The following is a 57,671-nucleotide window of genomic DNA, read 5'->3' on the forward strand; positions in this document are numbered from 1 at the left end:
TTGGGGAAGATGCGCACGACATAGGTGCGCCGGCGGATTTCCTCGTTGAGCCGCTCCAGCATGTTGGTGGATTTGAGATGCTTGTGGTGCTGTCTCGGCAGCCTGAAGAAGGTCAGGGTTTGTTCGATGGCATCCTCGGCCCAGCCTGTCAGGCGCGGATAGCGGGCCGACCATTTGGCAAGCCATGCGGCAAGATCAGCCNTCGAGCGCGTTCCTGAGGAAGTGCACGTAGCAGCGTTGCCAGGCGGCTTCGGGGATCACCTCGCCGGTCGCTGCCACCAGGCCGGCGTGATCGTCGGACACAACCAACTCGACGCCCTTGAGGCCGCGCGCGGGGGTCGCCGGCGACATGAAGAAACGAGACTCGCTGCGAACCCGGCTGCGCTATGGGTTTGACAAGAGCATGGCGGCCGGGCCGATCGCGCTGATCGGCTGGCTCGCCGTCGCTTCGCTGCTGATCATCATCGCCGCCGCGGCTTTCCTTGCGGTGACCCGCATCGCGCCGGAGGGCGGCGAACCGCTGAACTTCTTCGAAGCGTTCTGGGAATCGCTGATGCGCACGCTCGATTCCGGCACGATGGGCGGCGACACCGGCTGGGCCTTTCGTCTCGTCATGCTCTTTGTCACGCTCGCCGGCATCTTCGTCGTGTCGGCCCTCATCGGCGTGCTCAGCGCCGGCGTCGACAGCAAGCTCGATGAATTGCGCAAGGGCCGTTCGCGGGTGCTGGAGAGCGACCACACCATCATCCTCAACTGGTCGCCGTCGGTCTTCGACGTCATCTCCGAACTCGTCATTGCCAATGCCAGCCGCCGCCATCCGCGCATTGTCGTCATGGCCAATATGGACAAGGTGGCGATGGAGGACGAGATCGCCGCCAAAGTCGGCAGACTGGGCAATACGCGCATCATCTGCCGCAGCGGCGACCCGACCGACCTCTACGATCTGGCCATCGTCAACCCGCAGACCTAGCGCTCGATCATCGTGCTGTCGCCGGAGGGCGACGACCCGGATTCGCAGGTCATCAAGACAGTGCTCGCGCTGGCCAACGACCCGAACCGGCGCACGGCGGCCTACAACATCGCCGCCGAGATCCGCGACGGCAAGAACGCCGAGGTCGCCCGCGTCGTCGGCGGGGCCGAGGTGCAGCTTGTGCTGGCCGACCAGCTGATCTCGCGCATCGTCGTGCATTCGAGCCGGCAGTCGGGTCTCAGCGGCGTCTATTCGGAACTGCTCGATTTCGACGGCTGCGAAATCTACACGACCGAGCAGCCTGATCTCACCGGCAAGACCTTCGGCGAGGCGGTGATGGCGTATGAGCATTGCACGCTGATCGGGCTCTGCGACCAAACCGGGCGCGTCAATCTCAACCCGCCGTCGGATCTGGTGATCGGCAAGGACATGCGCGCCATCATCATTGCCGAGGACGATGCCGCTATCAAGCTGGGAGGCGCGGGGGCCAAGATCGATACCGCGGCAATCCTTCGCCATCAGCTTGTCGAGGCGAAGCCGGAGCGCACGCTGATCCTTGGCTGGAACCGGCGCGGTCCGATCATCACCTATGAACTGTCGCGCTACGTCGCGCCGGGTTCGATCCTGACCATCGCCGCCGATACGCCAGGCCTCGAGCAGGAAGTTGCCGGCCTGCCGGTCGTCGGCGACAATCTGTCGGTTTCCTGCCGCATCACCGACACGTCGAGCAGCACAGCACTGGCAAGCCTGGACGTGCCTTCCTACGACCACGTGCTCGTCCTTGGCTACAGCGAGACCATGGCAGCGCAGCCCGCCGATACGCGCACGCTGGTGACGCTGCTGCATCTGCGCAAAATCGCAGACGATGCCGGCACGCACATCTCGATCGTCAGCGAGATGATCGACGTGCGCAACCGCGATCTGGCGGCGGTGACTAAGGCCGATGATTTCGTCGTCAGCAACCGGCTGGTCAGCCTGATGCTGGCGCAGGCATCGGAGAACCAGCATCTCGCCGCGATCTTCGATGATCTGCTCGACGAGGAGGGCTCCGAAATCTACATGCGTCCGGTCGGCGACTATGTCGCCATCGACCATCCGGTGACGTTCTGGACGATCGCGGAATCGGCGCGTCTGCGCGGCGAGATCGCCATCGGGCATAGGCGCGTTCGCGCTGCGCAGAATGATGAGCGGGCTCTGGGCGGCGTCACCGTCAACCCGTTGAAGTCGCAAGCGCTGGCCTACCTGCCGGAGGACCGGGTCATCGTGCTGGCGCGGGACTAAACCCCGGCTGCCTTGGCGCGAGCCAGAAGCCGTTCGGCGAGCCTGAGATGCGGCCGGTCATACATCTTGCCGTCAATGCCGACCACGCCGGGATTTCCGGCCGCCTCGAAGGCCGCGACGATGGCCTGCGAGCGTTGCACTGCCTCCGCCGATGGCGTGAAGGCGGCGTTGATGACCGGCACTTGCGCCGGATGGATTGCCATCTTGCCGGTAAAGCCGTCACGCTCGGCCTCCGTGCATTCGGCTTCGAAGGCGGCCATGTCGCGAAAGGCAGGGAAGACCGTGTCGATCGCCGCGACTTCGGCTGCGCCGGCGGCGAGGATGGTCATGGTGCGGGCAAGGCGGAAGACATCGGTGTATCGACCGTTGTCGTCGCGCGCAGCCCGCGCACCGATCGCCGCGGACAGATCTTCGGCACCCCAGGTGAGGCCGGCAAGCCGGGCGCTTGCCCCGGCATAGGTCGCGGCGGCCAGCAACCCAGCAGCGGTCTCGGTAATGATCGGCAGGATCTTGATCGCGCCATCCGGCAATCCGTTTTCGGCCTCATGTACGCGGAGCTTTACGGATAGCTGCTGGACATCCTGGCCGCTGTTCGACTTCGGCAGCATGATGCCGTCGGGTTTGACCGGAACCAGGGCGGCCAGATCGTCGTCGGTCAACCCGGTCGAGAGATCGTTGACGCGGATATAGATGGCGGAGCTTGTCTGCTGCCGGTTGCCGCCGATAAAGCGTGCCGCGATGTCGCGTGCCGACGGCTTGTTTTGTGGCGCCACGGAATCCTCAAGGTCGACGATGACCACGTCGGCGCCGGCGCCAAAGCCTTTGTCCAGCTTCTTTTCGGAATCGCCGGGCACAAACAGCAGCGAGCGCATCAGGCCGCCTTTTTCATCATCATCGCCTGGCGCGTGCATTTGGCGACGAGCACATCGTTCTGATTGTAGGCGCGATGCTCGAACTCGACGATGCCGCGGTCCGGCTTGGATTTCGATTCCCTGACCGAGATCACAGTCGTTTCGACACGGATGGTGTCGCCATGGAAGACCGGGTGCGGAAACACCGTCTCCTTCATGCCGAGATTGGCAATTGTGGTGCCGACGGTGATGTCATTGACGGAAATGCCGATCATCAGGCCGAGCGTGAACAGCGAATTGACCAGCGGTCTGCCCCATTCGCTCTTGGCGGCGAAGTCGAAGTCGATGTGCAGCGGCTGCGGGTTCAGCGTCATCACCGAGAACAGCATGTTATCGCTTTCGGTGACGGTCTTGCGCAGCGTGTGCCGAAAGACATGTCCGACGACGAACTCTTCGAGATAAAGCCCGGGCATCGTTTTTCTCCTCCGCTGCCTGACGGTTGATAGGCGCTGCCCATGCCACCCGCAAGTTTTAAGTCTTTGTTTTGATGCATGTGGTTGCCTCGAAACCGGGGCCACTTTCGAGCGACATGCATTAACAAACATGGTGAACCGTTCGTAAACCATTTCTGCCTAGGGTCATTCCTGGGGCCGGAAGCTTTCCGGCAAGGGGCGTAGCAGGCAGTATGGTTGTCTCGCATTTTCTCAAATGGATCTACACCGCGAGAGTTTCGGAGCGCGCCGCGGCGGCAAGCGCGCTGGCCCGCGCCTACGTCAATTCCGACCTGCCTTTCGAAGACCGTTGCGCGGCCGAAGCGGCGCTGACGCTGCTGCTCGACGACGCCTCGTCGAAGGTGCGGCTGGCTATGGCCGAAGCGCTGTCGATGAGCCATCACGCGCCGCTGCAGATCATCAGCGCGCTTGCCTCCGATCAGCCGGAAGTGGCAGCCCTGGTGCTGGCGCGCTCCCCGCTGCTGACGGACGCCGACCTGATCGACCGCGTCGCGGCCGGGCACAAGGCGACGCAAAAACTGATCGCCGACCGGCCGGTCGTTTCGATGGCGGTTGCCGCGGCGATCGCCGAGATCGGCGAACCGGAAGCGTGTGCGGCGCTGCTCGCCAATGACGGCGCCGACATAGCCTCGCTCTCCTTCCGCCGCATCGCCGAGCGGCATGGCCATATCGCTCATTTGCGCGAGGCAATGGTCACGGATGTGCGGCTGCCGGCCGACTGCCGGCACATGCTACTGGTCAAGCTCGGCGAAACGCTGAAGGCTTCGCCGCTGGTGATGGCGCTGATGGGGGCGGCCAGAGCCGAGCGCGTCACGCGCGATGCTTGCGTCAAGGCTTCGGTGCGGCTGGTCGAAGGCACGCGCGCGGAGGAACATGCGGCACTTATCGAACATCTGCGCCTGCGCGGCGACCTGACCGCAAGTTTCATCATCCGTGCCATTGCCCACGGCAAGGTCGACTTTTTCGGCTCGGCCCTGGTTGCGCTCAGCCAGCAGTCGGAGCAGCGGGTGCGGGCCTTGCTCGCAGGCGGCCAGGACGTTGCGTTGCAGGCGCTGTTCCGCGGCGCCGGCCTTGCCGCTTCCACCCATGGCATCATCCTGCGCGCGCTCAAAATCTGGCGCGAAGTCGCCAACGGCAAGCGCCTCGCCGGCGTGCAGGAGGTCAGCTGGCTGATGCTGAAGGAGCTCGGCGGTCATGCCACCGAGGGCGATCTCGCCGGCCTGGTCAAGTCGATCCATCTCGACGCGCTGCGGGAAAACGCGCGCGGGCATGCGCTGGCGATAGCCGCGGCCTGACGCCCTAGCCACGGTCCCTGGTGAAGAAATCCGGGAAATCCTCGATCGCGGCGGCGATGATGCGCAGCGAGGCTGCGATCTGCAGCGTGTCGGCACTACCGCTGCGCTCTGAGAGGCCGGCTGCATATTGCCGGGCCACAGTGATGGTCGCCGTCTGGGGCTCGCCTGGTGCGCGAAAGAGCAGTTCACGCGCGAGGCCGCGCAGGAAATTGGCGATCGAGAGCGCGGTGTCGGTAGGAGTGGACGGCCTCTGCTGCGCGGCGCGCAGGCGCAGGATTTCGAGGCCGACGGTAACGGCGGCGACCCCGCCGCCCAGGATCGCATCGCCTTTCCTGCCGGCATTCTGCAAGAGCGGCATCAGCTGGTTGATGCGGTCATAGGCCAGGCTCTCGAAGGCCGAACGCCGCGGTACCCGCTCGTGCAGACACAGCCGCGCCAGATCCTCGCGCATGGCGCGCACGATGCGGTTGGCCGCGCGCCATGGATCGACCGGCAGCACCACGATGAAGACGCCGATGGCCAGCAGGATGCCGACCAGCACCGACGCCGAGCCGGCGAAGAACGGGCCTGGGGCATAGGTCATCGCCTGATGCGGGCTGAGGAAGGCGAGGAAATTGATTGCAAACGCCGTCGCCACGCCGACGGTGCGCGGATTGGCCATGCCCAGCGCCGTCGGTACCAGGATCGGCACGACAAACAGCGTGAACCAGCCGAAGCCGGGCAAAGCAGGCAGCGCGACCTGGCCGACAAGGAAGGCAAAGGGCAAAGCCAGCAGCGTTCCCTTGAAGAAGCCCCAGGACACCCGCACCGGGTCAGGCCGCGCGGCGAAAAGACTGGAGACGACGGCAACGAGGATGACGGTGCCGGCCGCGTCGGACCATTTCGTCGTCAGCCAGAAGGCGGCGACCGCCAACGTGGCAAGGCCGGCGCGTATGGCATTGCGCGAAGCCCCGGGATAATCGCGGTGCACCACCAGCGCAGGCAGCTGCCTGTTGCTCCGGCTGGGGCCCGTCACCGGTGCGCGCAGGGCGTCGAGGCCGCGCAGCACCTGCTTGAAGGCTTCGGCGAAATCGGCGGCGATGGTGAGGCGGGTTATGGTGCCGACCCTGTCGTCGCCCTGATCGGTCGAGGCGTCGGGCATTTGCCGGGCCTTGCCGGCAATCGCGTCGAGCCGCGTCACCCAGGGCGACGTGTCGTCCAGCGCCTCGGGCGTCGCTGCCAGCTCGCTGACCATCGACTGCAGTTCGGAGCGTACCGGAATGAGCGCTGCGTTTTTCGGCGCGGCATGCGAATGCAGCGCGCGCGCCGCCGACAGCGCCGAGAGAAGCTGACCGATGGTTAGCCGGACCGGATGGGCGCGGGTGGCGAAGCTCGGTGCTTCGAGCCGGGCATAGGCGCGCATCTCGGCCAGCATCTGGGCGTCGGTGATCAGCTTGCGGTGCAGGCCGGCCAGCGTCGCCGGGTCGCCACCGGAAAAAGCGCCGCCTGCATAGGTTGCAAGGTCGAGGATGCTGCGCTTCAGCCTGGAGATGATGGCGTCAGCGGCCAGCTTGGGCAGGATCAGCCGGCTGGTCAGGCCGGCGCAGACGATGCCGAGCACGATCTCGGCGCAGCGCGCGACAGCGAGATCGACGACCACGTGCGGCTGGCCGAAAGCCGGCAGCCCAATGATCATCGCGGTATAGCCGGCAAGTGCGGCGCCATAGGCTTCCGGATTGCGCAGCAGCGACGAAACCAGCGTGCACAGCCCAATCCAGACGGATAGCGCCGTGACCAGCAGCCAGGGATTGGTGCCGAAAACCGAGGTGATGCCGATCGCCGCAAGTCCACCGGCCAGCGTGCCGAGCAGCCGGTAAAAACCTTTCGCCAGCACCATGCCGGCGACCGGCTGGGCGACGATGAAGACCGTCATCATCGCCCATTGCGGGTGGTCGAGTTTTAGCGCGTAAGCAGCGAGAAGCGCGATCAGACCGGCCGAAACCGTGCGCAGGGCGAAAATCCAATCCGAGCGCGTCGGCTGCGTCAGGCCCGCCAAACTGGTTTCGAAGTAGCTCTTCAGCCGCGCCCGGATCACAAGCTGGTCTCCGTATCGGAAGCGCAGGCTAGAGCAGTTCCAGGAAAAGTGTGAAACGGTTTTCCGCCCGGAACTGCGTCAAAACGAAGAGTTGGCCGGCGCTCAGATATCCAGCACTTCCGTCGCGGCGAATTCGGCGCGTTCCTGGATGAAGCGGAAGCGGGCTTCCGGCTTGGTGCCCATCAGCGCGTCGACAGCATCCTTGGTCGCCGCCACGGCGTCGATGACATCGACCCTGAGCAGCGTGCGCTTCCTCGGGTCCATGGTGGTTTCCTTGAGCTGCGCGGCCATCATCTCGCCCAGGCCCTTGAAGCGGCCGATCTCGACCTTGGCGCGGCCGGTGAATTCGGTGCGCAACAGCTCGTCCTTGTGCGCATCGTCCCTGGCATAGGCAACCTTGCCGCCTTGCCGGATCGAATAGAGCGGCGGCACCGCCAGATAGAGATGGCCGCCATTCACCAGGTTCGGCATTTCCTGGTAGAAGAAGGTGATCAGCAGCGAGGCTATGTGAGCGCCGTCGACGTCGGCGTCGGTCATGATGATCACGCGGTCGTAGCGCAAATCCTCGTCGCGGTATTTCGAGCGCGTGCCGCAGCCGAGCGCCTGAATCAGGTCCGAAATCTGCTGGTTGGCGGCGAGCTTGTCGTTGCCGGCGCTGGCGACGTTGAGGATTTTTCCGCGCAGCGGCAGCACCGCCTGGCTGGCGCGGTCGCGCGCCTGCTTGGCCGAGCCGCCGGCCGAGTCGCCTTCGACGATGAACAGTTCGGCGCCCGCGGCGGCGTTCTGCGTGCAGTCGGCGAGCTTGCCGGGAAGGCGCAGCTTGCGCACCGCGCTCTTGCGCGACACCTCCTTTTCCTGGCGCCGGCGCACCCGCTCGTCGGCGCGCGCAATCACCCATTCCAGCAGCTTGGAGGCTTCCTGCGGATTGTCGGCCAGCCAGTGGTCGAAGGGATCGCGGATGGCGGTCTCGACAATGCGAATGGCTTCGATCGTTGCCAGCCTGTCCTTGGTCTGGCCGACGAATTCCGGCTCGCGAATAAACACCGACAGCATGCCTGCCGCCGAGATCATCACGTCTTCGGAGGTGACGATCGAGGCGCGCTTGTTGCCGACCAGGTCGGCATAGGCCCGAAGCCCGCGCGTCAGCACATTGCGAAAGCCGGCCTCATGCGTGCCGCCTTCGCCGGTCGGGATTGTGTTGCAGTAGGAGTTGACGAAGCCGTCACCGCCGAACCAGGTCACCGCCCATTCCAGCGAACCGTGGCCGCCCTGCTTCTCGCTCTTGCCGGCGAAGATTTCGCGGGTCACCTGGAAATCATCGCCGAGCGATGCCTTGAGATAGTCCTTCAAGCCGCCGGGGAAATGGAACTCCGCCTTGGCCGGCGTCTGGTCCTTTTCCTTGATCAGCGATGGGTCGCAGCTCCAGCGGATCTCGACGCCGCCGAACAGATAGGCTTTCGAGCGGGTCATGCGATAGAGCCGCGCCGGCTCGAAGGCGGCGCCCTTGCCGAAAATCTGCTCGTCGGGATGGAAGCGGATTTTGGTGCCGCGCCGGTTGTGCACTTCGCCGAGCTGCTCCAGCCCGCTCACCGGAACGCCGCGCGAGAACCTTTGGCGGTAAAGCTGGCGACCGCGCGCGACCTCGACTTCGAGATGGTCCGACAGCGCATTGACGACCGAGACGCCGACACCGTGCAGACCGCCGGAGGTCTCATAGACCTTGCTATCGAACTTGCCGCCCGAATGCAGCGTCGTCATGATGACTTCGAGCGCCGGTTTCTTGAATTTCGGATGCGGATCGACCGGAATGCCGCGGCCATTGTCGGTGACGGTCAGAAATCCGTCGGCCGACAGCTCGACATCGATGAAGGTGGCATGGCCGGCGACCGCCTCGTCCATCGAATTATCGATGACCTCGGCAAACAGATGGTGCATCGCCTTGTCGTCGGTGCCGCCAATATACATGCCGGGACGGCGCCGCACCGGCTCCAGCCCCTCCAGCACCTCGATGTCGGCGGCGCTATAGCCCTCGCTGCCGTCCTTGGTCGCGGCAGGACGCTTCGTGGCCTGCACCAGCGGGTCGGCCGGGCGCGAAGGTGTCCGAGCCGGTTGGGGCTGCTTTTCCAGATTGCCGAAAAGATCGTTGTTGTCGTCCATGCCTACCATAGAATCCGTGCCGCGAATCACCCGTCGATACTGCCACGCTTTTCGGCGCCAAGCGACGGAAGTTCCTGTTACGTTCGGGGATTAAACCCTTCTTATCCTAAAACCTTTCGATAACCAAGCCGGCGGAAATAGGTCCGTGCGGAGCGGCCGCGATTCCTGAATCTTTAACAAAGCGGCCTAGCGTCGCTCCAACAAAACAAAAGACCACGAATGTCAGGGGTTGGTTGTGAGGGGCAAGGCCATAACGATGATTGGCATCGCTGCCGTCTTCGGCGCGATTTCAATCTTTGCCGCGGATTTCTGGGTGAAAAGCCAGGCCAAGGCCGATGCCGAAGAGAAAACGGCGTCGATCCCGGCGCCCGCCGTCCCCAAGGTCGTCTTCAAGACCATAGTGGTGGCCAACGCGCCGCTGCGTTACGGCATGGAGCTTGACCGGGCGCAGCTCAGCGAAATCCCATGGTCCGAGGATTCGGTGCCGCAGGGCGCGTTCACCACAGTCAATGCATTGCTCGCCGAAGGCAGCCGCGTGGTATTGTCGCCGATCGAGGTCAACGAGCCGGTGCTGATCAGCAAATTGTCGGGGCCGAACGGCCGCGCGACGCTATCAAACATGATGACGCCCGGCATGCGGGCGGTGACAATCCGCACCGACGAGATCGCCGGTGTCGGCGGCTTCGTCATGCCGGGCGACCGGGTCGACGTGGTGCTGACACGCGATGCGGGCGAAATCCAGGAAGTGGCCAAGAACGCGCAGGGCGCTGCCGGATCGACCGTTACCTCCGAGATCGTCGTCTCCGACGCCAAGGTGCTGACCGTGGGGCAGGGCGCCGACGAGCGCCAGACCACACCGCAGATCGCCAATTCCGTCACCATCGAGGTGACGACCGAAGGCGCGCAGAAAGTGGCGCTTGCCCGCACCGTCGGCACCTTGTCGCTGTCGCTCCGCTCGGCCGCAGACGGAGGGGCCGCCAAGGACGGCGTCACCACCATCTCGTCCTTCGGCGGATCGGTCGCCTCCGGCGTCCAGGCCGCTGCCGGCGCGCTGTTCACTGCCGCGACCAAGGAGCCTGAGAAGCCGAAATTCAAGACGATCATCGTGACGCGCGGCACGCAGGTCGAAGAATACCAGGTTCCTGCGCGGGACCAGCAATAACTGCCGGTGGGGACCGGGCGAGGGACGGGACAGATGTCGGGACTTCATGCATTTCGAACTACGAAAGGGCTGCGCCCAATGCGGGCGCTTGCGGTGGGGGCTTGCCTGGCCGCGGCCGCAATGCTCGGCCTCAGCGCGCCAGCCAAGGCCGACAACGATATAGTCCATGTCTCGTCGACAACGAATGCGTCGATCAAGGTGGCCAAGGGCAAGCCGAAGACGGTCATGACCAATGCCGCCTTCTACCAGATCGTCATCGGGGATCCGGAGATCGCCAACGTCAATCCGCTGACCGACAAATCCTTCTNATGCCGCCTTCTACCAGATCGTCATCGGGGATCCGGAGATCGCCAACGTCAATCCGCTGACCGACAAATCCTTCTATGTGCTGGGCAACAATCTCGGCACCACCGGCATCGCGCTGTTCGACGAGAACAAGCAGTTGGTCGGCACCGTCGACATCGAGGTGACGCTGGACACCGACCAGCTGGCCAGCACCATTCGCGCCAGCGTGCCGGACGCCAAGATCAAGGTCGGCTCGGCCAATGGCCGCGTCGTGCTGTCGGGCGAGGCCGATGACGCGGTCGCCGCCGAGAAGGCAAGCAAGATCGCCAGCCGCTTCTCCGGCAATGAAGAAGTGATCAATTCGGTCAACATCTCGTCCTCGCAGCAGGTTCAGCTCAACGTCCGCTTCGTCGAGATCAATCGCCAGGCCGGACAGGATCTCGGCGCCAAATACAGCGCCAATTTCGCTTACGGCATTGGCGGGCGCGACGTCACCCTCGATCCTGGCACGGTGCCGGGAGCCGGCAATGGCGAGATCATCGGCCGGCTGCTGTCCAACGGCCTGTCGATCGACGTCGCCATCAAGGCGCTGGAGGAACGTGGTCTCGCCAGGCGGCTGGCCGAGCCGAACCTGATCGCCCGCTCGGGCCAGACGGCAAGCTTCCTCGCCGGCGGCGAGTTCCCGATCCCGGTCTCCGAGGACAATGGCAAGATTTCCGTCAGCTACAAGAAATACGGCGTCAGCCTCGACTTCACGCCGACGGTTCTCAAGGACGGGCTGGTGAGCCTCGACATCGCGCCGGAAGTGTCCTCGATCGACGCTTCGGCCTCCTACAATATCGGCAATATCTCGGTCCCGGGCTTTATCGTGCGCCGCGCCAAAACATCCGTCGACCTGAAGAATGGCCAGAGCTTCATGATCGCCGGCCTGCTGCAGTCACAGAACGACATTACCACATCGCGTCTACCCGGCCTCGGCAAGCTGCCGGTGCTCGGCTCGCTGTTCTCCTCCAAATCCTATCAGCGGCGCGAGACCGATCTGGTGATCATCGTCACCCCCTATCTGGTCAAGCCGGTCGATCCGTCGAAGAAGCTGCTCGAGCCGACCGACGGCACGCAGCCGGCCAGCAATGTCGACTATTTCCTCAACAACACCGAGGAAGTGAAATCGTCCGAAGCCAATCGTGCAGTGGCAATGGCCAGCGGCAGTACGCCACAGCCGGCCGCGGTCACCACCGTCGGGCATTTCCTCGACCTGCCGAAGGATTGAAGCCATGCGCGTGGAATCATGCATCGCCCTGCTGATCGCCGGCCTCGCCGGCGGCTGCACCAGCGACGACTATGTCCGCTCCGAGGGACCGACGATTGCCGCCGGCAACGCACAGGCCGCCAATACGGCCATGCAGATGGTCGATCCCTGGAAATACGGCGTCCAGAACACCAGGCTGCTGGTGCCGGCGCAGCGCAGTGAGGCGGCAGTCAACGCCGCCGACCAGGCTGCTGCTGCCAAGGCCGTGCAACCGACAGCGACAACCGATTGATTTGCCCCGGTGATTTGACCGGGAATGACCTGACAGGCTGACAAAATGGCAAGCGGCATCAAGACCAAGAAGATCCTGCTGGTGTCCAGCGACCGGACCTTTGCGCAGGATACGCGCACCGCGTTCGCGGCCTCGGAGGTGATCCAGCTTTCGACCGTCGAGAAGAACATTACCGAACTGCGCGGCGAGGTCCAGGAAGCCGATTTCGGCGCGCTCATCGTCGACATGGATGCGGCAAAGCTGGAAGAGATCGAGTCGCTGCAGCGCATCATGCGCCGGCTTGAAGGCCGCGTTCCGGTGGTCGTCGTCACCCAGGAATTCAACGCAGCCGCAGTGCGTATCCTGGTGCAGCTCCAGGTCGCCGATTTCCTGGTCAAGCCGATCACCACCGCCGATCTGGTGCGGTCGGTCGTGCGCGCGCTGCAAGGGCCGGGGCGCGAAGAAAACACCGAGTCGCAGATCTATACCTTCATGCCGGCCGCCGGCGGCGTCGGCACCACGACGCTGGCGCTGCAGACCGCTTTCCAGCTGCATCATTCGGTGACGCGCGGCGCGTCGACCTGCGTGGTCGACCTCAACTTCCAGCAAGGCGCCTGCGCCGAATATCTCGACCTCGAGCCGCGCTTCGACATCACCGAAATCGAGAACCAGCCCGAGCGCCTCGACCGTCAGCTGCTGGACGTGATGCTGTCCAAGCATGCGAGCGGGCTCTGCGTGCTGGCGGCGCCAACGCATCCGTCGGAAATGCGCTCGTTCAAGACCGATGTCGTGGTGCGCATGCTCGATCTCGTTTCGGCCTATTTCGACAACGTCGTCATCGACATGCCGCGCACCTGGTTTCCGTGGACGGAAACGGTGCTGCTCGGCTCCAACAAGCTTTACATCGTCGCCGAAATGACGGTGCCGTGCCTGCGCCATACGCAGCGGCTGATCCAGGCGGTCTACGAGACGGCAGGCAAGGAAGTGAAGCCGAACGTGATCGTCAACCGTTTCGAGCAGAAGATGTTCGACAACGGCATAAAGCAGGCGGATGTCCAGGAAATCCTCGGCGAGCATTTCGTCGGCGGCATCTCCAACAATTACCGGCTTGTGCGTGAAGCGGTCGACCGCGGCGTGCCGCTGCATGAGATCGACCCGAACGCCAATGTCGTCAACGATCTGAAGAGGATCATCCTGCCGGAAGAAGCCGTGGTGACGCCGGAGAAATCGCGCTCGCTGTTCGGCATCGGCAGGGGCCTCCTGAAGAGGAAAGCCGGATGACCAGCCGCTTCTCGACCCTGCAGAACCGTGACGTCCGCGCGCTGAAGCCGGCCGAGGCGGCGCCGGTCGCGCATCACGCCGTGGTCATCCCGACGAACCGCAAGGCCTTGCCGCCGAAGCCGGAGACAACACCGGGAAAAAGCGCCAACAAGGTGCTCGATGCCCGCGTGCGCATCCACCGGCTGCTGCTCGAGGAAATCAACCTGGTCGCGCTGGAGCGCCTGCCCAAGGATGAGATGCGCCGGCAGGTGCAGGAGTTCGTGTCGGAAAAGACCCGCCAGGAGCGTATGGCGATCAACACCGTCGAACTTGAAGCGCTGGTCGATGACATCGTCGATGAGATGGTCGGCCTCGGCCCGCTGGAACCGCTGCTCAAGGACCCCGACATCAACGACATCCTGATCAACGGCCACCAGAACTGCTTCGTCGAAAAACGGGGCAAGCTGCAGCAGGTCCATATCCCGTTCAAGGACGAGGCGCACCTGTTGCGCATCGTCAACAAGATCGTCGCCGCCGTCGGCCGCCGGGTCGACGAATCGCAGCCGATGGTCGATGCCCGCATGCTCGACGGCTCGCGCTTCAACGCCGCCATTCGCCCGGTCGCCGTCGACGGGCCGCTGGTGTCGATCCGCAAGTTTTCAAAGAACAAGCTCGGCCTGCACAAGCTGGTCGAGTTCGGCGCCATCACCCAGAACATGGCCGAGGTGCTGGCGGCTGCAGTCCACGCCCGCAAAACGACCATCATCTCGGGCGGTACCGGCACCGGCAAGACGACAATGCTCAACGCATTGTCAGCCTTTATTCCGGAAGACGAACGGTTGATCACCATCGAGGACGCGGCCGAACTGCAGCTGCAGCAGCCGCATGTCGCGCGCATGGAAACGCGCCCCGCCAACATCGAAGGTCATGGCGAGCTGAAGCAGCGCGACCTGGTCAAGAACGCGCTGCGCATGCGCCCTGACCGCGTCATCCTCGGCGAGTGCCGCGGCGAGGAGGCCTTCGACATGCTGCAGGCGATGAACACCGGCCATGAAGGCTCGATGGCGACCATCCACGCCAACACGCCGCGCGACGCCATTTCGCGCCTCGAGCAGATGCTGGGCATGACCGGCATGCCGATGACGGTGCAGTCGATCCGCAGCCAGATCGCCAGCGCGCTCGACCTTATCGTCCAGCTGACGCGACTGTCGGACGGCAAGCGCAAGGTGACCAGCGTCGCCGAGGTGACCGGCATGGAAGGCGACGTCATCCAGATGCAGGAGATATTCCGCTTCGTGCGCACCGGCATGGAAGCCGACGGCAAGATCCTCGGTCACTACGAGGCGACCGGCATTCGCCCGCGTTTCCTCGAGGACCTGCGCAATATGGGCATTGAATTCCCCGGCAAATATTTCGAACCCGGCCGGCCGCAGGAGTAGCCGGGTGTTCGAGAATTTCAGCCCGATCTATGTCGTCTATGCCGCGGCAGCGCTGACCGGCATCATGATCGCCGAAGGCTGCTATCTGCTCTATGCCGGCCGCAGCGACAAGCGCCTGGCTATCAACCGGCGCATGAAGCTGCAGGAAAACAAGATCAGCCAGGAACAGGTGCTGATCCAGCTGCGCAAGGAACGCGGCCTCGATTCCGGCACGTCATTCTTCTCGCCCGACCGTTTTCGCGCGCTGCGCACGCAGTCTGGCATGGTGATGCCCTTGCCGAAATTCCTGACGATGACGACGGGCGTGGCGCTGGCGATGATGCTCGTCGCGCTCTGGTACGGCCTGCCGCTGTTGCTCGCCATTTTGCTGTTTGTGGTGCTGACAGCGCTGCTGCCGGTAATTGTGCTGCGTTCCAAGCGTGCCCGGCGGGTGAAGCGTTTCGGCGTGCAGTTGCCGGAGGCGCTGGAATTGATCACGCGCGGCTTGAAGGCCGGGCATCCGGTTCCGGTGGCGATCTCCATGGTGTCGCGCGAGATGCCCGATCCGATCGGCACCGAATTCGGCGTTATCTCCGACGAGGTGACTTATGGTTCCGACCTGGTTTCGGCGTTGAATTCACTGTTTGATCGCGTCGGCCAGGAGGATCTGCCGCTGTTCGTCACCGCGGTTTCCATCCAGACGAGTTCGGGCGGCAATCTGCGCGAGATCCTCGACGGGCTGTCGACGACGATCCGCGAACGCGGCAAGCTGCGCCGCAAGGTGCGCGCCATTTCGACCGAGGGTCGTATGTCGGCCTATATCCTGACGGCGGTGCCGGCGCTGCTGTTCGCCGCCATCATGGTGATGATGCCGCAATTTTATCAAAGCGTCTGGGATGTGCCGAAGACCTGGTATCTGCTGGGCGGTTCGGTGACATGGCTGATGCTGGGCAACATCATCATGTTCAAGATGTCGAACTTCCGGTTCTGAGATGGAGCAGGTGATCCAGTTTCTTGCCTCGCTGGCGCCGACGTCGCTGATGCCGGTAGCCGCGATGCTGCTGGCATTGGGCGGCAGCGCGGTGGCATGGCCGCTGGTGGTGGCCAAAGGCGACCGCAACGATCTCAAGCGCCGGCTCAAGATCGACGACAGCAAGACTCCCCAACAGGCCGAGGTGGCGCCGAAGAAGAACCAGAGCGTCGTGCGCGAGAAGGCGGTGAAGCGGGCGCAGGAATTCTACGCCAAGAGCGATCCGGAAAATGTCGCCCGGCTGCGTATGAAGCTGATCCAGGCGGGCTATATGGAGCCGCGCGCGGTCGGCACATTCTTCCTGATCCGCTTCGCCTGCCTGGTGGGCGCAGCGATCGGCGCGTTCCTGGTCAACCATTGGATGGGCAGCGTCGATTCCACCGCGACCAGCCGCTGGACCTTCATCATCCTGTCGGGAGCCGCCGGCTATTTCGTGCCCGGCCTGGTGCTCAGCCAGAAGGTGCGGGAAAAGATGCGCGAATACCGCAACGGCTTTCCCGACTTCATGGATTTGATGATCGTCTGCTCCGATGCCGGCATGAGCATGGAGGCCGGCATCGAGCGCGTCTCGAAGGAACTGGCCAAGACCTATCCGTCGCTGAGCCAGAACCTGCAGCTGGTGTCGCTGGAACTCAGGGCCGGCCGCAGCCTCGACGATGCATTGAAGGCGCTCGCCGACCGCCTCAGCCTGGACGAGGTGCGCTCCTTCGCCACGCTCTTGCAGCAGTCGAAGGAACTCGGCACCAGCCTCGCCGGGGCGCTGCGCGTGTTCTCCGACGAAATGCGCCACAAGCGCATGTCGTTGGCCGAGGAGAAGGCACATGCCTTGCCGGCCAAGATGTCGGTGCCGGTGGTGGTGTGCATCCTGCCGGTGGTGCTGATGATCGCCGTCATCCCGATCATCGTCAAAATGACGGCGGTTCAGTAGATACCAAGGCAGTAGATACCAAGGCAGTAGATACCAAGTGGCCGCCCGGCGGCTTTCTGCGGTTACTCACTTCAACTACGCTTCGCCTGGATGTCATATCCGGCCGGTTTGGCCGCTCTCCTTCGGCAAAATCCGCAAAAAGCAAAATGAGTGAGCCGTCCATGCGAATAGTCTTGTGCACCGCCTTCCTCGGCCTCGCCGCGGCCAGTCTGTCGCCGGCCTCGGCCGCGGCCGACGATTGCGGCGACGCTGCCGCTCTGGTGCAGCAGGCATATCCCAAGGCCCAAAAGAGTGCCGATGGCGCCTCCTTCACGCTCGAACCTCATACCAGCATCGCCCAGACGCTTTGGGATGGCGATACGCCATTCGGCGTGGTCTGCAAGATCTGGCCCGCCCATGACGACCTGTTGTTGGTCGCCGTGCCGCTGATCGACAGCTCCCAATCCAGCGACGACGGGCATGTCGGCGATGTCGAGCTTCTGGTCGTCGACAGGAAGACCCGGCAGGTGCGCCAGCGCCTGCTCCAACCCGGGCTGATGACCGATGATGCCGTCGGCATCCGCGGGATCGACTTCGATACCGGGCGCTACAGATTGGCGCCCGATGTCGGCGCCTTCGGCCTGCGCATCGACATGGCAAACCATTCGCAGCCGAATCCTTTCAGTGAAACCGACCTGCGGCTCTATGCCCTTGACGGCGGTGCTCTGCGCCTGGTGCTCGACGGCATCATCGTGGCCGGCTTTGGCGGCGAAGGCGACACCAATTGCGCAGGATCCTTTCAATCCAACCGGGTCAGCCTGGCGATGAGCCCGGCGAGACATCACGGCTATCACGACATCACAGTGTTCGAGCGGTTGGACACCGACAATCCGTCTGTCGACAAGAATGGCGAGTGCCAGTCCCATCCCGGCAGGTCCATGAAACGAACCTACCGGCTGCGCTACGACGGCAGGCGCTATCAGTTTCCGGCGGGGCTCAAGGCGCTGGAGCCGGAATAGGCTTCGGTTGGTTAATGGCTTCTGTGCCCGAAACCAAATTTTAGGCGCGTTTCCGCACTGAAGTTTAATCGCCCTGTTGTAGTCTGCTTCCTCAGAGAACGACCCGGTAAATCGGGCGATTGGGGCCAGGGGCATGCGTCACAGAAGTTTCACGGCAATGGCCGCGCTAGCGGCGGTCTTGATGGTCGGCGGCTGCACGACCGACAACGTCGACAAAACCAAGACCACATCGATCCAACCGGTGGCAAAAGACGTCAGCACCTCCGACCTTGCGCAAGGCAAGGCGCAGTTCCGCGAGGCCAATTACGGCCTTGCCGAACAGCATTTCCGCAAGGCTGTGGAACTGAAGGCCGACAGTGCCGAGGGATGGATGGGGCTTGCCGCCTCCTATGACGAACTCGGCCGCTTCGACTTCGCCGACCGCGCCTACGACCAGCTTTTGAAAGTTGCCGGGCGCAAGCCGCAGATTGTCAACAATATGGGCTATTCGCAGCTGCTGCGCGGCAACAAGAAGAAGGCGAGAGCGCTGCTCATGGAAGCAAGGGCCGGCATGGCCGACCCGAGCGTGGTGAACGCCAATCTGGCGCTGCTCAACAAGGGCTGAGACTAGGGACACTCGCGTGCCGAGCTTCGCGGGACGGCAGTCGACGCTTTGTAAACCCTGTCGGCAGGTTGCTTTGAAAACCGGCCGAAAACGGTATCTCCGGCCGGTTGCATGCCTATGATGCGCCACAAATCGAAGATCCCAAAGGTTGCCGCTCATCCATGCTGGATTTCAGTTCGCTATTGCTGGCGGCTGCGCTGTCGGGCACATGCCTGAGCGTCACCATGTTTGTGATCTGGTTCACGGCGCCGCGTGCACGCTTCGTGCTGACGGTTGCGTGCGGCATTCTCGTCCTTGTCGCCCACGTCATCGTCTTCTGGCGCTACACGAGGGAGCCCAGTCCGTTGCTTTGTCAGGCAGCGTTGGCGCTGCTCAGCCTCGGTTTCCTGGCGCTTTCACTTTCGGCCATGCAATATCTCGGTGTGCGCAATTACAGCCGCGCTGTCCTGCCGGCCATGTTCGCGATCGCTGTCTGCGCCGGCGTGACCTATCTCGGTTTCGATGGTGTCGGCTTCATCCTCACCTATGCGACGGTAACAGTGCTGCTCGCCTCGATCGGGGTGATGTTCTGGATCAAGGGCAGTCAGGATCGCGGCATTCTGCTGGTCGTTTCGGCGCTAAGCGGCGTCTGCGGCGTATCCTTCGGGCTCTGCGGCGCCGTGCTTCTGGTCAAGGGCCAGTGGGTGCTCGGCGTCGCACCCGACAATTGGGCCGAGCGGTTGAATTCGGTCGTGGCAGTCGCCTGCATGACGGCGCTCGGCGCGCTGACGCTCTCGCTGCATCATCTGCAGGCACAGATCGAACTGAAGGCCGAGACCTTGACCGACCCGTTGACCGGTCTCATGAACCGGCGGGCTTTGAACTCGCTTTATGGCGAGCGCGTCTTCGGCCCGTTCATGTCGGTCGCCATGTTCGACCTCGACCACTTCAAGCGGACCAACGACATCTATGGCCATCCCGTCGGCGACCGGGTGCTTTGCCGTTTCGCCGCAGTCATCAAGAAGTATGACAGGGTTGGCGTCGACGCCTTCCGGCTGGGCGGCGAGGAGTTCGCGTTGGTCATGTCTCGGATGACCGAAGACAAGGCCTACGATCTCGCCAGCAGGATCGGCGTCGCCTTCGGCACGGAAGTGGTGCCGACGCCGCGCGGGCCGTTGCGCAGCAGCGTCAGCGGCGGCATTGGCTTTGGCAAGGAAGACGGCAGCAGCCTGGATGAAGTGCTGGCCGAGGCCGACCGGGCGCTCTACGCGGCCAAGAACGACGGGCGAAATCGCGTGCTTGTCCTCAACGGCAAGGCCGATGGGCCGGCCTTGCGTTCAGCCTGACAGGCCAGAGTGTTATTCGGCGGCGCCGAGATATTCCGACAACGGCGGGCAGGAGCAGACGAGGTTGCGGTCGCCGGCGACATTGTCGATGCGCGAGACCGGCGGCCAGTATTTGGCCGCTGTATCGACATCGCCGGCGGGGTAGGCCGCTTCCAGCCGCGAATAGGGGTGAGTCCACTGGCCGGCAAGGGTTTCGGCCGCCGTGTGCGGGGCATTGACCAGCGGGTTGTCCTCGAGCGGCCATTCACCCTTCGCCACTTTCGCTGCCTCGCCGGCGATGGCAATCATCGCCTCGCAGAACCGGTCGAGTTCGCGCTTGGGCTCGGACTCTGTGGGCTCGACCATCAGCGTGCCGGCGACAGGGAACGACATGGTCGGCGCGTGAAAGCCGTAGTCGATCAGCCGCTTGGCGATATCATCGACGCTGATGCCGGCGCTCTCCTTGAGGACGCGCGTGTCGAGGATGCATTCATGCGCGATGCGATCGTGCCTGCCCTTGTAGAGAAGCGGGAAGTGCGGCGCGAGCCGCGTCGCCACATAGTTGGCCGAGATGATCGCCGTCTCCGTCGCCTGCTTCAGGCCGGCGGCGCCCATCATGCGGATGTACATCCAGGTGATGGGCAGGATGGAAGCGCTGCCGAACGGTGCGGCCGACACGGCATGCGCCGAGCCTTCGGTGACATGACCAGGCAGATAGGGTTTCAGATGCGCCCTGACGCCAATTGGACCGACGCCCGGACCGCCGCCGCCATGCGGGATGCAGAAGGTCTTGTGCAGGTTCATGTGGCAGACATCGGCGCCGATATCGGCGGGCCGCGCCAAAGCAACCAGGGCGTTAAGGTTGGCGCCGTCGAAATAGACCTGGCCGCCATGCTCGTGAATGAGAGCGCACAGGTGGCGCGCGCCTTCTTCGTAGACGCCGTGCGTCGAGGGATAGGTGAACATCAGGGCTGCGAGATTCTTCGAATGCTCGTTGGCCTTGGCCCGCATATCGTCCATGTCGATATTGCCGTCCTCCAGGCAACGCACGACGACGACGCTCATGCCGGCCATCGCCGCACTCGCGGGATTGGTGCCATGCGCGGACTGGGGGATCAGGCAGATGGTGCGATGGCCTTCGCCACGCGAACGGTGATAGGCGCGGATGGCGAGCAGGCCGGCATATTCGCCCTGGCTGCCGGCATTGGGCTGCAGGCTGACGGCGTCGAAGCCGGTGATCTCCGCCAGCCAGCCTTCCAGCTCGCCGACCATGGCGCGATAGCCGGCCGAATGGCTGGCCGGCGCGAAGGGATGGAGGTTGGCGACAACAGGCCAGCTGACCGGCATCATTTCGGCCGCCGCGTTGAGCTTCATGGTGCAGGAGCCCAACGGGATCATGGTGCGGTCGAGCGCCAAATCCTTGTCGGCTAGCCTGCGCAGCAGGCGCATCATGTCGGTCTCGGAGTGGTTTTCGCGGAAAACCGGCTGGGTCAGAAACTCCTTGCCGCGCGGCTTGCCGGGCATCGCGCCGGCCTCAGTAGCGCCGGACTTGGCGCCGAACAGGGCGGCGATAGCCTCGACGTCCGCCTCGGTCGAGGTTTCGTCGAAGGCGATGCTGATGCGGTCGGCATCGATGACGCGCAGCAGCCGGCCACCTTTTTCAGCGGCAGCGGCGATCGAAGCTGCCTTGCCCTTCACTTCGGCCGTCACCGTGTCGAAACGGCTTGAGCCGAGCACGGAAACACCAGCGGTTTTCAGGCCTGCTGCGAGGCCGTTGGCGAGCTCATGAATTCGGGCTGCGATCGCCTGCAAACCAGTAGGCCCGTGCCAGATCGCGTATGCGGTCGCCATGTTGGCAAGCAGCGCCTGCGCGGTGCAGATGTTGGAGGTCGCCTTGTCGCGGCGGATATGCTGTTCGCGCGTCTGCAGGGCGAGGCGATAGCCGGGACGGCCCTTGCTGTCGATCGACTGGCCGACGAGGCGGCCGGGCATCAGCCGGGTCAGCTTGTCGGAGACGGCGCAATAGGCGGCGTGCGGGCCGCCAAAGCCCATCGGCACGCCAAAGCGCTGCATCGGGCCGACGGCGATGTCGGCGCCAAGCCTGGCCGGCGCTTCGGTCAGCGTGAGCGCAAGCGGATCGGCGATGAAGACGACCACGGCGCCGGTGGCGCGAGCCTTCTCGATCGCCGCCTTGTGGTCGCCATAGACGCCAAACGTGTCCGGCCAGGAGACCAGCAGGGCGGCGGTGTTGTCGTCGATGGTCTCGCCATCGATCTCGATGCCGAGCGGCTCGGCGCGGGTGCGCACGACGTCCAGCGTCTGCGGATGCGGCGTGCCGGCCAGCGCTACCTTGGTGCGCTTGTCGCGATGATGGCGCAGCGCGATGCCGACCGCTTCGGCCACCGCCGTCGCTTCGTCGAGCAGGGAGGCCGAAGCCACCGGCAGGCCGGTCAATTCGGTGACCAGGGTCTGGAAGTTGAACAGCATTTCCAGGCGGCCCTGGCTGATCTCGGCCTGGTAGGGCGTATAGGCGGTGTACCAGGCCGGGTTCTCGAACAGGTTGCGCTGGATGACCGGCGGCACGTGGACGCCGTGATAGCCGGCGCCGATGAAGCTCTTCAGCACCGTGTTTTTTGCCATGATCGCCGACAATTCGGCCAGCGCTTCGGCTTCGCTCGCCGGCGCGGGAAGGGTCAGCGGCAGATCGAGGCGGATCGACTGCGGCACAGCCTGGCTGATCAGCGTCTCGACGGAGGGAACGCCGATCACGGCAAGCATGGCTCTGACATCGTTTACATCAGGACCGATGTGGCGGGCCGAGAAGGGGGTAAGTGCTGCGCTCATGGCAATAGGTCCTGATATCAACCGATATGGGCTTTGTAGGCAGCCTCATCCATGAGGCCTGCGAGCTGGCCTTCGTCGGCGAGCTTCATCTTCCACAGCCAGCCGTCGCCGGTCGCCGCGGAGTTGACCAGCGACGGGTCCGAGGACAGCGCGCCGTTGGCGTCGGTGATCTCGCCGTCAGCCGGCGCATAGACGTCGGAGGCCGCCTTGACGGATTCGACGACCACGGCGGTATCGCCCTTGCTGAGCTTCGTGCCGATTTGAGGCAGTTCGACGAAGACGAGATCGCCAAGCTGTTCCTGCGCATAGTCGGTTATCCCGACGGTGGCGATGCCTCCCTCGACGCTCAGCCATTCGTGATCTTGTGTGAAATAGGTTTTTGCCATCGGAATTATCCTTTGCGGTAGCGATGAGGAGTGAAGGGCAAGGAACTGATATCGACCGGGATTTTCGTCCCGCGAACATCGGCGAAGAGTTTCGTGCCCGGGTTGGCCAGGGGCGTTGTGGCGTAGCCCATGGCGACGGGATGGCCGGCCGAGGGGCCGAAGCCGCCTGATGTCACGTGGCCGGCCGGATTGCCGTCGGCATCGAACAAAGCAGCGCCGGCGCGCACCGGCTGGCGGCCGTCCGGCTTCAGGCCGACGCGCTTTTGCGACGACCCGCGCTCCAGGATGGACCGCAGCGCATCGGCGCCGATGAAGGATCCGCCGGCGCGGAGATCTTTGGGGATCGCCCACATCAGGCCGGCACTCGCCGGATCGATCTCCGGGGTGATGTCCTGGCCGTGCAGGCACAGGCCGGCCTCCAACCGCAGCGAGTCGCGGGCAGCAAGGCCGATCCACAACACACGCTCGTCCTCGATCAGTTTCGTGGCCAGAGCGCGCGCATCCGCCTCCGGCAGGCCGATCTCGAAGCCGTCCTCGCCGGTGTAGCCGGAGCGGCTCATGAACCAGTTTTGCTTCGGCTCGATGCCATGCATGAACAAGAGCGAGCCGGTCTCGATGCCGGCGCGGGACAAGGCAGCCCAGGCTTCGGGCCCCTGGATCGCCAGGAAGACGCGATCGAGCGCATCGACCTTCACGTCGAAATCGGTCGCCAGCGCACGCAAATGCTTCTCGTCCTCGACCGCATTCCCGGCGTTGGCGACCACCATGAAGCGCTCGGCGCCGAGCCGGGTGACGATCAGATCGTCGATGATCCCGGCGGCCTCGTTGAGGAAGAAGGTATATTTGGACTGTGAAATCTCAAGCGCGCCGGCATCGAGCGGACTGGCGCGGTTGAGCAGTGCCGCAGCGCCCGGTCCGCTGATCTCGAACAGCTTCATATGCGAAATGTCGAACAGGCCGGCATGTTCGCGGGTGTGAAGGTGCTCCTTCATCACGCCGGCCGGATAGGTCAGCGGCATCGACCAGCCCGCAAAGGCGCCAAAGCGTGCGCCGGCGGCGGTGTGCAGATCTTCGAGAGGAAGGTGTTTGGTGTCGTCGCCCGTCATGTCATCTCCAGAGTCGCACGCAATCGGCCGCTGCTGGCGACCAGTCCGTGCCCCTCTGTCTGAAGCCTGAGAGACTCGCGCAACCGGAACTCTGTCGGCGACGCTTACACCTTCGGCGCGGGGGCAAGCCCCGACTTTCCAGAGTGTCTTTCCCGTCTACGGTTCTTTTGCCTGAGAGATTTCGGGCGATTTCCCCTTCGGCGGCAGCTCGCGCTGCTCTCTCCCGCAAACAGGTAGGACTCAAAACTTAAGCCCTCGACGCGCCATCCATAGCTTGTCGGCGACACCTTGTCACCTGCCAGCGACACGTAAAGCGCGTCGTCTTTACAGTCTTCGCTAACCACGCCGTTTGCCGGTTTTTCAAGACAATGGCGATATTCTGGGCTGACGGTTTGGCCGGCAATTGCGTTGGGCACGGCGGATGGGGATTGACAGATGGGCGAACGGATCGGGAGCGCGCCGGTGGCGGGGCTGGCCTCGAAGGACCGCATCACGGCGGAAGATGTCGTCATGCTGCGTCGCGAAGTGTTCGCTGACGGCGTGGTGACGCGCGGCGAGGCTGAAGCACTGTTCGCGCTCGATGCGACAGCGACGGACAAATGCCCGCAATGGCCTGAATTCTTCGTCGAGGCCGTTACCGACTACATCGTCTACCAGGAAAAGCCGGCAGGCTATATCTCTGAAGACAATGCCGGTTGGCTGATCCAGACCATCTCGCGCGACGGAATGGTCGACAGTGTGACCGAACTGGAGCTGCTGGTGCATGTGCTGGAAAGGGCGAAATCATCGCCCGGCCGGCTCTCCGCCTATGCGCTCGAGCAGGTCGCCAACGCGGTGGTCGACGGCAAGGGACCACTGATGCTCGGCTGCGCGCTGGTTCCCGGGCTGGTCGCCAAGGCAGAGGTCGATCTGTTGCGCCGCATTCTCCATGCCTATGGCGGCGACGGTAACATTGCCATCACACGGGTTGAGGTCGAGGTGCTGTTCCAGATCAACGAGCAGACCGCAGCGGCCCACAACGACCCGTCCTGGAACGACCTGTTCGTCAAGGCGCTCGCCAATTTCGTCATGTATTCGGCCGGCTACGAAGCGCCGACGCGCGATGTGGCGCTGCGTCGTGACAGTTTCTTGGACCAGGCCGAGCCCGAAATTGGTGGCTTCTTCAGCCGCATGGTGTCGGGCGGACTGGCCGGCATCATGGAAGCCTATCGTTCGCCCGGCGATATCGAGGCCGAATGGGAGTCGAAGAACCGTGCCGCCGAGGCACTCGCGCGCCGCGCCGAGACGATCGACGCCAGCGAGGCGAAATGGCTGGCCGATCGCATCGGCACCGACCGCCCGCTGCGTGACAATGAACGCGCGCTGCTGACGCTGATCAAACTCGCCTCGCCGGAGATACATCCGGCGCTCAAGCCACTGCTCGACACCGCGCCGTTTTCTGCGACCGTTTTGCAGAGGACGATATTGGAGTGTCTTCAGGCCAATCGCCAAGTTCGGCCACGCGCTCGAAACCGGCTTCCTCAGGCAAGCTCGGTTCGGTCGGAGTCAGATCGTGCTCGGTCAGAATGCGAGGCCATCAAATCCCGCCATACCAGTCATAGCCATTGTCTTCCCAATAGCCGCCGCGGCCGCCGCCGATATTGGCAAAACTGTCGACGAGCTCGATCTTGTAGAGATACTTCGGCATCTTGTAGCCGAGCTGTCGTTCGACGCGCACGCGCAGCGGCGCGCCGTTTTCGACCGGCAGCGGCTTGCCGTTGAGGCCGTAGGCGAGGATCGTCTGCGGGTGGCGGGCATCGATCAGGTCGATGGTGCCGTAATATTTGATTTCCCCGGAGAGGCTGCGATCGATCGTATCGAGGCAGTGGAACATGACATAGCGGGCCTGCGGCTTGACCACAGCCAGGTCAAGCACCAGCGACAGCGGGGTGCCGGTCCATTTGGCGATGCAGCTCCAGCCTTCGACACAGTCGTGGCGGGTGATCTGCGTGCGGCTCGGCATGTTCTCCAACTGCTCGCGGCTGAGCGACAGCGGCTTTTCGATCAGGCCCGTTACCTCCAGCCGCCAGTCGGCGAAATTGTTGGCGAGCAGGCCCTTGTAGGTGTCATCCTCGGGCGCGGTGACGCCGTTCGGCCGCTGCGGCTGGCGGATGTCGGCCTCGGTGAATTCCGGCGCCAGAGCATCGCGGCCGGCAAGCCAGCGTTGCGCGCGGTAGGTCAGGCCATTGGCGTTTTCGAGGAAACTGCGCAGGCCGTCACCCATGCCGAGCTGGCTGTCGAAGGCATCGCAGCCCGACAACATGATGCCGGAAACGCCGAGGCCGGCGCCCGTCAGGAACTTTCGGCGGCTGATCTGGAATTTGGCCATCTCACGCACTCCTCTCGGTGTCGCCATGCCTTGGCGGATCGGTGCGGTACCAGCCGGTGATGATCGAGCGCAGTTCGTTGATCGGGCCGGCGGCGAGGATCATCATCATATGGACGATGAAAAAGCCGACCAGCAGCACCATCACCGTGAAATGGATGGTGCGCGCCGTCTGCCTTCCGCCGAGCAGTTCGTTGAGCAAGGGCAGCACCGAGTTCATGCTCGGCGACATGGCAAGGCCGGTGATGATCATGAGAGGCAACAGCACGAACAGTACGCCGCCATAGGCCATTTTCTGCAGCGTGTTGTATTCGCGTGTGTGGTGGAACCTGAGCTTGGCGTGCTCGATGATGTCCTGCGGCAGCCGCTTGAGATCGTCAAGGCGCGGCGCCAGATCGCGGCGCAGATGGCCGTTGACCAGGCTGGCGACCAGCCAGACGACCAAGGTGGTTGTCAGTATCCAGGCGAAGAAGAAATGCACGACGCGGGCGGTGCCGAGATCGTAATAGGACGGGATTGTCGCCCAGGACGGGAAGGCACGCGACGTTTGCTGCCCGGCCGGGCCCGACCAGCCGAGCACGCCTGTGGTGTCGAAGCGATGGCCGAAGATTTCGGTATAGCCGCGCGGGCCGGTGGCGGTGTTTTCGGCGCCGATGGCAAAGACGGTGTTGTTGTACTCGAAGCCGGATTGCTTGCCGATGTAGAGCTGCGGCCGGGCATTGAAGATCTGCAGGCCGGACAAAAGCATGAAGAACAGCGAGATCGCCCACAGCCAGTGCGTCAGGCGGGTCCAGCGCGATTGCCGGTAGATCAGCGTCGCATCCTTCGTTGAGGCGGCATCGACGCCTGCGCCGGGCTGACTCATGGTAATGGTTTCCATCTTTTCCTCGCCTCCGGCTGCGCGATCCTGGGATGGCCGCGCTCGTCCTTGTCCTCCCAATACGTCGCTATCGAAAGCGATGTTTCATGCGGTCACGTTTTTATTACGGGCACGGGTTTATCGCGGGCACGGATACTCAATTGCCGAGGCTCACCGCGAGATTGACGACGGCGGCGACGATGACGGCGTTGAAGAAGAACGACAGGATCGAATGGACAAGCACCACGCGGCGCATATGCGAGGTCGTGATCGCGGTGTCGGCGGTCTGCGCGGTCATGCCGATCACCGTCGCGAAATAGAGAAAGTCCCAACCGTCCGGCCGTTTGCTGCCGGGAAAATCGAGGCCGCCGACCGGTATCTTCTTCTTGGTTTCGGCATCGATCGCGTCGCCGTCCATCCAGTAGACATGCGCATAGTGGAGGGCGGCCATGGCATGGATGGTGAACCAGCCAAGCGGGATCGACAGCATGGCGAAGCCGAGTTCGATGGGGTCGCGATCCTTGTGATTGATCAAAAGGAACAGCAGGACAATGGCCATGGCGACGATGCCGAGCGTGATGGCAAAGATGCCCAGCACTGGGAGGTCCAGTTCGCGCGCGTTCTTGCTGAGATAGCGGCCGGACAGCAGCGGCATCTTGGCGATGACGAGCGCGATGAAGACGACGAAGAAGGAATCGGCGGCAATCGAGATCGAATAGGCAAGCCGCGTGGAGACGGGGAGCGATCCAATCAAAGGCAATACCGCGGCAAATACGACCAGACCGACGGCTAGCGACACAAAGAACTGCTTGTGCCGCTGCAAGGGGTTATTCGGCGATGTGTCGGCCATAGCCCGACCTCGGATGATGCTTCACGTCTGGTCGGGTGTGACGGATTTCAGAGCCCGCCGCAAGATGCGGTCGAGTTCGCCGAGAAAACGCGAGCGATCCTGTGGCGCAAAGCTGGCATTGTAGCCCTTGCTCTCGCCGGTTTCGCGCAGATGCTGTTTCAAATCGCGCATAGCCACCGCCATGCCGATGGTCTCCGGCGTGAATGGGCGTCCGGTCGGCCCGAGCACATGGGCGCCGAGCGCGACTGTGCGGGCGGCAAGCGGGATGTCGGCTGTGATCACGATGTCGTTGGCCTTGGCATTGTCGACGATCCAGTCGTCGGCGGCGTCGGCGCTCTTGGACACCACGATGTTGCGGATCATCGGATCGCGCGACGGGCGCAGGCCGCCATTGGAGACGTAGGTGACGACGACACCATGGCGCTCGGCGACCTTCTCGACCTCGGCTTTCACCGGGCAGGCGTCGGCGTCGACGTATATGGCGGGTGCGGGCATTGTCTCTCCAAAACGAACATGGGGCCGGCATGTTATCCGGCCCCATGCCAGAAATCTTGGCTTGTCAGGCCGGCAGCGCGCCCGACTTCTTCGCGGTCCAGGTGGCGATATAGTCCATCAGGCCGGGGTTGAGACAGTCATAGGGTTCTAGGCCGATCGACTTCAACTGGCCGCGGATGCCGTCCATCCGCTTCGGGTCGACGCCGGATTCGATGATCGACGAGACGAAAGCGGTGAAGCCCGGCGGCGACCAGCCGTCTTCCTCGAAACGTTCGGGATGGATGAAGGACAGGCCCTTGAACGGATGGTCGCGTTCGACCGGCCCGTGCATGTGGACGCCGCAGCCGGTGCAGGCATGGCGCTGGATCAGCGCCGAGGGGTCGACCACCTTCAGCTTGTCGCCATTCTCGGTCACGGTGACATCGCCGGTGCCGGCGACCGCCACGACCGAGAACACCGCGCCGTCTGGCTTCCAGCATTTGGTGCAGCCACAGGCATGGTTGTGGGCGATCTGGCCCTTGACCTTCACCTTCACCGGCTTGCTGGTGCAGGCACAGACCAGCGTGCCGCCGGCAAAGCTTGCGCTTTCCTTCGGCAGGCCATTGTCGATTTTCGGATGCAGTTTCTCAGGCATTATCTTCCTCCCTTGTTGAACCCATGCAACTACAGTCGCTGGCCCTTCGGTCGGCGGCTTCTTCTCCTCAATAAACGACGACGCTCCTGATTGACTTGCCCTCATGCATAAGGTCGAAGCCCTTGTTGATGTCTTCCAGCTTCAGCAAATGGGTGATCATCGGGTCGATCTGGATCTTGCCGTCCATGTACCAGTCGACGATTTTTGGCACGTCAGTGCGGCCGCGTGCGCCGCCAAAGGCGGTGCCCATCCAGGTGCGGCCGGTGACCAGCTGGAACGGCCGGGTCGAAATCTCCTGGCCGGCGCCGGCGACGCCAATGACGACCGACTTGCCCCAGCCGCGATGCGAGGCTTCCAGCGCCTGGCGCATTACCTTGGTGTTGCCGGTGCAGTCGAATGTGTAGTCGGCGCCGCCGATCTGGTCGGCGCCACGCTTGGTCATGTTGACGAGGTGAGGGACGATGTCGCCGTCGATCTCCTTCGGATTGACGAAATGCGTCATGCCGAAGCGCTCACCCCATTCCTTCTTGTCGTTGTTCAGATCGACGCCGATGATCATGTCGGCGCCGGCAAGCTTCAGGCCCTGGATGACGTTGAGACCGATGCCACCGAGGCCGAACACAACGGCGGTTGCGCCTTGCTCGACCTTGGCTGTGTTGATGACAGCGCCAATGCCGGTGGTGACGCCGCAGCCGATGTAACAGATCTTGTCGAAGGGGGCGTCGGGATCGACCTTGGCGAGCGCGATCTCGGGCAAAACGGTGAAATTGGAGAAGGTCGAGCAGCCCATATAGTGGAAGATCTTGTCCTTGCCGATCGAGAAGCGCGAGGAGCCATCGGGCATCAAGCCTTGGCCCTGCGTGGCGCGGATGGCGGTGCACAAATTGGTCTTGCGCGACAGGCAGGATGGGCACTGCCGGCATTCCGGCGTGTAGAGCGGGATGACGTGGTCGCCCTTCTTGACCGAGGTGACGCCCTTGCCGACATCGACGACAACGCCAGCGCCTTCATGGCCGAGGATTGCCGGAAACAGGCCTTCGGGATCGGCGCCCGACAGGGTGAACTCGTCGGTGTGGCAGATGCCGGTCGCCTTGATCTCGACCAGCACCTCGCCTTCGCGCGGTCCGTCGAGGTCGACCTCCATGATTTCCAACGGCTTTCCGGCGGCGACAGCGACAGCGGCGCGGGTTTTCATCAGGCAATTCCTCCCAAGGCGATTGGTCTTCAGGCTTTCAGGGTTTTTATACCGTTTCAACCCGATTTGGCGACCAAATATGGCGCAAATCTTGGCCCAGTCGTCGGCGAGCCCGATCTTCGCCTCTCGGCACGGGCCTGGCGGGCCGGGAGTGTCTTGATGGGTGCGCTGCCGGCAATGCTTGAGCCCGGCTGCCGAAGCCCATAAGAAGGACGAAAGACCCGAGGAAACGCCTTCGATGTTCACGAAAATCCTGATCGCCAATCGCGGCGAGATTGCTTGCCGCGTCATCAAGACGGCGCGCAGGATGGCGATTGCCACCGTCGCGGTCTATTCCGACGCCGATCGCGACGCCGTGCATGTCGAAATGGCCGAGGAGGCCGTGCATATCGGCCCATCGCCTGCCGCGCAAAGCTATCTCCTGCCTGAGAAGATCATTGCTGCCTGCAAGGAGACGGGCGCGCAGGCCGTGCATCCCGGCTACGGATTTCTGTCGGAGCGGGCCGCCTTCTGCGAAGCGCTTGAGGCTGAGGGCATTGTCTTCATCGGTCCAAAAGCCAGGGCGATCAAGGCGATGGGCGACAAGATCGAATCGAAGAAGTTCGCCAATGCCGCAGAAGTGTCGACGGTACCGGGCTGGCTTGGTGTCATCGAAAATGCCGACCATGCCGAAAAGATCGCCGGCGAGATCGGCTATCCCGTGATGATCAAGGCCTCGGCCGGCGGTGGCGGAAAAGGCATGCGCATTGCCTGGAGCCAGTCGGAAGTGCGCGACGGCTTCGACCGGGCGCGCTCGGAGGCGAAAAGCTCGTTCGGCGACGACCGCGTCTTCATCGAAAAGTTCGTCGTCGATCCGCGTCATATCGAAATCCAGGTGCTGGCCGACGCGCATGGCACCGCCCTCTATCTCGGCGAGCGCGAATGCTCGATCCAGCGTCGGAACCAGAAGGTGGCGGAAGAGGCGCCGTCGCCATTCCTCGATGCCAGGACGCGCAAGGCGATGGGCGAGCAGGCCGTGGCGCTGGCCAAGGCGGTCGACTACCAGAGCGCCGGCACCGTCGAGTTCATCGTCGATGCTGAAAAGAACTTCTATTTCCTTGAAATGAATACACGATTGCAGGTCGAGCATCCGGTGACGGAGCTTGTTACCGGCATCGACCTGGTCGAGCAGATGATCCGTGTCGCCGCCGGCGAGAAGCTGGCGATCGAGCAGAGCGACGTCAAGCTGAACGGCTGGGCGGTGGAAAGCCGGATCTATGCCGAGGACCCCTATCGCAATTTCCTGCCCTCGATCGGCCGTTTGACGCGCTACCGGCCGCCGGAGGAGGGCACGTTCGGCGACATCTTCATCCGCAACGACACCGGCGTCACCGAAGGCTCCGAGATTTCGATGTTCTATGACCCGATGGTGGCAAAGCTCTGCACCTGGGCGCCGACGCGGCTGGCGGCAATCGACGCCATGTCGGAAGCGCTGGACAGTTTCGTCGTCGACGGCATCGAGCACAACATCCCCTTCCTGGCGGCGCTGATGCAGCATCCGCGCTGGCGCGAGGGGCGGATATCGACGGGCTTCATCGCCGAGGAATATCCTGACGGCTTCGCGTCGATCGTGCCCAATGGCGATGAAAAGGCAGTGCTGGCGGCGATCGCCACCGCGGTCGAGCTTCTGCGCCGCGACCGGCTCGACCGGCTGGGCGGGCGGCTGGCGCCGCATTCGGGCGCACTCAAGCGCGATTGGGTGGTGAAGCTCGGCGACGACTATCTCCAGGCTTCGATCATCGAGGGCATGATCTCCATTCCGATGGAAATCGATCTGTCGGTCGATGGCGGCAAAGCGCTGACGGTGGCGTCCGACTGGCGGCCGGGCGACCTCATCTGGCGCGGCACTGTCGGTGCCCGCAAGGTCACGGCGCAGATCAGGCCGCTGCCGAACGGCCTGCGCATCGCCTGGAAGGGCATGTCGGTGACGGCGCGCGCCATGCTGCCGCGAACGGCGGAGCTGGAAAGGCTGATGCCGGAGAAGGTGGCGCCGGACACGTCCAAGATGCTGCTTTGCCCGATGCCGGGCCTGGTCGTGTCGATCGCGGTTGCCGAGGGGCAGGAGGTCAAGGCCGGCGAGACGCTGGCCGTGGTCGAGGCGATGAAGATGGAAAACGTGCTGCGCGCCGACCGCGATCTTGTCGTGTCGAAGCTCAACGCCAAGCCGGGTGACAGCCTGGCTGTCGATGCGGTGATCATGGAGTTCGCCTAGAGATTGTTTGGAAATTCTACTCCGGCGGCCATCTGAAGGTGGTTTCTGCGCTTCCCGTGCTCACGGACCAATGGCCGCTGCGCTCCGGTTCTCGGAACCACCATCATATGACTCGAATTTCGAAACAATCTCTGAGCCGTGCGGCTGGGTACGGAAGCCTGTGGTCGGTGGTCATTTGTGCTGGACTGGCATCGCCCGGTCCGGGACAATACATCTCCATCGACTCAAAGCCCTTCGAGCAATTTGAAACATCATGGCGGATGACAAACTTCCACGCGATCCCCTGAGGCGCGAAGCAGCGCTCGCTGCTGCGCGCCCGGAGGCGCCGGCGCGGCCGTTCATCCATCTGCGGGTGCATTCGGCGTATTCGCTGCTCGAGGGCGCCTTGCAGGTCGCCGCCGTTGTCGGTCATGCCGTCAAGGACGAGTGCCCGGCAATCGCAGTCACCGACACAAACAATCTGTTCGGCGCGCTGGAATTTGCCCAGAAGGCGGTGAAGGAAGGCATCCAGCCGATTATCGGTTGCCAGATCGATCTCGCCTTTTCCGGCGAGACCAGCGACGCGCAGCGCGACCGCCGCCGCCATGGTCCGGAGATGCACGCCGTGGTGCTGCTCGCCGCCACCGAGGCCGGCTACAGCAACCTCGTCAGGCTGGTCAGCCAGGTCTATCTGGAGACGCCGCCGGGCGAGCCCGTGCATCTGACGTCAGCAATGCTGGAAGGCCATAGCGATGGCCTGATCTGCCTCAGCGGCGGGCCGCGCGGCCCGATCGGCCGGGCGCTGAAGGAGGATCGCCGAGATCTTGCCGAGACGCGGCTTCTGGCACTCAAGGCGCTGTTCGGCGACCGGCTCTATGTCGAGCTGGACCGTGTTTCCGGTTATGACCGCGCTATCGAGAAATCATCGGTCGACCTTGCCTATATCCATGATCTGCCGCTGGTCGCCACGAATGAGGCGTTCTTCGCCGCCCGCGACGACTATGACGCGCATGATGCTCTGATCGCCATTGCCGAGGGTTCGGTGGTTGCCGCCGACAACCGTCGCCGGCTGACTTCGGACAATTTCCTGCGCAGCCAGGCGGATATGGCGCGGCTGTTCGCCGACCTGCCGGAAGCGATCGACAACACCGTCGAGATCGCGCTGCGCTGTTCCTATTATCCCAAGACCCGCAATCCGATCCTGCCACGCTTTACCGGCGGCGATGTCGCCGACAATGAGGTGGCGCTGAAAGCGGAGGCCGATGAACTGCGCCGGCAGGCCCATGAAGGTCTCGACGCCCGGCTGGCGGCGCATGGACCCACCGCCGGCTACACGGTCGAACAATACCGCGAGCGGCTCGATTTCGAGCTCTCCATCATCGAGAAGATGAAATTTCCCGGTTACTTCCTGATCGTGGCCGACTTCATCAAATGGGCGAAGGCGCAAGGCATTCCGGTCGGGCCGGGCCGTGGTTCGGGCGCCGGATCGCTGGTCGCTTATTCCACCACCATCACCGATATCGATCCGCTGCGCTTCTCGCTGCTGTTCGAGCGCTTCCTCAATCCGGACCGCGTGTCGATGCCCGACTTCGACATCGACTTCTGCCAGGATCGGCGCGAAGAGGTCATCCGCTACGTCCAGCAGAAATATGGCCGCGACCAGGTGGGACAAATCATCACCTTCGGTACGCTGCAGGCGCGCGCGGTGCTGCGCGACGTCGGCCGCGTGCTGCAAATGCCTTACGGCCAAGTCGACAAGCTCTCCAAGATGGTGCCGCAGAACCCGGCCAATCCGGTCAAGCTGGCGGATGCCATCGCCAACGAGCCGCGCTTTGCCGAGGAGGCCGAGAAGGAGCCGATCGTGCAGACGCTGCTCGATATGGCGCAAAAGCTGGAAGGGCTCTACCGCCACGCTTCGACGCACGCCGCCGGCATCGTGATCGGCGACCGGCCCTTGTCGGAACTGGTGCCGATGTACCGCGATCCGCGCTCCGACATGCCGGTCACCCAGTTCAACATGAAATATGTCGAGCAGGCCGGGCTGGTAAAATTCGACTTCCTCGGCCTGAAGACGCTGACGGTGCTGGAGACGGCGGTGAAGCTGATCCGCCGGCGCGGCATCGAGATCGACCTGGCGACGATCCCGCTCGACGATCCTGAAACCTACGCCATGCTGTCGCGCGGCGAAGTGGTCGGTGTGTTCCAGGTGGAAAGTGCCGGCATGCGCAAGGCGCTGATCGGCATGCGGCCCGACTGCATCGAGGACATCATCGCGCTGGTGGCGCTCTACCGTCCCGGCCCGATGGAGAACATCCCGACCTACAACGCCAGAAAGCATGGCGAAGAGGAGATGGCATCGATCCATCCCAAGATCGACCATCTGGTGAAGGAGACGCAAGGCGTCATCGTCTACCAGGAACAGGTGATGCAGATCGCGCAGGAACTGTCGGGCTATTCGCTCGGCGAAGCCGATCTGCTGCGTCGCGCGATGGGCAAGAAGATCCGCGCCGAAATGGACAAGCAGCGCGAGCGCTTCGTCACCGGTGCGGTCGAACGCGGCGTCGGCAAGCCGCAGGCCGACTTCATCTTCGACCTTCTGGCCAAGTTCGCCGACTACGGCTTCAACAAATCGCACGCGGCCGCCTACGCCGTCGTGTCCTACCAGACCGCCTATCTCAAGGCGCATTACCCCGTCGAGTTCCTGGCGGCGTCGATGACGCTCGACATGGGCAATACCGACAAACTCGCCGATTTCCGCCAGGATGCGCTGCGTCTCGGCATCGAGGTGGTGGCGCCGTCGGCGATGACCAGCTTCCGCAATTTCGAGGTCGGCGAGAACCGCATCTATTATTCGCTGGCGGCCCTCAAGGGCGTCGGCGACGCTGCGGTCGAGCACATCGTCGCCATGCGCGGCGAAAAGCCGTTCAAGAATCTCGCCGATTTCTGTGAAAGGGTCGATCCCAAGATCGTCGGCAAGCGCGTCTTCGAAAGCCTGATCATGGCCGGCGCGCTCGACTGCTTCGGCCACGACCGCGCCCAGATGATGGCCGGCGTCGAACGGATGATGGGGCTGGCTTCGCTGGCGCAGCAGAATGCCATTTCGGGCCAGCACGACATTTTCGGCGCGTCGCTCGGCGCGCAGCAGCAGGCGCTCAATTTGCCGCAGACCGATCCGTGGCTTGCCGCCGACCGGCTGCACCGTGAATTCCAGGTCGTCGGCTTCTATCTTTCGGCGCATCCGCTCGACGAGTACAAGGCGGCCCTGCAGAAGATGCGCGTGCAAAACTGGGGCGAGTTCTCGGCTGCGGTCAAACGCGGTGCCGCCGCGGGCCGGCTCGCCGGCACCGTCACCACCAAGCAGGAGCGCAAGACCCGAACCGGCAACAAGATGGGCGTCATCGCCTTTTCCGACACATCTGGCCAATATGAAGCCGTGCTGTTTTCGGAAGGGTTGGCGCAGTATCGCGATCTGCTCGAGCCCGGACGTTCGGTGGTGATCACCGTTTCGGCCGAGGATAGGCCCGAAGGGGTCAATCTGCGCATCCAGACGGTGCAGTCGCTGGAGGATGAGGCCAGCCGCATCCAGAAGGCGCTGCGCATCTTCGTGCGCGATGCGGCTCCGATCGGCATGCTGGCCGGCCAACTGGCGGTGAAGGGCGAAGGCCAGGTCAGCTTCGTGCTGATCAAGGAGGCCGGCCAAGGCGAGATCGAGATCGAATTGCCCAACCGCTACCGCATCTCGCCGCAAATCGCGTCGGCCATGCGCGCGGTGCCGGGGGTGGTCGAGGTCGAGCTCGTCTAGTCTAGGCTGCGCTGATATACACGGCAGTCGCATCGACGTCGGCCAGTGCATGACGGCCTAAAGATGCTCTGGGCCTGACATTGCAGCCGATAGGGCCAGCGTGCGGGGCGTGGTTGAACTGACCTTCCTTTGAACCACATGCGTTGAGCAGAAACTTCACAGGAACGCACAATCATGCCCAGCCGCGAACGCGTCGAAGCCTTCCTCAAGGAGGTGGTCGAAGGCTGCCACGTCAAGGCGATCGCCGACTTCTACCATGACGATGCCACCATGCAGGAAAATCTCGGCGTCCCGCGGCGGCAAGGAAACACTGATGGCGCATGAGCAGGCAGCACTCGACCGGATCGAGAAGATGCACACCCATCCTGTCCAGACATTCCTGGTCGATGGCGACAATGTCGCCATACGCTGGACCTTCGACCGTGTCGACAAGGCCGGCACCGTGCGCCGGCTGGAAGAGGTGGCCCTGCAGCGCTGGCATGGTGACCGGATTGCGGAGGAGCGGTTCGTCTACGACACCGCCTCGGCCTGGCGCCTCGTGGGGCCGGACGGCAAGGGGTGACGATCACCGGGTCAGGTCATGATGAGATTTGGTTGAAATCTCATCATGATCTAACCCTTTGTTGGAGCATGATCTTTTCCAAAACCGGCACCCACTTTTTGGGATCATGCTCTAGACGGCCCCGGCTGGGACCGTTACGCACTTGTGATGAAGGCAGCCGAGAAGGACGGATTGCAGCAAAACTCAGCGATGGCGCGGCTGCGTGACAGGCTGCGCAAGCTCTATCACGGGCGCACGCCGGCGGCGTTCCGGTTTCAACTGGCGGCGGTCATCATCGACCTCGCCATCATCGCCTTCTTCGTTGCCACGCCGGTGCTCCAGGACAAGCCGTCATTCCTGTGGCTCGACTATACCGTCGCCGCATTGGTCGCCGCCGACCTGATTGCCCGGCTGTTAGCCTCCAACGACATGTTGCGGCTGATGAAACAGCCGACATCCTGGGTCGATGTCTTCATCCTTTTGACGCTGCTGATGCCGACGGCGCTGGCAAATCTGGCGTTCCTGCGCATCCTGCGGCTGTGGTCGCTGTCGCGCAGCGGGTCGCTGTGGCGGCATTTCGAAATGCGTGGCTTGAGGCCCTGGCGCGAGGCGAGCCACGCGGTCATCAACCTGTTGACGTTCCTGTTCGTCATCACCGGCTTCGTCTACACCTTCTTCTTCCGCACCGGCGCCGGCCTCGAAAACTACATTGATGCGCTGTATTTCACCGTTGCCACGGTGACGACCACCGGTTTCGGCGACATCGTGCTGCCGGGGATCGCCGGCAAGCTGACCGCGATCGCCACCATGATCATCGGCATCTCGCTGTTCGTCAGACTGGCGACGGCGATTTTTCGACCCGCCAAGGTGTTCTTTCCCTGTCCGCAATGCGGACTGCAACGGCATGAGCCGGACGCCGTGCACTGCAAGGCCTGCGGGCATCTTCTCAACATACCGGATGAGGGGAATTGACCGACCGCTACGAGGCCGCGACCTCGGCCGGCTTTGGCGCCTTGCGCTGCAGGTTGAGCAGGTTGCCCATCAGGATCAGCAGGGCGCCGCCGGCTGTAAAGATGTCGATCTGTTCGCGGTAGAGCAGCCAGCCGATCAGCGCCGACAGCGGCACGCGCAGGAAATCCATCGGTGAAATCACCGTAGCGTCGGCATAGGTGAGGGCACGCGCCATGCAGAAATGCGACGACATGCCGGTGAAGGCAATCAGCAGGATCCATGGCCAGAGTTCGAGCGGTGGGTTGCGCCATTCATAAAGCGCCGGGATCAGGCCGACCACCGACTGGATGATCAGCATCCAGAAGATGATGCGCACGACACTGTCCGTGCGGGTCAGCGACTTGACCAACACCACCGATACGCCAAAGCACACGGCCGCGCCGAGAACGACGAGGTGACCCGGATCCATGGAGCCGACGCCGGGGCGAACGATGACCACCACGCCGATCAGGCCAAGCACGACCGCCGCAATTTTCGGGCGGGAGAGCCTTTCGCCAAGAAAGGTCACCGCCAGGATCGCGGTCCAGATCGGCGTGGTGAATTCGATCGATATGAGCACCGCAAGCGGGATCAGCGTCAGCGCATAGAGCCATGCCGCCTGGCCCGTATAGTGGATGACATTGCGAGCGATATGGGCCAACGGGCGCTGCGTGCGCATTGCGGCGAATCCGCCGCTCATCGTCACCAGCGGCAACAGGATGAAGAAGCCGATGACCGAGCGCAGTTCCAGCACCTGGAAGACGTTGAGCTCGGCGGTGGTTGCGCGGCCAGCGACTGACATCGCCAGAAACGAGGCGATCGACAGCGCCATCCAGAACGCGGCTTTCGGGATCGATGGGGAAGGTGCCATAGGCGCTATGTCGCAAGCCGGGACTTCTATCGCAACCGTTAGGCGACGCATTCGACTGGGCCAGACCGTAGCAAAAACAGCCATGCCGGAAGTGGAACCTGACGCAACGGCAGGCGTTGGTTCCGGTATTGGCCAATTGCTTGAGGCATCGTTCTTCAACATCAACGGGGGAGAGATTCCGATGAAATCATTCGCGCGGTTTCTGCTAGCCGGCTGCCTGCTAACTGCAAGCGCCACGGCCGATGCCGACGAGGCGAATTTTCTCAGCTCCTTGCAAGGGAATTTCTCCGGCAAGGGGACAGTCAAGGTCACCACCGACGCACCGACGGTGAATGTGTCCTGCACCTTCAATTCCGACGCGACCTCGAGTTCATTGTCGCTTGACGGCAATTGCCGTGGTCTTGTCGTGGTGACGCGCGCCATCAGCGCCAATCTGAAGGCCCGCGGGGCGAAGTATACTGGCGTCTATGTCGGGTCGCGCACCGGGCCGGCACAGCTCGCCGGCAGCCGTTCCGGGAACGCGATCAGTCTCGGCATTCGCTGGGCGGCGGAGGTCAATGGCGATCGCAAGGCGCGGTTGACGGTGGAGAAAACCAGCGGCGACGGAATGCGGTTGACCGTTACCGACGTCGATCCGAAAACCGGCAAGAGCGTGGTGACGAGCCGCATCGATCTCAAGCGTATCTAAGCCGTCTCACTCCTCGATCGGCTCCGGCGGGTTGGGGTTGCGGCCTTTACCGAAGGTGTAGCCGGTTTCCACCGCCTTCTTGCCGAACTTGTCGCGCAGCGTATCGATGGCGCTTTCGGCCATGGCGCGCTTGCGCGAGCCGACGTCGACGAGATCGGGCGGATCGGCCTTCTCGTCATCCGAGAGATCGCTGACACCGATGCCAAGCAGCCGGTACTTTGTCCCGTCCGCCTCCTTGCGCAACAGCTCGAGCCCGGTCTGGAAAATGCGGTCGGCCAGCCGGGTCGGGTCGCCGAGCTGGCGGTTGCGGGTACGCAGCTTGAAATCCTGCGTCTTCAGCTTCAGCACCACGGTGCGCCCGGCAATGCCTGACTTCTTCAGCCGCGCCGAGACCTTTTCCGACAATCCCCTCAGCACTGGAACCAGTTCGCCCATTTCAGCTATGTCGGTGTCGAAAGTGGTTTCGGCCGACACACTTTTCGCATCCTGGTCGGGATCGACACGGCGGTCGTCCTGGCCGCGCGAGAGATGGTAGAGCCGGGTGCCCATCACGCCATAGCGGCGCATAAGATCGGCGCGCTCCATGCGCTGCAACTGGGCGATGCTGCGGATGCCGTCGCGTTCGAGCGTTGCGGCAAAAGCCTTGCCGACGCCCCAGATCAGCGTCACTGGCTGTTCGGCCAGGAAACCCAGCGCCTCGGCTTCGCCGATCACCGAAAAGCCGCGCGGCTTGCGGAAATCGGAGGCAACCTTGGCCAGGAACTTGCAGTAGGAAAGGCCGGCCGAAACGGTGATGCCGATTTCCTTTTCGACGGTCTGCGCAAAGCGCGCCAGCACCACCGCCGGCGGCATGCCGTGCAGGCGCTCGGTGCCGGCAAGGTCGAGAAACGCCTCATCGATGGAGAGCGGCTCGACCAGCGGCGTGAGCGCCTGCATCAAGGCGCGGACATCGCGGCCGACGCGGACGTATTTCTCCATATTGGGCGGGATGACGACCGCTTCCGGACAGGCTTCGAGCGCCTTGAACATAGGCATTGCCGAGCGCACCCCCTTGATGCGGGCGATGTAGCAGGCGGTGGAGACGACGCCGCGCTTGCCGCCGCCGATGATCAGCGGCTTGTCCTTCAGCGCCGGATTGTCGCGCTTTTCGATCGCCGCATAGAAGGCGTCGCAATCGATATGCGCCAGATGCAGTTGGTAGAGCTCGGGATGGCGGGTGAGTCGAGGGCTGCCGCAACGCTCACAGCGCCTGGTATCGCTGCGCTGAAAGGTCAGGCAGTCGCGGCAAAAACCGTGCTCGGGATTGTTGACAGGGGCCGCCATCGCTGCGAACATAAAGAGAACAGATGCAATGGTACGTCAGGACGGAAGCCGCCACAAGCGGTTAGCCGGGAGAGAACTCATGAGCACCACCATAGCGCCGCTGGCGCCTGACCTATGGGCGGATTTCGAGGATCTTTTCGGCAAGCAGGGCGCCTGTTACGGCTGCTGGTGCACGCATTTCCGGATGGCGCCGGCGGTCCGACGGGCCAGCGACAAGCAGCGCAACAAGGATCATATCAAGGCGCGTATCGAGGCCGGGCCGCCGCCGGGGCTTTTGGCCTTCGAGGACGGCCAGGCGGTCGGCTGGATGCAGATCGGTCCACGCGCCGACGTGCCCGAATGGAACAATCGGGGCCGGGGCTCGGCGCCGGTCGATCCAACCGACGCCGTAGATCCCGGCGTCTGGGCCATCTCCTGCTTCTTCATCCGCGCCAGCGCGCGCGGCCGGGGCGTCAGCCACCGCCTGGTCGAGGGCGGCATCGCTTTTGCCCGCCAGAACAAGGCGCGGCTGGTCGAGGCGTGTCCGATCGACGTGTCGCGCGATTCGCGTTCGATCGGGCTGTTCGTCGGCTCGTCGCGTGTGTTCGAAAGGGCCGGCTTCGAGCGGCTTGTCGAACGCAAGGCCGGACGGCCGCTGATGCGGCTGGTGTTGTAGTCTAATTACCCGTCGGCGTTTGTTGATGTCCTGTGGAAGCTGTAGGTTGGTTTCATAGCAGACGAACGAAGCGTTCCTTTTTGGTCAAATGGAGAATTTTGTGAACCGTGTCTTGCCGCTTGCTTTCCTTCTCGCCCTCAGCGCTCCTGCCTTTGGCCAGGCTGTCGATGCCCAAGGTGCCAAGCAACTTTCCGATGAGCTCTCTCGCTATGTCGGCAAACAGGCGCTCAATGAAGGCATTTTGAAGATCTCAGCCGAGGAGGGTGCCTACAAGATCACCTTCGATGTGATGGCGCTTGTGGCGAAGATGCCGAAGCAGGATCTGAAGCGGTTCGATTTCCCGCCCGTCACGCTGCGGGTCAAACCGCGCAGCGACGGAGGCTGGGATGTCGCCTCGGATTTCTCTACGACTGGGTCCATCGAGGTAAATGGCCCAAATGGCCTGAACACCGGGCAAATCGTTGTCAAGGATGGCAAGTTCACGGGCGTCTATGACCCGGAACTGGCGGCATTTACCAGCGGCACCAGTTCGATTGCGGGCATGACGATGACGTCGCGCCAAGTCAGTCAATTGACCGATTTGAGCGTGGGGCTGGGCTCTTCCAAATTTGACGCCAGGAAGTCGGCCAACGGCGGCGTCGATCTTAAACTCACACAGGCGATGGCGGACTTCGTCGAAACGGTCAAAATCGATGACCGGTCAATCGCAGCGCTCCGGGCACCGGAGCTCGCTGTGAACGTGACCGCTAAGGCCATTCAGACCAAGCCGCTTCTGGATCTTTTGGCGTTCGCCGTCGCCCATGAGGACGAGGCCCGGCTGAAGGCCGATCAAGCAGAGTTCAAAACGCTTCTGCTCGGTGCGCTGCCGCTATGGGAACGGATCGATGGGACCTACGCATTCAAAAACATTGCCATTGAAACATATGCCGGCAATTTCGGCGCGGCGCAGCTGAACACCGTTGTCGGCATGGACGGCATCAGCAAGGACGGCAAGATCAGCTACGCATTCAAGGTTTCCGGCCTGACAATACCGCAGCAGATGCTGCCCAGTTGGACCGTTGCGTTGCTGCCGACGGATCTCGACCTGAATTTCGGCGGCGCCAACATCGATCTCGACAGTATGGCCAGGAAAACCATCGACACCCTCGATTTCAGCAAGGATCCACCGCTGCCGCCAGATTTCGGCGACGAGATTTCCGCCAATTTCCTGGCCAAGATACCAAAATTCGTTCTCGGGCACAGCACGGTGAAGAACGGCGACATCGAGGTCGCCATGGAGGGCGAAATGACGTTCCCCGGCAAGAAGCCGGATGCGAGCGTGACCGTCAACGTAACCGGCTACGACAAGATCGTTGAAACCTTGCAGGCGGCGGCTAAATCTGACCCGGAGGCCTCGCAGGCTTTCACAGGGGCGCTTGCGATTAAGGGATTCGCCAAGACGCTGCCGGACGGCCGTATCGAATGGGTGATCAACGCCAGGCATGATGGGTCGGTGACGGTCAACGGCGCGATGCTGAAGGGGCCTGATCCGGTCGTGGAAGACAACGCCGATCCGGATGCGATCCCTGGGACAGCAACGAAGCCTTGAGCACTGACCTCGGGGGCGGCTAACTCAGAGTCCCAGCGCGCTAGCAATCTTTGGCGCGGCTTCGTGCCAGTCCTCGACGGAGATGATGTCGTCCGGCACCGGCGGCAGGAAGGCGCGCAGCGAATTGTCGGCCATCAGGTGGAAGAGATGGGCGTCGGCAACCGAGTTGCGTGCCGAGATGAGGTTGGCGGGCTGGTCGTCGACAAAGGCTACCGGCCGGCCTCTGCTACCACGCAATTTGGCCACCGCGGGTCCCTTGGCCATTTCGGTGGTCAATAGCGGATAGGGCAGACCGAGCGCATCGAGATGGGCGCGGCGGGCGGCGCGATGCCGGTGCGGCATGGCGGTCAAAAGGACGATCTCGACGCGGTCGCTGAGGCTGGCAAGCGCTTGTTCGGCACCGTCGGTAACGCTCTGCCAGTCGGCCTGCGTATCGAAGAAATCTCCGAGAAGTGCCGTCACCTCCGGCTGTTCGATCAGCCGGCCGCTCGCCGTTTCGGCAATGTTGCCGGTGAGACGGAAGGAGGCCAGGGTCAGGCCGAAGCCGCGCGATTTCAGGAAATGCGGAAACGGCCGGATGAATTCGAGCACGACATCGTCGACATCGAGGATCAGCAGAGGCCGGTCGTCGGCTGCAAGTTCGGCGATCTGGCGTGCCGTCTCGGGATCGTCGCTCATATCGAATGCTCATGGTCGTCGCCGCCAAGAGGCAGCGCGCGCAACGCCTTGCCGACTGAGGCAGGCGGGGTGCCGGTTTCCTCGGCAAAGCGCAGCAAGGTCGGCTCGTGGGCGAGGATGAACTGCAGCACGCCGGCAAGGAATCCCGGTTCGGCCGCGGCGCGGCGGATGGCGGACGCCTCGATGCCGGTGATGGCCAGGAAGCGCGGCAGGAGTTCGGGGTCGGCGGCGACGAAGCCCAGTGCCTTCACGGCAATGGTTTCCGCTTCCTCGCGCATTGACGCTGCGTTTGCCATCACTACTTTCTCGTTGCTGAAATGAGTCTCTTTTCCGCAGTAATCGCAAGCGTCGCCTGCGGCAAGCCACAGCCCCGATCCAATGTGGTTTTCGAGGTGGAATCCGAATGGCTTTTGCCGCTTCGGGTTTCCATTTCGTCAATCATATTGCCTTAAGAGTGGGCGAGGGTTTGGTGTGCTTCGACAAGGGCGCATAGCGGCAGGGCTTCGGGCAGAAGCCTGGCCGGGATGGGAAATCGATGCCTAAGAAGGTCATGATCGTCGAGGACAACGAGCTCAATATGAAGCTCTTTCGCGACCTCATCGAAGCCAGCGGTTATGAAACGGTGCGCACGCGCAACGGGCTCGAGGCGCTCGATCTGGCGCGCCAGCACAGGCCCGACCTGATCCTGATGGACATCCAGCTACCCGAAGTGTCGGGGCTGGAAGTGACGAAATGGCTGAAGGAGGACGACGACCTCCATTCCATTCCGGTCATCGCCGTCACCGCCTTCGCCATGAAGGGCGACGAGGAACGCATTCGCCAGGGCGGTTGCGAGGCCTACATCTCCAAGCCGATCTCGGTGCCGCGTTTCATCGAGACCATCAAATCCTATCTCGGTGATGCCTGATGCCTTCAGCCGGAGCCTTGTGACATGACCGCGCGGATCCTCGTCGTCGACGACATCCCTGCCAATGTCAAACTTCTCGAGGTTCGGCTGCTGGCCGAATATTTCGAGGTGCTGACGGCCTCCAACGGGCCGGACGCGATCGAGACCTGCGAAAACGGCAAGGTCGATGTCGTGCTGCTCGACGTGATGATGCCCGGCATGGACGGGTTCGAGGTCTGCAAGCGGCTGAAAAGCGATCCGGCGACCGCGCATATACCGGTGGTCATGGTGACCGCGCTGGGCCACGTTGCCGACCGGGTGCGCGGCCTCGAGGCAGGCGCCGACGACTTTCTCACCAAGCCGGTCAACGATCTGCAGCTGATGACGCGGGTGAAGAGCCTGGTCAGGCTGAAGTCGCTGACCGACGAGCTGCGGCTGCGCGCATCGACCACCCGCAACATCGGCATCGAGGCGCTGTTGAGCCGCAGCTTCGCGTCGGAGGACGCCACGCCGAAGGTGCTGTTGATCGACGAGCGCAAATCGTCGGTTGAGCGCATCCAGAAAATGCTGCGCGGCAGCGCCGAGCTCGACATTGCGACCGATCCGCATGCCGGCTTCTTCCAAGCCGCCGAGGCGCCCTATGAGTGCGTGCTGATCTCGACCGGTTTTGCCGATTTCGATCCGCTGCGGTTGTGTTCGCAATTTCGTTCGCTCGACCGCACCCGCTTCCTGCCGATCATCCTGATTGCCGATGGAGGCGAGGAGGGGCGCATCATTCGCGGGCTCGAGCTCGGCATCAACGACTATCTGATGCGGCCGATCGACCAGCAGGAGCTGACGGCGCGGCTGCGCACCCAGGTGCGCCGCAAGCGCTACAACGACCAGCTGCGCGCCAGTGTCACCCAGACCATCGAGATGGCGGTGACCGACGCATTGACCGGGCTGCACAACCGCCGCTACCTCGACAGCCATTTGCAGACGCTGTTCGACCGCGCCGTGGCGCGGCGGCGGCCTCTGTCGGTGATGATCACCGATCTGGACCGCTTCAAGACCGTCAATGACTCGCATGGCCATGATGGCGGCGACGATGTGCTGCGCGAGTTCGCAAGGCGGCTGCGCAAGAACGTCAGGGGCATCGACCTTGCCTGCCGCTTCGGCGGCGAGGAATTCGTCGTTGTGATGCCGGACACGGACGGCGCGGTGGCGGAGAAAGTTGCCGAGCGCATTCGCGCTGAAATCGCCCAGCTGCCGTTTGCCATCGGCCCTGAAGGCAAGGCGATCGAAGTCACGGTCAGCGTCGGCGTGTCATCGGTTCTGAAGGGCGCGGACACGGTCGCGGCGTTGATGAAACGTGCCGACGTGGCGCTCTACGAAGCCAAAAGTGGCGGCCGCAACCGGGTCGTCGCCAAGGCAGCGTAGGCTAGACCACCGATTATGCAGTCAATCGGACAGGGTTAGGAATTTACCTTAATCCAAGCGATTCGGCAGGCTTGGTTAAGAAACTATTGATTTTCAAACATTGTTGCGCAAATGTGCGGTGCAAGAACAAGGGCGATGCGGGCACGAGGGTAGACAGCCGCATCGCTTCGCCGAATACCCCATGATGCTCAGGTCCGCCGCATCTCCTGGGTCCGTGGGGTCGGCCGGCCGGCGCTGGCACATAGTGGCCTCCTCGTACCGCTGCCATACGCCGACCGGCCCCCTTTTTTGCCAAAAAATGAGATGAGCACTTCGCGCCAAACAGCGGAGGGTTCTGGCTTTTCGGGGCCTTGAATCAAAAACGCCGCCCGAAGGGGCGGCGCTTTTGACAGAGCGTATGAAAACCAGATTACTTGATCTTGGTTTCCTTGAACTCGACATGCTTCTTGGCGACCGGGTCGTATTTGCGGAACGACAGCTTGTCGGTCTTGGTACGGCTGTTCTTGCTGGTCACGTAGAAGAAACCGGTGTCGGCGGTCGACAGAAGCTTGATCTTGATGTTTGCGGCTTTGGCCATTGTATCAGTCCGTTATGTTCGTGGGGTTTTGGCCGCTGGAGCGGGGGAAAACACCCGGACGCGGGAAACTTGGCGCGACACATAAAGAACGTGCCCGGAAAGTCAAGCCCGGCGCGGCCGCCGTGTCGTAAGCACATGAGTTGTCCGGATTAGGTAGCACATGAGTTGTCCGGTTTTATCACCGGCTCGATGGAGGCTGAGGCTCAGGGCGTTCGAATCTCGAAAACCAAGCAATTGGCTTTTCGTCCGCTACGAGGCCGCTTCTCACCCCACAAGGAGAGAAGGTAAGGTCGCTGTTGCTCGCCCTCAGCGGGGCCGGATTTCTAGGCTTCTTCCTTAACTGGAAGCGCTTTTTTCCAGTCCCCGGTGGTGTTCCACCAGCGATTCGGATTGGCGCGGTCGTCCAGGCCCTTGGAGCGGCTGGCGAGGATCGGCTGGATGCGGATCACCGGCTCCTGGTAGGAATGCGCCTGGAAAATCGCCTCGACGACGCGGGCGGCGAGCACCTGGTCGTCGGGCAACTCGAACGAGACCTCGACGGTGCCGGGGCGGCGGCGCAGTTCGGTTTCGACGCCGGCGGCTGCACCTTCCAGCGGTCGGTAGCGTTCGATGCCGTGCGCCGTTTGATAGGCGTTGCGGTCGTATTTGCCCATTGCCAGCGGCGCGATCGCGACCACGGCGTCCATGATGCGGTCGACATCGGTTGCCGGGGCCTGGAAGCTGACAAGCAGCAGAAGCGTCATGCGCAGAGATGTGGTTTCAAAGCCGCTGTCGATCATCGCCGTATCCTCAAACTCGGGTTTTTTGGGACACCCTTTTAGCTGAGGTCTCCTGACACGGTTCTGTCAGCAGCGGCGACATCCCGTCAGGATTGCGCAGGCTGGCGACGGACAGGCTACCAGATCTTGCGGACCAGCCTGGCGCTGACCAAGGCGATATAGGCGGCAAAGAACAGGCCGAGCGACCAGCCGAAGCCGGAGGGCCCGAAGGCATCCATGCCGATGCCGATCGCCTGCGGGCCAAGCACCATGCCGACGCCGTAGCAGAGCACGAAGGCGGCATTGGCCGAGGCCAGTTCATGGCCGGAGAGCTGCGAGCCCAGATGGGCAAGGCCGATCGTGTACATGGCGGCCACCACGCCGCCCCAGACAAACAGAAGCGCCGCCATAAGGTGCCAATTGCCGGCGAAGAACGGCATGAAGATGGTGCCGGCAAGTCCGACCGTGGCACAGGCCAAAAGCAGATAGCGGCGGTCTGAGACGCGGTCGCTGATCATGCCGATAGGGATCTGCAACAGCACGTTGCCGAGGCCGATCATGGTGAGCAGGAGGGCTGCATCCGCCTCGGAATAGCCGATGCGGTTGCCATAGACGGGGAACAGCGCAAAGCCGCCGGTCTCGACGGCGCCGAACACCAGCACGGCGGCGGTCGCTGTCGGCACCAGCCAGATGTAGCGCAGGAAGTTGCTGGTTTCGCCGTCAACCACGATTGTGGGACTTTCATTCCGTGCGGCCAGCACCGGGATTGCGGCCAGCGCGACCAGGACGATGATGACGCCAAACGGCAAGAAGCCGGTGCTGCCGATATGGGCGAAGATCCATGGCCCGGCGGCGAAGCCGAGCGACAGCACTGTGGCGTAGATGCCGAGCACCAGGCCGCGCCGGCGCGGCGGCGCCGAGGTGCTGATCCAGAATTCCGACAGGATGAACAGCACCGTCAGCGCGATGTGCAGCACGACGCGTAGTGGGAACCACATCCAGAAGTCCGGCGCGAAGTGGAAGCCGACAAAGGCGAGCGCGCCGGCGGCGATCATGGCGATCATCGTCCAGGCGACGCCGAAGCGCATCGCCAGCGGCGTGGCCAGCGGGGCGCCGGCGATCGAGGCAAGGCCGGCGACCGCGGTGTTGAGGCCGATCATCGATGCCGAGTGGCCGCGGCTCTCGAGAATAACGCTGAGCAGCGGCATGCCGAGGCCTATGGCGATGCCGACGACGCTGATCGACGAGATCGCGGCGATCATCGGTAGCCAATGTACGCGCTCGTCGCCCTCTTGCTGGGTATCGACCGTCATGTGATGCCTGAATACTCTGTCTGTTTGATATTGCGTAATTCCGGACGGAAAACCGCGTCACACTTTTCCTGGAATTGCTCTAAAGAATTTCGCGAACGAAGCGGTTGCGGATAAGCCGGTGGAACGGCACGGACCCACCGGGTCGCAGGCGCGGATCGCCGGCAAGCCGCGTCTCCAGCTCCTGCAAGATCGTTCGGGTGATGTCGGGGATATCGGCCTCTCTGGCCTTGGCAAGCGGCAGCCAGACCAGTTCTTCCAGCTCATTGGTCGGGCCGCCACCCGGCAGTTCCACGGCGACATCGCTGCGCCAGGCGCTGAAGAAGCGGGTGTCGAAACGACGCACGCGATTGGGCGGGGTGATGGCGCGGGCGATGAAGCGCAGCGGCGCCAGCGAAGGCTGGACGCCGTGCTCGACAAAGCCCTGCCAGTCGCGCTTGTCGGTTGCGAACGAGCCTTTGCGGCCGATGAGCAGGCCGGCTTCCTCATAAGTCTCGCGGATGGCCGAGAGCGCGATGGCACGGGCCCGCGACGGGCTGATGCGGCCGACGCCGGCGGTCAGCCTGGCTTCTTCCTCCGGGAGCAATGGGGTGGCAACGGCTATGCGGCTGTCGGCCGAATCGGTGCGGCCGCCGGGAAAGACGAACTTGCCGGGCATGAAGGCGTGGCCTGCATGGCGCCGGCCCATCAGCACCAGAATCTCGTCGCCCTCGCGGTCGAGCAGGATCAGGGTGGCGGCATCGCGCGGGCGTATGGGCAGGCCGCTGTGGGCGGCTGCGCCACGGTCCATCCTGCTGACTTCCGCCTTGGTCATACCTTCCATGCGCAGGACCTAGCGGAAACTTCTGGCAAACGAAAGTGGCCTTTCACGGTCGGCATGTTGCGCCAGGCGACATTGCCCTGACGCAAACTAGGTTCCGGGATGCGGCTCGGTGCCGTCTTTTTCGCCGCCGAAGCCGTGCATATAGAGCGCCCATTGCAGTCCGATGACGGCGCCCTTGACCGGTTGCAGCAGAGCGACCGACAGCACGATGGTCAACGGCACCCAAATGGCGATGTGCTGCCACATGGAGAGCGTCGAGGTCGCCTCAACGCCCATGAAGGCGCCGAGAACGATGTGGCCGACAATGACGATGACGAGATAAGCGGGCAGGTCGTCGGCGCGGTGGTGGTGGAACTCCTCACCGCACACGGCGCATTTGTCGACACTTTTGGTGAAGCCGGCGAACAACCTGCCTTCGCCGCAATGCGGGCAGCGGCCAAGGGCGCCGCGCTTCATCGCCGTCCACAGCGGGCGGGCGACTCGGCCCGAATGATGTTCGCCGCCGAAAACCTGCTTCTGGATTCCCATTTCGCTTGCCATTATCGTCTCCTGCCGCGCGACCCCGGGCGCGATTGCGACGCGCGGGCGCGGCCTTTTGCCTTGTGAAACGACCGTTTGGAGCCGGGCAGGGGCTTCGGGTCGGTCAGCATCTCGAAACGCATCGCGCCGGCCATAGGCGCCACCTCGATCAGGCGAACCTCGACGCGGTCGGCAAGCTGATAGCCCTTGCCGGTGCGTTCTCCGAACAGCGATCGCGCGGTTTCGTCATATATATAGTAATCGCCATCCAGACTTGACACCGGGATGAAGCCATCTGCGCCAAACTGCGGCAATTGGACAAATAGTCCCGATTTGGTGACGCCCGAAATGCGGGCGTCGAACCGGTCGTCGATGCGCTCGGCGAGGTAGGCAGCGATCAGCCGGTCGACGGTGTCGCGCTCGGCCGCCATGGCGCGGCGCTCGGTGCCGGAGATCAGCACCGCGACGTCTTCCAGCCGCGTCTCTTCGTCCTGCGTCAGCCCGCCAGGGCCGAGCCCAAGTGCGGCAATCAGCCCGCGATGCACGATCAGATCGGCATAGCGGCGGATCGGCGAGGTGAAATGCGCGTAGCGCTTCAGGTTGAGGCCGAAATGGCCGATGTTCTTGGGCGAATATTCGGCCTGACTCTGCGAGCGCAGCACCACTTCGTTGACCAGCCCCTCATTGTCGGCGCCACGCACGCGCTCGAGAATGCCGTTGAACTGGGCGGGCCGCATCTGCGCGCCACGCGCCAGCGACAGGCCGAGCGTCTGCAGGAACTCGCGCAGCGATTCCTGCTTGGCCAGCGACGGCGCATCGTGGACGCGGTAGACCAGCGCCTGCTTCTTCGCTTCCAGCGTTTCGGCGGCGGCGACATTGGCCTGGATCATGAATTCTTCGATCAGCTTGTGGGCGTCGAGCCGCTCCGGGACGACGACGCGGTCGACGGTGCCGTCCGGCTTGAGCAGGATCTTGCGCTCGGGCAGATCAAGCTCGAGTGGCTGGCGGCCATCGCGGCCGCGCTTGAGGATGGCGTAGGCGTCCCACAGCGGCTTCAGCACCGTATCGAGGATCGGGCCGGTCTTGTCGTCAGGAAGGCCGTCTATCGCGGCCTGGGCCTGCGGATAGGCGAGCTTTGCCGCCGATTTCATCATGACGCGGTGGAAGGTGTGACGCAGCTTGCGGCCATCGGCGGCAAAAATCATGCGCACGGCAAGCGCGGGACGGTCCTGGCCTTCGCGCAGCGAGCACAGGTCGTTGGAGATGCGCTCTGGCAGCATCGGCACGACGCGGTCGGGGAAATAGACAGAATTGCCGCGTTTCAGCGCCTCGCGATCGAGTGCGGTGCCATAGCGGACATAGGCTGCAACATCGGCGATCGCCACCGTGGCGATCACGCCGCCGGGGTTCTTCTCGTCGAGGTCGGGCGTGGCGAAGACGGCGTCGTCATGGTCCTTGGCGTCGGCCGGGTCGATGGTCACCAGCGGCAGGTCGCGCCAGTCCTCGCGGTGAGCAAGCGTCGCCGGTTTTACCGCCTCGGATTCGGCGATGACGTCGGCCGGGAAGATATGCGGAATGTCGTGCGCGTGGATGGCGATCATCGAGACCGCCTTTTCGCTGGTCAGCGAGCCCAGCACCGCCACCACTTTTGCGCGCGGCAAACCATACCGGGAGGCCCGCGCGGGCTCGACCTCGACAAGGTCGCCGTTCCTGGCGCCGTTCTGGAATTCCTTGTCGACGATCAGTTCGGGCTGGCGACGTTCCACCGGCTCGATGCGGAAGGTGCCGTCCTGAAGGATACGAAAGACGCCCAGCACGGCATCTGTCCGCTTCTCGAAAATCTTCATTACGCGGCCCGTATAGGCGGGCCCGGTCGCATCGTCGGTCGGGAAGGTCTTGGCCAGCACACGGTCGCCGATGCCCGGCTGCGGGCCATTGCCGCCGCGCGAGACGCGGATCGAGACGACGGGCGGTTCGCCGGTGCCTACGGGCTCGGCAGGATGCGCCAGCAGGATGCCGTCGCCATCGCGGCCAAAAATGTCGAGTACGGCGACATGCGACAAGGCGCCGACACGGGCCAGCCGTTTGCGCTCCTTGGTCAGGATGCCTTCGTCCTGCAGGTCGCGCAGAATGTCCTTCAGCCAGATGCGGTCGTCGCCGCGCAAGGCAAACGCCTTGGCGATGTCGCGTTTTCCCGCGCGGTCGGGGTTCTCGGCGATGTAGCGCAGGATTTCGTCACGCGAGGGCCTGTAGTCGTCCTTGACCTTGGCCCTCGTGTCGGCGGTGCGCGGATCGCCGTGGCTTCTACCGGTGATCCTGCGCGCCACGCTGCTATCCCTTTTTCTTCGCCGCCGGCTTCTTGGTCGCCGACTTCTTGGCTGTGGTTTTCTTGCCAGTGGTTGTTTTGGCAGTGGTTTTCTTGGCTGTGGGGGCCTTGGCGGCTGCCGCCTTGCGGAACGGCTTCTTGCCGCCGCCCTTGGCTTCCTTCTCGGCGATCAGCGCCAGCGCGTCCTCGACGGTCACCGACTGCGGATCCTTGCCCTTGGGCAGTGTCGCGTTGACCTTGCCGTAGTTGACATAGGGCCCATATTTGCCATCGCGCACGACGATCTTGCCCCCGCCATCGGGATGGTCGCCGAGTTCCTTCAGCGCCGCCGCAGTGCCGCCATTGCGGCCGCCCTTGCCCTTCAGCTGCTTCTCGGCGATCACGGTGACAGCGCGGTTGAGGCCGATCGAGAACACATCCTCTATGCTGTCGACATTGGCATAGATGCCATCATGCAAAACGAATGGACCATAGCGGCCAAGCCCGGCGGAGATCATCTTGCCGGATTCAGGGTGCTTGCCGATATCGCGCGGCAGCGACAGCAGCGCCAAGGCCTTTTCATGGTCGATCGAGTCGGGCGTCCAGCCCTTGGGCAGGCTGGAGCGCTTGGCTTCCTTGCCGTCGCCGCGCTGGATATAAGGACCGAAGCGGCCTGAGCGCAGCGTGATTTCCTCTGCCGTGTAGGGGTCCTTGCCGAGGACCTTGGTGCCGTCCTCGCCGCCGCCATTCTCGCCATTCGGGTTGGCGGCATCGCCGAGTTGGCGGGTAAAGGAACATTCCGGATAGTTGGAGCAGCCGACGAAGGCGCCGAACTTGCCGAGTTTCAGCGACAGATTGCCGGAGCCGCATTTTGGGCAGATGCGGGGATTCGAGCCATCCTCCCGCGCGGGGAACACCAGCGGCGCCAGTTCCTCGTTCAGCGCGTCGAGCACGTCAGTGACGCGCAGTTCCTTGATGTCGGCGACGGCGCCGGAAAAATCTTTCCAGAAGTCACGAAGCACGTCCTTCCAGGCGAGCTTGCCGTCGGAAATCTCGTCAAGCTTTTCCTCGAGTGAGGCCGTGAAGTCATATTCGACATAGCGCTCGAAGAAGCTTTCGAGGAAAGCCGACAGCAGCCGGCCCTTGGCCTGCGGCACCAGCCGGCGCTTGTCGATGGTGACGTAGTCACGGTCTTCCAACGTCTTCAGGATCGCGGTGTAGGTCGACGGACGGCCGATGCCGAGCTCTTCCAGCTTCTTGATCAGCGACGCCTCGGAGTAGCGCGGCGGCGGCTCGGTGGTGTGCTGGGTGGCATTGATCGCCTGACGGGCCAACTGCTCGCCGGCACGGATCTCGGGCAGACGACGGTTTTCCTCGTCTTCGGCGTCGTCGTCCTTCTGGTCGGTGTAGGCGGCGATGAAGCCGTCGAAGCGAACGACGGAACCGACGGCGCGAAGCTCCGCGGTGCGAGCGCCATTGACCGCCTCGATTTCGACCGTGGTACGCTCGATCTCGGCCGACTGCATCTGGCTGGCGATGGCGCGCTTCCAGATCAATTCGTAAAGCCGCAGCTGGTCGGAATCGAGATATTGCCTGACCGAAGCCGGCGTGCGCATGAAATCGGTCGGGCGGACCGCCTCGTGCGCTTCCTGGGCATTCTTGGCCTTGGCTGTGTACTGGCGCGGCTTTTCCGGGAGGTATCTTGGGCCGAATTCCTTGGCGATGGTGTCGCGGGCGGCGTCGATCGCCTCCGGCGCCATCTGCACGCCGTCGGTTCGCATATAGGTGATCAGGCCGGTAGTCTCGCCGCCGATCTCCATACCTTCATAGAGGCGCTGCGCCACCTGCATGGTGCGCGTCGCCGAAAAGCCGAGGCCGGACGATGCCGCCTGCTGCAGCGTCGAAGTGGTGAAGGGCGGGCCAGGATTGCGCCTTGTCGGTTTGGCTTCCACCGACAGAGCCTTGAAGGTCGCGCCTTCGAGCATGCCCTTGATATCGTCGGCCTGCGCCTTGCTGGCGATGTCGAGCTTCTGCAGCTTCTTGCGCTCGAACGCGGTCAGCCGCGCCTCGAAGCTGTCGTTACGTGGCGTGCCGAGGAGGGCAGCGATCTGCCAGTATTCCTCGCGGATGAAGCGCTCGATCTCGGATTCGCGGTCGCAGACCAGGCGCAGCGCCACCGACTGGACGCGGCCGGCCGAACGGGCGCCCGGCAATTTGCGCCACAGCACCGGCGACAGCGTGAAGCCGACGAGATAATCGAGTGCGCGGCGAGCCAGATAGGCATCGACCAATGGTGCATCGATCTGGCGCGGATTGGCCATCGCTTCCAGCACCGACGACTTGGTTATGGCATTGAAGACGACGCGGCTGACCGGCTTGTCCTTCAACACGCGCTTCTGCTTGAGCACCTCCAGCACGTGCCAGGAAATGGCTTCGCCCTCGCGATCCGGATCGGTGGCGAGGATCAGGCCATCGGCATCCTTGACCGCGTTGGCGATGTCGGTGAGACGCTTTCCGGAAGCGGTGTCGACCGCCCAGGACATGGCGAAATCCTCGTCGGGACGCACCGAACCATCCTTGGCCGGCAGATCGCGGACATGGCCGAACGAGGCCAGAACCTTGAAGTTCTTGCCGAGATACTTGTTGATTGTCTTTGCCTTGGCCGGCGATTCGACGACGACGACGTCCATGAGGTCTCATATCAGCTGTGGGGGCGGCAGAAGAATTCCGCTGCGTGACGCATTCAATTGGTCGCTCACATGGCCGCGCTTTTGCGATCGGTCAAGGGCAAGCGGCCAAAATGCGGAGGCGTGTGCCGCAATACACTCTTAGAGTGTATGGAGAAGATCACAAAATTTTTTGTCTGGGAGGGTTCGTGTTTCGAGCCACCGGGAAAGGTGCCGCGACCAGTTCGTGCTGCCCGTGAATGCCGAACTGGCCGCCGGGTCGCTTGGAGCCGGCGGCCAGCCGAGTCCCGCCGATGGGGTGCGGGATAGAGGTTCGGACGATCAGTCGGCCTTGACGATGTGCCAGACTTCGCCGACGCCGTCGCCGGTGACGTCACCGGCCTTCTTGTCCTTGATGAAGGTGTAGACCGGCTTGCCGTCATAGGCCCACATCTTGGTGCCGTCGGTGCGGTCGACGATGGTCCATTCGTCGTCCGCCTTGGCGCCGTCCTCGGCCTTCAGCGGCGGCCAGTTGGTGGCGCATTTGTCATAGCAGTTGGTCTTGCCCTTCTCGTCCTTGTCATAGGTATAGAGCGTCATGCCGTTGGCATCGGTGTAGATCTTGGTGCCAGCGACTTCCGCTTCCTTCCACGCTTCGGCGGCGAAGGATGCGGCGGTGCTGAGCAGAAGGGCGGCCAGGCCGACGGTGATCGTTTTCATGGAAATCTCCCTGGTGATCCGACGAAGCGCGCAGAAACCGCGGCTTCGCTCTGTGAACGTTCGGCGAGGGACATTTCTTCCCCGGCTTGGTCAACTTGGGATTGGCCGACAACAATTCGTCCGGCCGGATCGTATCTGTAGCCAAATTCCACACGATGGTGATTGGCGAACACGATTTTGCGTCGCTATATCGGCGCCAAGGAATCTGGAGTTCTGGAATGCCATTGGACATCGGCTATGTCAGCGCGGTCGGAGCGGGGGCGATCTCGTTCCTGTCGCCTTGCGTGCTGCCGCTGGTGCCGCCCTATCTCTGCTACATGGCCGGCGTGTCGGTCGACGACTTTCGCGGTGGCGGTGCCGGCGTCACGGCCAAGGCCGGCGCCCGCGGCGCGCTCATCTATTCCTCGCTCGCCTTCGTACTCGGTTTCTCCACCGTGTTCGTGGCGCTTGGCGCCGGCGCCTCGACCATCGGCCACTGGCTGCGCGTCTGGCAGGAGCCGCTGGCGATGGCGGCCGGGGTGCTGATCGTCCTGATGGGGCTGAATTTCCTCGGCATCCTGCGCATACCACTTCTGTCGCGCGAGGCGCGCTTTCAGTCGCAGGGCAAGCCTGCCAGCATGGTCGCCGCCTATGTCATGGGGCTGGCCTTCGCCTTTGGCTGGACGCCGTGCATCGGCCCGGTGCTGGGGCCGATCCTGACCTTGGCCGGCGGCCGCGAGACGGTGGGCGAGGGCGCTCTTCTGCTTGCCGCCTATTCGCTTGGCCTCGGCATTCCGTTCCTGATTGCTGCCCTGTTCTCCGGCGCCTTCATGCGCTTCCTGGGCAGGTTCCGCGTCCATCTCGGCCGCGTCGAAAAGGCGATCGGCGCGCTGCTGGTTATCGCCGGCGTGTTCTTCCTCACCGGTGGCGTGCAGACGGTGTCCTATTGGCTGCTGGAGACATTTCCGGTGCTGGGCCGGCTGGGGTAGAGATCCGCTGATCGAGAGTGAACTGCCTCATCACCTCACCGGAATTTAACCCCATTGGTGCAGCATGACGCCAGATGCTACCACTCTCCGATTCCTGATCCCTTTTCAGATGGTTGTCCTTCCATGAGCCAGAGATCCTGTCTGTCCGTCATCCTCGCCGCCGGCGAAGGCACGCGCATGAAGAGCGCTCTGCCCAAGGTGCTGCACCAGATCGCCGGGCTGCCGATGGTCGCCCATGTTGTGAAGGCGGCCGGGGCCGCCGGTGCTGCCAGCCAGGCGCTGGTGATCGGCCATGGGGCGGAGGAAATGCGCAAGGCTGCGGCGAAGTTCGCCCCCAAGGCCGAGACGTTCGTGCAGGAGAAGCGGCTCGGCACCGCGCATGCCGTGCTGGCCGCACGCGGTGCAATATCAAGGGGTTATGACGACATTCTCGTGATGTTCGGCGACACTCCGCTGATCGATGCTGAAGCCCTGGTGACCGCACGGCGAAAGCTTGCCGATGGCGCGGCCGTCGTGGTGATCGGTTTCCGTCCGCTCAGCCCGGCCGGCTATGGCCGGCTGATCGAAAAGGGCGGCAAGCTGACTGCCATCCGCGAAGAGAAGGACTGCTCCGCCGAGGAAAAGAAGATCGGCTTCTGCAATGCCGGCATGATGGCGGTGGCCGGCGCTCATGCGCTCGAACTGCTCGACAAGGTCGGCAACAAGAACGCCAAGGGCGAGTTCTATCTCACCGACATCGTCGAGATCGCCAGCGCGCAGGGCGTAGATGTCGTTGCCACCGAAACCAGCTTCGAGAGTGCGCTAGGCATCAACAACCGAGCCGAACTGGCGCAGGCGGAAGACATCTGGCAGACGCGTCGCCGGCACGAGGCGATGCTGTCGGGCGTAACGCTGATCGCGCCGGAGACCGTGTATTTCTCGCACGACACCGAAATCGGCGCCGACACGATCGTCGAGCCCAATGTCTGGTT

Annotated in this window: 49 protein-coding genes, 3 pseudogenes and 1 riboswitch (1 of these 53 running past the window's edge); of the genes and pseudogenes, 26 read left to right on the forward strand and 26 right to left on the reverse strand. The window is 63.3% G+C overall.

What is annotated here, in order from left to right:
• Window positions 1-330: pseudogene (locus tag X750_RS1000000166055) on the reverse strand (transposase); the annotation flags it as partial.
• 19 nt (window positions 331-349) lie between these two features.
• Between X750_RS1000000166055 and X750_RS1000000167160 the strand changes: the two are divergent.
• The gene (locus X750_RS1000000167160; RefSeq protein WP_245261150.1) at window positions 350-970 is read left to right on the forward strand and encodes a hypothetical protein; all 621 of its coding nucleotides are present in this window, start codon (window positions 350-352) and stop codon (window positions 968-970) included.
• A 12-nt stretch (window positions 971-982) separates the two neighbouring features.
• Entirely contained in the window at window positions 983-2,251 is a 1,269-nt protein-coding gene (locus X750_RS01000000163350; RefSeq protein WP_245271909.1) for a hypothetical protein, read from the forward strand.
• Here X750_RS01000000163350 and X750_RS139505 read toward each other — a convergent pair.
• Window positions 2,248-3,123: a CoA ester lyase gene (locus X750_RS139505; protein WP_023704527.1), complete on the reverse strand. Its 876-nt coding sequence runs from the start codon at window positions 3,121-3,123 to the stop codon at window positions 2,248-2,250. The two genes, X750_RS01000000163350 and X750_RS139505, sit on opposite strands and share 4 nt — an antisense overlap.
• Complete coding sequence (locus X750_RS139500) at window positions 3,123-3,575, reverse strand: MaoC family dehydratase (protein ID WP_023704528.1); 453 nt, start codon at window positions 3,573-3,575, stop codon at window positions 3,123-3,125. Before X750_RS139500 ends, X750_RS139505 begins: the two co-directional genes overlap by 1 nt.
• A gap of 212 nt (window positions 3,576-3,787) precedes the next feature.
• On the opposite strand from X750_RS139500, the gene X750_RS139495 reads away from it, so the two are divergent.
• On the forward strand, window positions 3,788-4,909 hold the full coding sequence (locus tag X750_RS139495; RefSeq protein ID WP_023704529.1) for a DUF2336 domain-containing protein: 1,122 nt from the start codon (window positions 3,788-3,790) through the stop codon (window positions 4,907-4,909).
• Between the two features lie 4 nt (window positions 4,910-4,913).
• On the opposite strand, the gene X750_RS139490 is transcribed toward X750_RS139495, so the two are convergent.
• Entirely contained in the window at window positions 4,914-6,983 is a 2,070-nt protein-coding gene (locus X750_RS139490) for an FUSC family protein (RefSeq protein WP_023708461.1), read from the reverse strand.
• A 102-nt stretch (window positions 6,984-7,085) separates the two neighbouring features.
• On the reverse strand, window positions 7,086-9,140 hold the full coding sequence (gene parE, locus X750_RS139485; protein WP_023691142.1) for a DNA topoisomerase IV subunit B: 2,055 nt from the start codon (window positions 9,138-9,140) through the stop codon (window positions 7,086-7,088).
• Window positions 9,141-9,396: 256 nt separating this feature from the next.
• Here parE and cpaB point away from each other — a divergent pair, with 256 nt between their 5' ends.
• From cpaB to X750_RS139440, 10 genes and pseudogenes are all read left to right on the forward strand, one after another.
• Window positions 9,397-10,302, forward strand: a complete 906-nt coding sequence (gene cpaB, locus X750_RS139480; RefSeq protein WP_023688289.1) for a Flp pilus assembly protein CpaB — start codon at window positions 9,397-9,399, stop codon at window positions 10,300-10,302.
• 78 nt (window positions 10,303-10,380) lie between these two features.
• Window positions 10,381-11,857, forward strand: a pseudogene (locus tag X750_RS01000000163355) (type II and III secretion system protein family protein).
• A gap of 4 nt (window positions 11,858-11,861) precedes the next feature.
• Entirely contained in the window at window positions 11,862-12,128 is a 267-nt protein-coding gene (locus tag X750_RS139475) for a hypothetical protein (protein ID WP_023667602.1), read from the forward strand.
• 45 nt (window positions 12,129-12,173) lie between these two features.
• Window positions 12,174-13,388 carry a response regulator gene (locus X750_RS139470; RefSeq protein WP_023667601.1) on the forward strand — a complete coding sequence of 405 codons (1,215 nt, stop codon included), beginning with the start codon at window positions 12,174-12,176 and terminating at the stop codon, window positions 13,386-13,388.
• Window positions 13,385-14,806, forward strand: coding sequence for a CpaF family protein (locus X750_RS139465; RefSeq protein ID WP_023667600.1), 1,422 nt, complete (start codon window positions 13,385-13,387; stop codon window positions 14,804-14,806). Before X750_RS139470 ends, X750_RS139465 begins: the two co-directional genes overlap by 4 nt.
• A 4-nt stretch (window positions 14,807-14,810) precedes the next feature.
• The gene (locus tag X750_RS139460) at window positions 14,811-15,776 is read left to right on the forward strand and encodes a type II secretion system F family protein (protein ID WP_023688292.1); all 966 of its coding nucleotides are present in this window, start codon (window positions 14,811-14,813) and stop codon (window positions 15,774-15,776) included.
• A 1-nt stretch (window position 15,777) separates the two neighbouring features.
• Complete coding sequence (locus X750_RS139455; protein WP_023688293.1) at window positions 15,778-16,743, forward strand: type II secretion system F family protein; 966 nt, start codon at window positions 15,778-15,780, stop codon at window positions 16,741-16,743.
• Window positions 16,674-17,741, forward strand: a complete 1,068-nt coding sequence (locus X750_RS139450) for a hypothetical protein (protein WP_245260876.1) — start codon at window positions 16,674-16,676, stop codon at window positions 17,739-17,741. Before X750_RS139455 ends, X750_RS139450 begins: the two co-directional genes overlap by 70 nt.
• Before the next feature lie 157 nt (window positions 17,742-17,898).
• Window positions 17,899-18,345, forward strand: coding sequence for a hypothetical protein (locus tag X750_RS139445; protein WP_245271910.1), 447 nt, complete (start codon window positions 17,899-17,901; stop codon window positions 18,343-18,345).
• A 161-nt stretch (window positions 18,346-18,506) separates the two neighbouring features.
• Window positions 18,507-19,670, forward strand: a complete 1,164-nt coding sequence (locus X750_RS139440; RefSeq protein ID WP_023748525.1) for a GGDEF domain-containing protein — start codon at window positions 18,507-18,509, stop codon at window positions 19,668-19,670.
• 12 nt (window positions 19,671-19,682) lie between these two features.
• On the opposite strand, the gene gcvP is transcribed toward X750_RS139440, so the two are convergent.
• From gcvP to gcvT, 3 genes are read right to left on the reverse strand one after another with little or no spacing between them, the layout of a single operon-like run.
• Window positions 19,683-22,493, reverse strand: coding sequence for an aminomethyl-transferring glycine dehydrogenase (gcvP, locus tag X750_RS139435; protein WP_023748526.1), 2,811 nt, complete (start codon window positions 22,491-22,493; stop codon window positions 19,683-19,685).
• A gap of 17 nt (window positions 22,494-22,510) precedes the next feature.
• On the reverse strand, window positions 22,511-22,879 hold the full coding sequence (gene gcvH, locus X750_RS139430; protein WP_023667594.1) for a glycine cleavage system protein GcvH: 369 nt from the start codon (window positions 22,877-22,879) through the stop codon (window positions 22,511-22,513).
• Window positions 22,880-22,884: 5 nt separating this feature from the next.
• Window positions 22,885-23,985, reverse strand: coding sequence for a glycine cleavage system aminomethyltransferase GcvT (gene gcvT, locus X750_RS139425; protein WP_023748527.1), 1,101 nt, complete (start codon window positions 23,983-23,985; stop codon window positions 22,885-22,887).
• A gap of 149 nt (window positions 23,986-24,134) precedes the next feature.
• A riboswitch (glycine riboswitch) is annotated at window positions 24,135-24,221 on the reverse strand.
• A 199-nt stretch (window positions 24,222-24,420) separates the two neighbouring features.
• Here gcvT and X750_RS1000000167640 point away from each other — a divergent pair.
• A pseudogene (locus tag X750_RS1000000167640) lies at window positions 24,421-25,410 on the forward strand (hypothetical protein); the annotation flags it as partial.
• Window positions 25,411-25,561: 151 nt separating this feature from the next.
• Here X750_RS1000000167640 and X750_RS139420 read toward each other — a convergent pair.
• From X750_RS139420 to X750_RS139395, 6 genes are all read right to left on the reverse strand, one after another.
• Window positions 25,562-26,353, reverse strand: coding sequence for a molybdopterin-binding protein (locus tag X750_RS139420; protein WP_023744809.1), 792 nt, complete (start codon window positions 26,351-26,353; stop codon window positions 25,562-25,564).
• A gap of 1 nt (window position 26,354) precedes the next feature.
• A complete protein-coding gene (locus X750_RS139415; protein ID WP_023748529.1) occupies window positions 26,355-27,230 on the reverse strand; it encodes a cytochrome b/b6 domain-containing protein in 876 nt (291 codons plus the stop codon).
• Window positions 27,231-27,366: 136 nt separating this feature from the next.
• Window positions 27,367-28,059 carry a DUF1345 domain-containing protein gene (locus X750_RS139410; RefSeq protein ID WP_023688301.1) on the reverse strand — a complete coding sequence of 231 codons (693 nt, stop codon included), beginning with the start codon at window positions 28,057-28,059 and terminating at the stop codon, window positions 27,367-27,369.
• 21 nt (window positions 28,060-28,080) lie between these two features.
• Window positions 28,081-28,554 carry a YaiI/YqxD family protein gene (locus X750_RS139405; RefSeq protein WP_023681585.1) on the reverse strand — a complete coding sequence of 158 codons (474 nt, stop codon included), beginning with the start codon at window positions 28,552-28,554 and terminating at the stop codon, window positions 28,081-28,083.
• Between the two features lie 64 nt (window positions 28,555-28,618).
• Window positions 28,619-29,188 carry an S-(hydroxymethyl)glutathione synthase gene (gene gfa / locus X750_RS139400; protein ID WP_023748530.1) on the reverse strand — a complete coding sequence of 190 codons (570 nt, stop codon included), beginning with the start codon at window positions 29,186-29,188 and terminating at the stop codon, window positions 28,619-28,621.
• A gap of 67 nt (window positions 29,189-29,255) precedes the next feature.
• Window positions 29,256-30,383, reverse strand: a complete 1,128-nt coding sequence (locus tag X750_RS139395) for an S-(hydroxymethyl)glutathione dehydrogenase/class III alcohol dehydrogenase (protein ID WP_023748531.1) — start codon at window positions 30,381-30,383, stop codon at window positions 29,256-29,258.
• 238 nt (window positions 30,384-30,621) lie between these two features.
• Here X750_RS139395 and X750_RS139390 point away from each other — a divergent pair, with 238 nt between their 5' ends.
• The 5 genes from X750_RS139390 (at window position 30,622) to X750_RS139380 (ending at window position 37,928) form a co-directional block, all read left to right on the forward strand.
• A complete protein-coding gene (locus X750_RS139390) occupies window positions 30,622-32,634 on the forward strand; it encodes an acetyl/propionyl/methylcrotonyl-CoA carboxylase subunit alpha (RefSeq protein ID WP_023748532.1) in 2,013 nt (670 codons plus the stop codon).
• A gap of 253 nt (window positions 32,635-32,887) precedes the next feature.
• Window positions 32,888-36,415, forward strand: a complete 3,528-nt coding sequence (dnaE, locus tag X750_RS139385) for a DNA polymerase III subunit alpha (RefSeq protein WP_023748533.1) — start codon at window positions 32,888-32,890, stop codon at window positions 36,413-36,415.
• A 174-nt stretch (window positions 36,416-36,589) separates the two neighbouring features.
• Window positions 36,590-36,739, forward strand: a complete 150-nt coding sequence (locus tag X750_RS1000000166540; protein WP_198021007.1) for a hypothetical protein — start codon at window positions 36,590-36,592, stop codon at window positions 36,737-36,739.
• Entirely contained in the window at window positions 36,729-36,977 is a 249-nt protein-coding gene (locus tag X750_RS1000000166545; RefSeq protein WP_198021008.1) for a hypothetical protein, read from the forward strand. Before X750_RS1000000166540 ends, X750_RS1000000166545 begins: the two co-directional genes overlap by 11 nt.
• Window positions 36,978-37,124: 147 nt before the next feature.
• Window positions 37,125-37,928 carry a potassium channel family protein gene (locus X750_RS139380; protein WP_023701195.1) on the forward strand — a complete coding sequence of 268 codons (804 nt, stop codon included), beginning with the start codon at window positions 37,125-37,127 and terminating at the stop codon, window positions 37,926-37,928.
• Between the two features lie 7 nt (window positions 37,929-37,935).
• Here the strand turns inward: X750_RS139380 and X750_RS139375 are convergent, their stop codons facing one another.
• On the reverse strand, window positions 37,936-38,817 hold the full coding sequence (locus X750_RS139375) for a DMT family transporter (protein ID WP_023748534.1): 882 nt from the start codon (window positions 38,815-38,817) through the stop codon (window positions 37,936-37,938).
• Window positions 38,818-38,998: 181 nt separating this feature from the next.
• Here X750_RS139375 and X750_RS139370 point away from each other — a divergent pair, with 181 nt between their 5' ends.
• The gene (locus X750_RS139370; protein ID WP_023741461.1) at window positions 38,999-39,505 is read left to right on the forward strand and encodes a hypothetical protein; all 507 of its coding nucleotides are present in this window, start codon (window positions 38,999-39,001) and stop codon (window positions 39,503-39,505) included.
• 6 nt (window positions 39,506-39,511) lie between these two features.
• On the opposite strand, the gene X750_RS139365 is transcribed toward X750_RS139370, so the two are convergent.
• Complete coding sequence (locus tag X750_RS139365) at window positions 39,512-40,840, reverse strand: DNA polymerase IV (protein ID WP_023748535.1); 1,329 nt, start codon at window positions 40,838-40,840, stop codon at window positions 39,512-39,514.
• A gap of 67 nt (window positions 40,841-40,907) precedes the next feature.
• Here X750_RS139365 and X750_RS139360 point away from each other — a divergent pair, with 67 nt between their 5' ends.
• Both X750_RS139360 and X750_RS139355 read left to right on the forward strand, forming a co-directional pair.
• Window positions 40,908-41,483, forward strand: coding sequence for a GNAT family N-acetyltransferase (locus X750_RS139360; protein ID WP_023667578.1), 576 nt, complete (start codon window positions 40,908-40,910; stop codon window positions 41,481-41,483).
• A gap of 100 nt (window positions 41,484-41,583) precedes the next feature.
• A complete protein-coding gene (locus X750_RS139355) occupies window positions 41,584-43,071 on the forward strand; it encodes a hypothetical protein (RefSeq protein ID WP_023748536.1) in 1,488 nt (495 codons plus the stop codon).
• A 24-nt stretch (window positions 43,072-43,095) separates the two neighbouring features.
• Here X750_RS139355 and X750_RS139350 read toward each other — a convergent pair whose 3' ends face one another.
• Window positions 43,096-43,749, reverse strand: a complete 654-nt coding sequence (locus tag X750_RS139350; protein ID WP_023681574.1) for a hypothetical protein — start codon at window positions 43,747-43,749, stop codon at window positions 43,096-43,098.
• A complete protein-coding gene (locus tag X750_RS139345) occupies window positions 43,746-44,045 on the reverse strand; it encodes a DUF3572 domain-containing protein (RefSeq protein WP_023691161.1) in 300 nt (99 codons plus the stop codon). Before X750_RS139345 ends, X750_RS139350 begins: the two co-directional genes overlap by 4 nt.
• Before the next feature lie 239 nt (window positions 44,046-44,284).
• Between X750_RS139345 and X750_RS139340 the strand changes: the two genes are divergently transcribed.
• Window positions 44,285-44,656, forward strand: a complete 372-nt coding sequence (locus tag X750_RS139340; protein ID WP_023667574.1) for a response regulator — start codon at window positions 44,285-44,287, stop codon at window positions 44,654-44,656.
• Between the two features lie 24 nt (window positions 44,657-44,680).
• A complete protein-coding gene (locus X750_RS139335) occupies window positions 44,681-46,054 on the forward strand; it encodes a PleD family two-component system response regulator (RefSeq protein ID WP_023725725.1) in 1,374 nt (457 codons plus the stop codon).
• 409 nt (window positions 46,055-46,463) lie between these two features.
• Here the strand turns inward: X750_RS139335 and rpmG are convergent, their stop codons facing one another.
• From rpmG to X750_RS139295, 8 genes are all read right to left on the reverse strand, one after another.
• The gene (rpmG, locus tag X750_RS139330; protein WP_006201775.1) at window positions 46,464-46,631 is read right to left on the reverse strand and encodes a 50S ribosomal protein L33; all 168 of its coding nucleotides are present in this window, start codon (window positions 46,629-46,631) and stop codon (window positions 46,464-46,466) included.
• Between the two features lie 323 nt (window positions 46,632-46,954).
• Complete coding sequence (locus X750_RS139325; RefSeq protein ID WP_023710625.1) at window positions 46,955-47,410, reverse strand: hypothetical protein; 456 nt, start codon at window positions 47,408-47,410, stop codon at window positions 46,955-46,957.
• A 116-nt stretch (window positions 47,411-47,526) separates the two neighbouring features.
• Complete coding sequence (locus tag X750_RS139320) at window positions 47,527-48,702, reverse strand: MFS transporter (protein WP_023681570.1); 1,176 nt, start codon at window positions 48,700-48,702, stop codon at window positions 47,527-47,529.
• Window positions 48,703-48,781: 79 nt separating this feature from the next.
• Entirely contained in the window at window positions 48,782-49,522 is a 741-nt protein-coding gene (locus X750_RS139315) for an NUDIX hydrolase (protein WP_023748537.1), read from the reverse strand.
• A gap of 87 nt (window positions 49,523-49,609) precedes the next feature.
• A complete protein-coding gene (locus X750_RS139310; protein ID WP_031194788.1) occupies window positions 49,610-50,062 on the reverse strand; it encodes a DUF983 domain-containing protein in 453 nt (150 codons plus the stop codon).
• Window positions 50,062-52,368, reverse strand: coding sequence for a ribonuclease R (gene rnr / locus X750_RS139305; protein WP_023744817.1), 2,307 nt, complete (start codon window positions 52,366-52,368; stop codon window positions 50,062-50,064). Before rnr ends, X750_RS139310 begins: the two co-directional genes overlap by 1 nt.
• A 4-nt stretch (window positions 52,369-52,372) precedes the next feature.
• The gene (gene topA / locus X750_RS139300; protein WP_023695425.1) at window positions 52,373-55,036 is read right to left on the reverse strand and encodes a type I DNA topoisomerase; all 2,664 of its coding nucleotides are present in this window, start codon (window positions 55,034-55,036) and stop codon (window positions 52,373-52,375) included.
• 318 nt (window positions 55,037-55,354) lie between these two features.
• Window positions 55,355-55,732, reverse strand: a complete 378-nt coding sequence (locus tag X750_RS139295) for a hypothetical protein (RefSeq protein ID WP_023748538.1) — start codon at window positions 55,730-55,732, stop codon at window positions 55,355-55,357.
• Window positions 55,733-55,950: 218 nt separating this feature from the next.
• On the opposite strand from X750_RS139295, the gene X750_RS139290 reads away from it, so the two are divergent.
• The gene (locus tag X750_RS139290; RefSeq protein WP_023748539.1) at window positions 55,951-56,700 is read left to right on the forward strand and encodes a cytochrome c biogenesis CcdA family protein; all 750 of its coding nucleotides are present in this window, start codon (window positions 55,951-55,953) and stop codon (window positions 56,698-56,700) included.
• Window positions 56,701-56,823: 123 nt separating this feature from the next.
• On the forward strand, window positions 56,824-57,671 hold the 5' portion of the coding sequence (gene glmU, locus X750_RS139285; RefSeq protein ID WP_023748540.1) for a bifunctional UDP-N-acetylglucosamine diphosphorylase/glucosamine-1-phosphate N-acetyltransferase GlmU. 526 nt of this gene lie beyond the right edge of the window; only the first 848 of its 1,374 coding nucleotides appear in the window; it begins with the start codon at window positions 56,824-56,826; its stop codon lies beyond the right edge, outside the window.

Source organism: Mesorhizobium sp. LNJC391B00 (assembly GCF_000502535.1).
Classification (GTDB): Bacteria; Pseudomonadota; Alphaproteobacteria; order Rhizobiales; family Rhizobiaceae; genus Mesorhizobium.

Coding starts and splice junctions, on each gene's coding strand:
- X750_RS1000000167160 (WP_245261150.1), top strand. CDS start 350: ATGAAGAAACGAGACTCGCTGCGAACCCGGCTGCGCTATGGGTTTGAC.
- X750_RS139505 (WP_023704527.1), bottom strand. CDS start 3,123: ATGCGCTCGCTGCTGTTTGTGCCCGGCGATTCCGAAAAGAAGCTGGAC.
- X750_RS139500 (WP_023704528.1), bottom strand. CDS start 3,575: ATGCCCGGGCTTTATCTCGAAGAGTTCGTCGTCGGACATGTCTTTCGG.
- X750_RS139495 (WP_023704529.1), top strand. CDS start 3,788: ATGGTTGTCTCGCATTTTCTCAAATGGATCTACACCGCGAGAGTTTCG.
- parE (WP_023691142.1), bottom strand. CDS start 9,140: ATGGACGACAACAACGATCTTTTCGGCAATCTGGAAAAGCAGCCCCAA.
- cpaB (WP_023688289.1), top strand. CDS start 9,397: ATGATTGGCATCGCTGCCGTCTTCGGCGCGATTTCAATCTTTGCCGCG.
- X750_RS139475 (WP_023667602.1), top strand. CDS start 11,862: ATGCGCGTGGAATCATGCATCGCCCTGCTGATCGCCGGCCTCGCCGGC.
- X750_RS139470 (WP_023667601.1), top strand. CDS start 12,174: ATGGCAAGCGGCATCAAGACCAAGAAGATCCTGCTGGTGTCCAGCGAC.
- X750_RS139465 (WP_023667600.1), top strand. CDS start 13,385: ATGACCAGCCGCTTCTCGACCCTGCAGAACCGTGACGTCCGCGCGCTG.
- X750_RS139455 (WP_023688293.1), top strand. CDS start 15,778: ATGGAGCAGGTGATCCAGTTTCTTGCCTCGCTGGCGCCGACGTCGCTG.
- X750_RS139445 (WP_245271910.1), top strand. CDS start 17,899: ATGGCCGCGCTAGCGGCGGTCTTGATGGTCGGCGGCTGCACGACCGAC.
- X750_RS139440 (WP_023748525.1), top strand. CDS start 18,507: ATGCTGGATTTCAGTTCGCTATTGCTGGCGGCTGCGCTGTCGGGCACA.
- gcvP (WP_023748526.1), bottom strand. CDS start 22,493: ATGAGCGCAGCACTTACCCCCTTCTCGGCCCGCCACATCGGTCCTGAT.
- gcvH (WP_023667594.1), bottom strand. CDS start 22,879: ATGGCAAAAACCTATTTCACACAAGATCACGAATGGCTGAGCGTCGAG.
- gcvT (WP_023748527.1), bottom strand. CDS start 23,985: ATGACGGGCGACGACACCAAACACCTTCCTCTCGAAGATCTGCACACC.
- X750_RS139420 (WP_023744809.1), bottom strand. CDS start 26,353: ATGGCCAAATTCCAGATCAGCCGCCGAAAGTTCCTGACGGGCGCCGGC.
- X750_RS139415 (WP_023748529.1), bottom strand. CDS start 27,230: ATGGAAACCATTACCATGAGTCAGCCCGGCGCAGGCGTCGATGCCGCC.
- X750_RS139410 (WP_023688301.1), bottom strand. CDS start 28,059: ATGGCCGACACATCGCCGAATAACCCCTTGCAGCGGCACAAGCAGTTC.
- X750_RS139405 (WP_023681585.1), bottom strand. CDS start 28,554: ATGCCCGCACCCGCCATATACGTCGACGCCGACGCCTGCCCGGTGAAA.
- gfa (WP_023748530.1), bottom strand. CDS start 29,188: ATGCCTGAGAAACTGCATCCGAAAATCGACAATGGCCTGCCGAAGGAA.
- X750_RS139395 (WP_023748531.1), bottom strand. CDS start 30,383: ATGAAAACCCGCGCCGCTGTCGCTGTCGCCGCCGGAAAGCCGTTGGAA.
- X750_RS139390 (WP_023748532.1), top strand. CDS start 30,622: ATGTTCACGAAAATCCTGATCGCCAATCGCGGCGAGATTGCTTGCCGC.
- dnaE (WP_023748533.1), top strand. CDS start 32,888: ATGGCGGATGACAAACTTCCACGCGATCCCCTGAGGCGCGAAGCAGCG.
- X750_RS1000000166540 (WP_198021007.1), top strand. CDS start 36,590: ATGCCCAGCCGCGAACGCGTCGAAGCCTTCCTCAAGGAGGTGGTCGAA.
- X750_RS1000000166545 (WP_198021008.1), top strand. CDS start 36,729: ATGGCGCATGAGCAGGCAGCACTCGACCGGATCGAGAAGATGCACACC.
- X750_RS139380 (WP_023701195.1), top strand. CDS start 37,125: ATGAAGGCAGCCGAGAAGGACGGATTGCAGCAAAACTCAGCGATGGCG.
- X750_RS139375 (WP_023748534.1), bottom strand. CDS start 38,817: ATGGCACCTTCCCCATCGATCCCGAAAGCCGCGTTCTGGATGGCGCTG.
- X750_RS139370 (WP_023741461.1), top strand. CDS start 38,999: ATGAAATCATTCGCGCGGTTTCTGCTAGCCGGCTGCCTGCTAACTGCA.
- X750_RS139365 (WP_023748535.1), bottom strand. CDS start 40,840: ATGTTCGCAGCGATGGCGGCCCCTGTCAACAATCCCGAGCACGGTTTT.
- X750_RS139360 (WP_023667578.1), top strand. CDS start 40,908: ATGAGCACCACCATAGCGCCGCTGGCGCCTGACCTATGGGCGGATTTC.
- X750_RS139350 (WP_023681574.1), bottom strand. CDS start 43,749: ATGAGCGACGATCCCGAGACGGCACGCCAGATCGCCGAACTTGCAGCC.
- X750_RS139345 (WP_023691161.1), bottom strand. CDS start 44,045: ATGGCAAACGCAGCGTCAATGCGCGAGGAAGCGGAAACCATTGCCGTG.
- X750_RS139340 (WP_023667574.1), top strand. CDS start 44,285: ATGCCTAAGAAGGTCATGATCGTCGAGGACAACGAGCTCAATATGAAG.
- X750_RS139335 (WP_023725725.1), top strand. CDS start 44,681: ATGACCGCGCGGATCCTCGTCGTCGACGACATCCCTGCCAATGTCAAA.
- rpmG (WP_006201775.1), bottom strand. CDS start 46,631: ATGGCCAAAGCCGCAAACATCAAGATCAAGCTTCTGTCGACCGCCGAC.
- X750_RS139325 (WP_023710625.1), bottom strand. CDS start 47,410: ATGATCGACAGCGGCTTTGAAACCACATCTCTGCGCATGACGCTTCTG.
- X750_RS139320 (WP_023681570.1), bottom strand. CDS start 48,702: ATGACGGTCGATACCCAGCAAGAGGGCGACGAGCGCGTACATTGGCTA.
- X750_RS139315 (WP_023748537.1), bottom strand. CDS start 49,522: ATGGAAGGTATGACCAAGGCGGAAGTCAGCAGGATGGACCGTGGCGCA.
- X750_RS139310 (WP_031194788.1), bottom strand. CDS start 50,062: ATGGCAAGCGAAATGGGAATCCAGAAGCAGGTTTTCGGCGGCGAACAT.
- topA (WP_023695425.1), bottom strand. CDS start 55,036: ATGGACGTCGTCGTCGTCGAATCGCCGGCCAAGGCAAAGACAATCAAC.
- X750_RS139295 (WP_023748538.1), bottom strand. CDS start 55,732: ATGAAAACGATCACCGTCGGCCTGGCCGCCCTTCTGCTCAGCACCGCC.
- X750_RS139290 (WP_023748539.1), top strand. CDS start 55,951: ATGCCATTGGACATCGGCTATGTCAGCGCGGTCGGAGCGGGGGCGATC.